This window comes from Providencia sp. CIM-Carb-044 (assembly GCF_033901115.1).
GTDB classification, from domain to species: domain Bacteria; phylum Pseudomonadota; class Gammaproteobacteria; order Enterobacterales; family Enterobacteriaceae; genus Providencia; species Providencia hangzhouensis.
Map to the genome: position 1 here is coordinate 566536 of NZ_JAXADV010000001.1, position 57671 is coordinate 624206.

54 protein-coding genes, 1 riboswitch and 1 other annotated feature (2 of these 56 only partly in view) are annotated in these 57671 nt (G+C 40.7%); of the genes, 35 read left to right on the forward strand and 19 right to left on the reverse strand.

All coding sequences use genetic code 11. From position 1 onward, the window contains the following. Positions 1-668: the 3' portion of a substrate-binding domain-containing protein gene (locus tag SJ312_RS02575; protein ID WP_110591585.1), read on the forward strand. The gene continues 367 nt to the left of window position 1, outside the view; only the last 668 of its 1035 coding nucleotides appear in the window; its start codon lies off the left edge, out of view; the stop codon is at positions 666-668. Positions 669-719: 51 nt separating this feature from the next. On the opposite strand, the gene fetB is transcribed toward SJ312_RS02575, so the two are convergent. Further along, positions 720-1496 carry an iron efflux ABC transporter permease subunit FetB gene (gene fetB, locus SJ312_RS02580; RefSeq protein WP_036958648.1) on the reverse strand — a complete coding sequence of 259 codons (777 nt, stop codon included), beginning with the start codon at positions 1494-1496 and terminating at the stop codon, positions 720-722. A gap of 12 nt (positions 1497-1508) precedes the next feature. Beyond that, entirely contained in the window at positions 1509-2159 is a 651-nt protein-coding gene (fetA, locus tag SJ312_RS02585) for an iron efflux ABC transporter ATP-binding subunit FetA (protein ID WP_004263526.1), read from the reverse strand. 466 nt (positions 2160-2625) lie between these two features. Between fetA and SJ312_RS02590 the strand changes: the two genes are divergently transcribed. Beyond that, a complete protein-coding gene (locus SJ312_RS02590; RefSeq protein ID WP_004263532.1) occupies positions 2626-3387 on the forward strand; it encodes an SDR family oxidoreductase in 762 nt (253 codons plus the stop codon). 162 nt (positions 3388-3549) lie between these two features. Here SJ312_RS02590 and tkt read toward each other — a convergent pair whose 3' ends face one another. After that, positions 3550-5559: a transketolase gene (gene tkt / locus SJ312_RS02595; protein WP_187710259.1), complete on the reverse strand. Its 2010-nt coding sequence runs from the start codon at positions 5557-5559 to the stop codon at positions 3550-3552. Positions 5560-5595: 36 nt separating this feature from the next. Continuing rightward, complete coding sequence (gene rpiB, locus SJ312_RS02600; RefSeq protein WP_004263541.1) at positions 5596-6048, reverse strand: ribose 5-phosphate isomerase B; 453 nt, start codon at positions 6046-6048, stop codon at positions 5596-5598. Between the two features lie 323 nt (positions 6049-6371). On the opposite strand from rpiB, the gene SJ312_RS02605 reads away from it, so the two are divergent. The 6 genes from SJ312_RS02605 (at position 6372) to crcB (ending at position 12634) form a co-directional block, all read left to right on the forward strand. Then, entirely contained in the window at positions 6372-7484 is a 1113-nt protein-coding gene (locus SJ312_RS02605) for an MDR/zinc-dependent alcohol dehydrogenase-like family protein (RefSeq protein ID WP_036958649.1), read from the forward strand. 129 nt (positions 7485-7613) lie between these two features. Continuing rightward, positions 7614-8885 carry an MFS transporter gene (locus SJ312_RS02610; RefSeq protein WP_004263544.1) on the forward strand — a complete coding sequence of 424 codons (1272 nt, stop codon included), beginning with the start codon at positions 7614-7616 and terminating at the stop codon, positions 8883-8885. 11 nt (positions 8886-8896) lie between these two features. Then, positions 8897-9898, forward strand: coding sequence for a dihydroxyacetone kinase subunit DhaK (locus tag SJ312_RS02615; RefSeq protein ID WP_319866877.1), 1002 nt, complete (start codon positions 8897-8899; stop codon positions 9896-9898). 10 nt (positions 9899-9908) lie between these two features. Next, positions 9909-10562, forward strand: a complete 654-nt coding sequence (gene dhaL, locus SJ312_RS02620; RefSeq protein ID WP_110591588.1) for a dihydroxyacetone kinase subunit DhaL — start codon at positions 9909-9911, stop codon at positions 10560-10562. Positions 10563-10720: 158 nt separating this feature from the next. Next, positions 10721-11683, forward strand: coding sequence for a sugar-binding transcriptional regulator (locus tag SJ312_RS02625; RefSeq protein WP_004263559.1), 963 nt, complete (start codon positions 10721-10723; stop codon positions 11681-11683). Between the two features lie 264 nt (positions 11684-11947). Next, positions 11948-12017, forward strand: a riboswitch (Fluoride riboswitch). Between the two features lie 236 nt (positions 12018-12253). After that, the gene (crcB, locus tag SJ312_RS02630; RefSeq protein WP_094961244.1) at positions 12254-12634 is read left to right on the forward strand and encodes a fluoride efflux transporter CrcB; all 381 of its coding nucleotides are present in this window, start codon (positions 12254-12256) and stop codon (positions 12632-12634) included. A gap of 1 nt (position 12635) precedes the next feature. Here the strand turns inward: crcB and SJ312_RS02635 are convergent, their stop codons facing one another. Then, positions 12636-13586 (reverse strand): sugar-binding transcriptional regulator, encoded by a 951-nt coding sequence (locus SJ312_RS02635; protein ID WP_094961245.1) that lies wholly within the window; start codon positions 13584-13586, stop codon positions 12636-12638. A gap of 177 nt (positions 13587-13763) precedes the next feature. Between SJ312_RS02635 and dalD the strand changes: the two genes are divergently transcribed. From dalD to SJ312_RS02665, 6 genes are all read left to right on the forward strand, one after another. Then, positions 13764-15152, forward strand: coding sequence for a D-arabinitol 4-dehydrogenase (gene dalD / locus SJ312_RS02640; RefSeq protein WP_110591589.1), 1389 nt, complete (start codon positions 13764-13766; stop codon positions 15150-15152). An 11-nt stretch (positions 15153-15163) separates the two neighbouring features. Continuing rightward, positions 15164-16633: a xylulokinase gene (xylB, locus tag SJ312_RS02645; protein ID WP_094961247.1), complete on the forward strand. Its 1470-nt coding sequence runs from the start codon at positions 15164-15166 to the stop codon at positions 16631-16633. A gap of 90 nt (positions 16634-16723) precedes the next feature. After that, on the forward strand, positions 16724-18013 hold the full coding sequence (locus SJ312_RS02650; RefSeq protein WP_110591590.1) for an MFS transporter: 1290 nt from the start codon (positions 16724-16726) through the stop codon (positions 18011-18013). Positions 18014-18653: 640 nt separating this feature from the next. Further along, positions 18654-19877, forward strand: coding sequence for a hypothetical protein (locus tag SJ312_RS02655; protein ID WP_004263585.1), 1224 nt, complete (start codon positions 18654-18656; stop codon positions 19875-19877). Between the two features lie 6 nt (positions 19878-19883). Beyond that, on the forward strand, positions 19884-21119 hold the full coding sequence (locus SJ312_RS02660) for a Zn-dependent hydrolase (protein ID WP_319866880.1): 1236 nt from the start codon (positions 19884-19886) through the stop codon (positions 21117-21119). Between the two features lie 56 nt (positions 21120-21175). Beyond that, on the forward strand, positions 21176-22360 hold the full coding sequence (locus SJ312_RS02665; RefSeq protein ID WP_004263593.1) for an amidohydrolase: 1185 nt from the start codon (positions 21176-21178) through the stop codon (positions 22358-22360). 127 nt (positions 22361-22487) lie between these two features. Here the strand turns inward: SJ312_RS02665 and SJ312_RS02670 are convergent, their stop codons facing one another. Together SJ312_RS02670 and SJ312_RS02675 are read right to left on the reverse strand one after the other, a co-directional pair. Continuing rightward, positions 22488-22664, reverse strand: a complete 177-nt coding sequence (locus SJ312_RS02670) for a DUF2526 family protein (protein ID WP_110591592.1) — start codon at positions 22662-22664, stop codon at positions 22488-22490. Between the two features lie 67 nt (positions 22665-22731). Next, a complete protein-coding gene (locus tag SJ312_RS02675; protein WP_153673506.1) occupies positions 22732-23292 on the reverse strand; it encodes a helix-turn-helix domain-containing protein in 561 nt (186 codons plus the stop codon). A gap of 82 nt (positions 23293-23374) precedes the next feature. On the opposite strand from SJ312_RS02675, the gene SJ312_RS02680 reads away from it, so the two are divergent. Beyond that, positions 23375-24040, forward strand: a complete 666-nt coding sequence (locus SJ312_RS02680; protein WP_319866882.1) for an AzlC family ABC transporter permease — start codon at positions 23375-23377, stop codon at positions 24038-24040. Positions 24041-24042: 2 nt separating this feature from the next. Beyond that, entirely contained in the window at positions 24043-24360 is a 318-nt protein-coding gene (locus SJ312_RS02685; protein WP_172767286.1) for an AzlD domain-containing protein, read from the forward strand. 144 nt (positions 24361-24504) lie between these two features. Here SJ312_RS02685 and SJ312_RS02690 read toward each other — a convergent pair whose 3' ends face one another. Continuing rightward, positions 24505-24693, reverse strand: a complete 189-nt coding sequence (locus SJ312_RS02690) for a YegP family protein (RefSeq protein ID WP_004263611.1) — start codon at positions 24691-24693, stop codon at positions 24505-24507. 380 nt (positions 24694-25073) lie between these two features. Beyond that, complete coding sequence (locus SJ312_RS02695) at positions 25074-25469, reverse strand: hypothetical protein (RefSeq protein ID WP_153673505.1); 396 nt, start codon at positions 25467-25469, stop codon at positions 25074-25076. A 179-nt stretch (positions 25470-25648) separates the two neighbouring features. Between SJ312_RS02695 and SJ312_RS02700 the strand changes: the two genes are divergently transcribed. Continuing rightward, positions 25649-26653, forward strand: coding sequence for a luciferase-like monooxygenase (locus tag SJ312_RS02700; RefSeq protein ID WP_153673504.1), 1005 nt, complete (start codon positions 25649-25651; stop codon positions 26651-26653). A gap of 95 nt (positions 26654-26748) precedes the next feature. On the opposite strand, the gene SJ312_RS02705 is transcribed toward SJ312_RS02700, so the two are convergent. The 4 genes from SJ312_RS02705 to hxpB all read right to left on the reverse strand — a co-directional run bounded on the left by SJ312_RS02705 (position 26749) and on the right by hxpB (position 30391). After that, on the reverse strand, positions 26749-27138 hold the full coding sequence (locus SJ312_RS02705; RefSeq protein WP_094961737.1) for a YkgJ family cysteine cluster protein: 390 nt from the start codon (positions 27136-27138) through the stop codon (positions 26749-26751). Between the two features lie 246 nt (positions 27139-27384). Next, the gene (locus SJ312_RS02710; protein WP_094961738.1) at positions 27385-28776 is read right to left on the reverse strand and encodes an L-cystine transporter; all 1392 of its coding nucleotides are present in this window, start codon (positions 28774-28776) and stop codon (positions 27385-27387) included. Between the two features lie 181 nt (positions 28777-28957). Next, positions 28958-29533 carry a metal-dependent hydrolase gene (locus SJ312_RS02715; protein WP_165880397.1) on the reverse strand — a complete coding sequence of 192 codons (576 nt, stop codon included), beginning with the start codon at positions 29531-29533 and terminating at the stop codon, positions 28958-28960. A 192-nt stretch (positions 29534-29725) separates the two neighbouring features. Further along, positions 29726-30391, reverse strand: coding sequence for a hexitol phosphatase HxpB (gene hxpB / locus SJ312_RS02720; protein ID WP_004263628.1), 666 nt, complete (start codon positions 30389-30391; stop codon positions 29726-29728). Positions 30392-30686: 295 nt separating this feature from the next. Here hxpB and SJ312_RS02725 point away from each other — a divergent pair, with 295 nt between their 5' ends. Continuing rightward, a complete protein-coding gene (locus SJ312_RS02725; RefSeq protein WP_110591598.1) occupies positions 30687-31226 on the forward strand; it encodes a YniB family protein in 540 nt (179 codons plus the stop codon). Between the two features lie 425 nt (positions 31227-31651). Here SJ312_RS02725 and SJ312_RS02730 read toward each other — a convergent pair whose 3' ends face one another. Next, positions 31652-32521: a fructosamine kinase family protein gene (locus SJ312_RS02730; protein ID WP_004263637.1), complete on the reverse strand. Its 870-nt coding sequence runs from the start codon at positions 32519-32521 to the stop codon at positions 31652-31654. A 277-nt stretch (positions 32522-32798) separates the two neighbouring features. Here SJ312_RS02730 and SJ312_RS02735 point away from each other — a divergent pair, with 277 nt between their 5' ends. Genes SJ312_RS02735 through SJ312_RS02750 form a run of 4 tightly spaced genes read left to right on the forward strand, consistent with a single transcriptional unit; the run spans position 32799 to position 42939 of the window. Next, positions 32799-34631 carry an AAA family ATPase gene (locus tag SJ312_RS02735; protein WP_036958655.1) on the forward strand — a complete coding sequence of 611 codons (1833 nt, stop codon included), beginning with the start codon at positions 32799-32801 and terminating at the stop codon, positions 34629-34631. A gap of 1 nt (position 34632) precedes the next feature. After that, positions 34633-35265, forward strand: coding sequence for a 4Fe-4S single cluster domain-containing protein (locus SJ312_RS02740; RefSeq protein WP_319866888.1), 633 nt, complete (start codon positions 34633-34635; stop codon positions 35263-35265). A 16-nt stretch (positions 35266-35281) separates the two neighbouring features. Next, complete coding sequence (locus SJ312_RS02745) at positions 35282-41590, forward strand: protein kinase domain-containing protein (protein ID WP_319866890.1); 6309 nt, start codon at positions 35282-35284, stop codon at positions 41588-41590. Then, positions 41587-42939: a hypothetical protein gene (locus tag SJ312_RS02750; RefSeq protein ID WP_319866891.1), complete on the forward strand. Its 1353-nt coding sequence runs from the start codon at positions 41587-41589 to the stop codon at positions 42937-42939. Before SJ312_RS02745 ends, SJ312_RS02750 begins: the two co-directional genes overlap by 4 nt. A gap of 123 nt (positions 42940-43062) precedes the next feature. Here the strand turns inward: SJ312_RS02750 and SJ312_RS02755 are convergent, their stop codons facing one another. The 4 genes from SJ312_RS02755 to SJ312_RS02770 are packed head-to-tail and all read right to left on the reverse strand — an operon-like array spanning position 43063 to position 46612. Next, positions 43063-43929 (reverse strand): metal ABC transporter permease, encoded by an 867-nt coding sequence (locus SJ312_RS02755; protein WP_110591602.1) that lies wholly within the window; start codon positions 43927-43929, stop codon positions 43063-43065. Then, the gene (locus SJ312_RS02760; protein ID WP_004263652.1) at positions 43922-44812 is read right to left on the reverse strand and encodes a metal ABC transporter permease; all 891 of its coding nucleotides are present in this window, start codon (positions 44810-44812) and stop codon (positions 43922-43924) included. The genes SJ312_RS02755 and SJ312_RS02760 overlap by 8 nt, the downstream gene beginning before the upstream one ends. Then, positions 44809-45699: a manganese/iron ABC transporter ATP-binding protein gene (locus tag SJ312_RS02765; protein ID WP_109911242.1), complete on the reverse strand. Its 891-nt coding sequence runs from the start codon at positions 45697-45699 to the stop codon at positions 44809-44811. The genes SJ312_RS02760 and SJ312_RS02765 overlap by 4 nt, the downstream gene beginning before the upstream one ends. A gap of 1 nt (position 45700) precedes the next feature. Beyond that, a complete protein-coding gene (locus SJ312_RS02770) occupies positions 45701-46612 on the reverse strand; it encodes a metal ABC transporter substrate-binding protein (protein ID WP_036958656.1) in 912 nt (303 codons plus the stop codon). Positions 46613-46922: 310 nt separating this feature from the next. On the opposite strand from SJ312_RS02770, the gene SJ312_RS02775 reads away from it, so the two are divergent. After that, positions 46923-47549 (forward strand): transglycosylase SLT domain-containing protein, encoded by a 627-nt coding sequence (locus SJ312_RS02775; RefSeq protein ID WP_207951478.1) that lies wholly within the window; start codon positions 46923-46925, stop codon positions 47547-47549. On the opposite strand, the gene SJ312_RS02780 is transcribed toward SJ312_RS02775, so the two are convergent. Next, positions 47543-48247, reverse strand: coding sequence for a MarC family NAAT transporter (locus SJ312_RS02780; RefSeq protein WP_004263665.1), 705 nt, complete (start codon positions 48245-48247; stop codon positions 47543-47545). The two genes, SJ312_RS02775 and SJ312_RS02780, sit on opposite strands and share 7 nt — an antisense overlap. A 466-nt stretch (positions 48248-48713) precedes the next feature. Here SJ312_RS02780 and fos point away from each other — a divergent pair, with 466 nt between their 5' ends. The 12 genes from fos to pheT form a co-directional block, all read left to right on the forward strand. Then, positions 48714-49127, forward strand: coding sequence for a fosfomycin resistance glutathione transferase (gene fos, locus SJ312_RS02785; RefSeq protein WP_004263671.1), 414 nt, complete (start codon positions 48714-48716; stop codon positions 49125-49127). A 103-nt stretch (positions 49128-49230) separates the two neighbouring features. After that, positions 49231-49629 (forward strand): hypothetical protein, encoded by a 399-nt coding sequence (locus SJ312_RS02790; RefSeq protein WP_110591603.1) that lies wholly within the window; start codon positions 49231-49233, stop codon positions 49627-49629. A gap of 103 nt (positions 49630-49732) precedes the next feature. Next, positions 49733-50182, forward strand: coding sequence for a methyltransferase family protein (locus SJ312_RS02795; RefSeq protein WP_153673500.1), 450 nt, complete (start codon positions 49733-49735; stop codon positions 50180-50182). An 85-nt stretch (positions 50183-50267) separates the two neighbouring features. Then, positions 50268-50855 (forward strand): hypothetical protein, encoded by a 588-nt coding sequence (locus SJ312_RS02800; RefSeq protein WP_153673499.1) that lies wholly within the window; start codon positions 50268-50270, stop codon positions 50853-50855. A 256-nt stretch (positions 50856-51111) separates the two neighbouring features. Further along, positions 51112-53040 carry a threonine--tRNA ligase gene (gene thrS / locus SJ312_RS02805; protein WP_004910357.1) on the forward strand — a complete coding sequence of 643 codons (1929 nt, stop codon included), beginning with the start codon at positions 51112-51114 and terminating at the stop codon, positions 53038-53040. Between the two features lie 3 nt (positions 53041-53043). Further along, on the forward strand, positions 53044-53583 hold the full coding sequence (infC, locus tag SJ312_RS02810) for a translation initiation factor IF-3 (RefSeq protein ID WP_071524538.1): 540 nt from the start codon (positions 53044-53046) through the stop codon (positions 53581-53583). Between the two features lie 346 nt (positions 53584-53929). Then, positions 53930-54469: a translation initiation factor IF-3 gene (gene infC / locus SJ312_RS02815; protein WP_071524539.1), complete on the forward strand. Its 540-nt coding sequence runs from the start codon at positions 53930-53932 to the stop codon at positions 54467-54469. Between the two features lie 95 nt (positions 54470-54564). Further along, the gene (gene rpmI, locus SJ312_RS02820) at positions 54565-54762 is read left to right on the forward strand and encodes a 50S ribosomal protein L35 (protein WP_004263702.1); all 198 of its coding nucleotides are present in this window, start codon (positions 54565-54567) and stop codon (positions 54760-54762) included. Positions 54763-54808: 46 nt separating this feature from the next. Beyond that, positions 54809-55165: a 50S ribosomal protein L20 gene (gene rplT / locus SJ312_RS02825; RefSeq protein WP_004263714.1), complete on the forward strand. Its 357-nt coding sequence runs from the start codon at positions 54809-54811 to the stop codon at positions 55163-55165. Positions 55166-55254: 89 nt separating this feature from the next. Continuing rightward, positions 55255-55384 (forward strand) — a sequence feature (Phe leader region). Then, complete coding sequence (gene pheM, locus SJ312_RS23495; protein ID WP_136134757.1) at positions 55261-55305, forward strand: pheST operon leader peptide PheM; 45 nt, start codon at positions 55261-55263, stop codon at positions 55303-55305. Its footprint overlaps the feature before it by 45 nt. Positions 55385-55507: 123 nt before the next feature. Further along, a complete protein-coding gene (gene pheS, locus SJ312_RS02830) occupies positions 55508-56491 on the forward strand; it encodes a phenylalanine--tRNA ligase subunit alpha (RefSeq protein ID WP_004263717.1) in 984 nt (327 codons plus the stop codon). A 14-nt stretch (positions 56492-56505) separates the two neighbouring features. Beyond that, a protein-coding gene (gene pheT / locus SJ312_RS02835) for a phenylalanine--tRNA ligase subunit beta (RefSeq protein WP_110591605.1) crosses the window boundary here: on the forward strand, positions 56506-57671 show its beginning. Its footprint extends 1222 nt past the window's final position; the window shows 1166 of its 2388 coding nt (coding positions 1-1166); its start codon is at positions 56506-56508; its stop codon lies off the right edge, out of view.

The following is a 57671-nucleotide window of genomic DNA, read 5'->3' on the forward strand; positions in this document are numbered from 1 at the left end:
TTTCTTATCAGGTTGATTGGTTGATTTCAACAGGGGCAACGAACCCAGATAAAATTACTGAAATTTGCCAAGCTTCGGGGGTTTCGACCTTAAATTTAGACTTACCGGGCTCGTTGGCGCCTTCGGTTATTTCAAATAACTATCTTGGCGCAAAAAATTTAACCCAACGTATTTTAAGCAAAAATAAGTCTCAAACATCAATAAATGAAGCCTTAATTTTTATTGGTGGTCGTGAACATGACCACAATACACGTGAACGTATTCGTGGGTTTATTGATGCGCATAATGAAAAAGGTATCACGGTTCCACAAGAAAATATTTTGGCTTGTGGTTATGCCCCCGAAAAAGCTGAAAAAGCACTCTCACAGTTTTTTGAACAGAATAATGATGATCCACAGAAAATAGTGAAATGCGGTTTGTTTATTAATTCAACTATTTCATTAGAAGGGGTTATTGATTGGTTAGGTAAAAAGGGCTATATCGGTTCACAGCAACCCCACTTAGGCTGTTTTGACTGGGATCCTTTTGTTGCTCTTTTAGGTAATGACATCGAAATGGTCAAACAGGATGTGCCAACGATGTTAAATCATATTTTTAAGTTGATAGATAATGAAAATAGCAAAGCACAATTAATTGAAGTGTTACCTGTGGGGGTGGTTAAAGAGTGATATTAAGAAAGTGCCGCTTATCGTTGGTGACCAATAAGCGGCGGAAGGTCATTATTTATTCAGTGTTGTAACCAATAATTGGTGGCGTTGGTTATAGAATTTTGTATAAGTCATATATCCAGCCAGTATGGTTGAAAGGCTTGCTGTACCTAACAACATAAAAGTCACCATAATCTGGTACTTAACAGCTTGTAATGGGTCAACTCCAGCGAAAATCAACCCAGACATCATGCCCGGTAAGCTGACAATTCCCACTGTTTTGGCAGAATCTACCGTTGGGATCAATGATGCTCGGATACTGTCACGAATAATAGCAGCGGAAGCAACTTTGGGCGTTGCCCCTAAACTAAGCATTTCTTGAATTTGTTGTTGCTGGCTTGAAAACCGTTGACCAAGGTTATTAAAGCATAACCCTACCGCAATCATGGCGTTACCCGCAATCATTCCAGTAATAGGAATTACCTGCATAGGCGTAAATGCGATGGCATTGGTTAATATCAGAATTAACAATGTAAGAAATGTGCCAGAGGTAATGGCAATTAATGCAGTAACATAAATTTTATCAATATATTTGCTTCTTTTCTTAGCGTTCCACGCAGCATTGACACAAATAAACATCACCAATGCAATCGTGAGCAATTCGTGATCAACATTAAAAATATATTTTAGAATGTAGCCAGCGATCAATAGTTGAATAATCGCTCGGCAAGTACTCCAGATAATATCTTTTTCAAGGGATAGTTTTTCTTTATGGCTAATAAAAATAGCCACTAAGACTAACAGGATTGAAAAGGTTAAGGATTCATTGGAAATAGTTGGTTGATGCACAGTGATATCCTATTATTCGTTGTGATGAACAGGAAGGGTGATAACTTCATTAGTATGAGCGATTTCATCTTGGTCATGAGTTACCCATAGCACGCCTATTTTTTTGTCACTCGTTAAATGATGGATAAATTCATTCACTATAATTTTGTTTTCTTCATCAAGGGCACTGGTGATTTCATCTAATAGCAAGACTTGCGGAAGAAATTGTAAGTTTCTAATAAGAGAAATACGCTGTTTTTCTCCTCCAGAGAGTTCATTGATCCCTTTATCCAAAATAGATTCATGTAGAGAAAATTGGTGCAAATCACTGATGACTTTGTCTTTATTAAATGGCAACTTTCGAATTTGATAGGGAAAAACGAGGTTGTCATACACAGCTTGCCCAAATAAAGTGGGCGTTTGAGTACAGTAAGAAACCTGCTGACGATAAGTTTCTGGGAGGATGGTATTGATATCTTTCCCTTGAAACTTAATCGTTCCTTGAGTGGGTGAAATTAACGAGGCCACTATTTTTAATAAGGTACTTTTACCGCAGCCGGAAGGACCCGTAATCAGTTTAAAGTCGCCTGCCTGTAAGTTAATCTGCACATTATCAAGAATTGTTTTTTGCTCAATGCTATAGCCAATGTTACTAAGTTGTAATAGCAAGTTGCTTTGTTCCATATTATCAATGACCTATAAATTAAGTGCGCAGCATTTAGTGTAAATGATATTCATTCAATATCTTACTCAATAATACAGCGCTGATATTGTTCAATATCAATTTAGATATAACTAATATTATGCGCCAATTAATTGAAAAATTATAGGGGAAGAAAAAATACACTTCTAATGAAGTAGGACAACGTAGATGAGTTCTAGGAAAGATTTGTACAGTTGAAAATAAAGCACAAATATTCATTCAAATTATTATTTTGAACATATGTGCATTCAGAATTTAGGATGGTATTTAATTTGAGAGATATCTCTTTTTTTTACATAAATAATATAGAGTTTAACTAGTGATAATATTATATTAATAATACCAAGTAATCTAATCTGCACTTAATATTTTGTTGTCTCTCTAAGGCAACACTATATTTATTTCATCTATATATTAAATATCACATCATGACATTAAGGAATTAAAATGAAAAAATTTAGTGGCTATAACACCAACTTTTCACTTGATGGCAAGGTCGCTTTAATTACAGGGGGAGCTGCAGGCATTGGGTTGGCGATTGCTCAACTGTTTGTTGAAAAAGGGGCTAAAATTGCCTTAATTGATAAGTCAGATAAAGTAGTGAAAATTGCGGAGAAATTAAAAAATTCAATTGGTATTCAATGTGATATAACAAATTCTGAGGCGGTTTCTCAGATGGTAAAACAGGTTGTTGAGCATTATGGTACATTAGATATTGTCGTCAATAGTGCTGGAATTGTAGCGCTTGCTCCCGCTGAAAATTTAAGTGAGTCAGACTGGGATTTAACCATGAACGTGAATTTAAAAGGGACTTTTTTGGTTTGCCAATCTGCAGGTAATGTCATGATTAATAATGGAAAAGGGAAAATTATTAATATGGCGTCACAAGCAGGCGTGATTGCCTTAGACCAACATGCCGCCTATTGTGCGAGTAAAGCAGCGATTATTGGTTTAACCCAAGTATTAGCACTTGAATGGAGCCCTAAAGGGATACAAACCAACGCCATTTCACCAACTATTGTGATGACAGAACTGGGCAAAAAAGCGTGGGAAGGTGAAAAAGGTGATGAAATGAAAGAAAAAATTCCTGCAAGGCGTTTTGCGGAACCGTCTGAAATTGCCGCATGTGCATTATTTTTGGCCAGTGATGCATCCGATATGATCACCGGACATAATTTGGTTATTGATGGTGGCTACAGTATCCAATAGTGATATTTAATAATGAATAAAGTGAGTATTAGTAGCGACTCGCTTTATTTATTATTGATGATTTTATTTAAATAAAAAATAAGCCAAATAATATAGGTATTATTTGGCTTGTAATAGAAAATTACAAAGTAGGATAACAGATATTAATTATTGCTATATCAATTAATCATTAGGTTTTAATAATGAAAGCGACATAGTAATAAGCTTTTCTACGGTGAAACCAAAATATTCAAATAATTGGTTTTCAGGAGCTGACTCCCCAAAGCTATTCATTCCCATGACCAATCCATCAATTCCTACATATTTACGCCAGTAATCACTGATACTGGCTTCGATAGCAATACGGTGCCGAACGTGATTGGGTAAAACGCGCTGTTGGTACTCTAAGGGTTGTTGGTCAAAGGTATCTGTTGAAGGCATCGAAATAACATTCACATTAAACCCTTGTTCAGTCAGTTGTTTCCAAGCTTCAACCGCTAATGTGACTTCAGAGCCTGTGGCAATTAATAGTAATTCAGGGTTTTCACTATTACTGCGCAAAATATATCCACCATATGCAATATTGGCGAGTTGTTCAGTTGTTCGCGAATATTGTATTAGGTTTTGCCGCGATAATATCAAGGCGGTTGGCGTATGTTTCGCTAAGATAGCTTGTTGCCAAGCCACCGCTGTTTCTACTTGGCAACAAGGGCGCCAGACTGACAAATTAGGTGTTGCACGTAGTGAAACAAGTTGCTCAACAGGTTGGTGCGTTGGGCCATCTTCACCTAATCCAATGGAATCGTGAGTATAAATGAGTATTTGGGGCAATTTCATTAATGCGGCCATTCTCACGGCATTTTGCGCATATTCAGAGAACATCAAAAAAGTTGCTGTGTAAGGGCGAAAACCGCCGTGTAATGCAATTCCATTAGCAATGGCGGTCATACCAAACTCTCTGACGCCATAGTGAATATAGTTGCCAGAAGGCTGTTCATTAATTGGCAGTGACCCAGACCAATAGGTGAGGTTGCTTGGGGCTAAGTCTGCGGAACCACCGATTAATTCAGATAAAACAGGGCCAATAATATTGAGTGTATTTTGTGACGCTTTACGTGTAGCTATCGTTGCAGGGTTTTCATTTAATTGTTGAATGAAGTTATCAATGATATCTGTAAATTTTTCAGGAAGTTGATTGGATAATCGCTGCGTTAGCTGCTCGGCAAGTTCTGGGTATTGTTTGGCATATTCTCGTAATGCTTGCTCCCAACGTAATTGCTGTTCAGCACCATGTTCTAGGGCATTCCAAGGCTGGTATATTTCATCAGGAATAACAAAAGGAGGGTATTCCCAGCCGAGTTGTTGACGAGTCAGCGCTATTTCGTCTTGCCCTAATGGAGCACCATGAGAATCGGCTGTCCCGGCTTTATTGGGAGACCCATAACCAATAGTGGTTCTGCAAATAATGAGGGTTGGTTTCGAGGTTTGTTGGCGAGCTTGTTCAATGGCCGCTTTGATTGCAGGCCGAGAATGTCCATCGACTTGGCGAATAACATGCCAGCCATAAGCTTCAAAACGCTTTGCGGTATTATCAGTAAACCAACCTTGAGTATTACCATCAATAGAAATACGGTTATCATCATAAAAGGCAATGAGTTTATTGAGTTTTAGCGTTCCTGCTAATGAACACACCTCATGGGAGATCCCCTCCATTAAGCAGCCATCACCTAAAAATGTGTAGGTATAGTGGTCGACAACGGGGAAACCAGAGCGATTAAACGTAGCAGCCAACGTTTTTTCTGCTATTGCCATACCAACCGCGTTGGCAATGCCTTGTCCCAGCGGGCCTGTCGTGGTTTCAACACCGGGGGTATAGCCTAATTCAGGATGACCCGGTGTTTTGGAATGGAGCTGACGGAACTGTTTTAAATCGTCGATAGATAAATCATAGCCCGTTAAATGAAGTAAGCTATAGAGCAGCATTGATGCATGGCCGTTTGACAAGACGAAACGGTCACGATTAGGCCAATTCGGGTCAGCAGGGTTGTGCTGTAAGTAATCTCGCCATAGGACTTCGGCAATATCAGCCATTCCCATTGGTGCGCCGGGGTGGCCTGAGTTGGCTTGTTGTACGGCATCTATTGAAAGAAATCGAATGGCATTGGCTAATTTATTTTGTGGTTGAGTGGACATTACAAAGCTCCCAAAGTAAAAGCGCCTAAAGTAAAACTAACGTTCCCCATTTTCATACTCACTGATTCGAGCCACTTTCGGCGCTGACCGTCCCCCTTCATAATGGGAAGCCAGCCATGTGTCGACAATGGTTTTAGCCAGTTCAGGGCCAATCACACGGGCACCAAAGGTAATAATTTGTGCATCATTACTTTTTTGTGCTCGTTCAGCGGAGTATGTGTCATGGCACAGTGCTGCTCGAATGCCTGTGACTTTATTGGCAACAATGGACATACCAATTCCGGTACCACAAATTAAAATACCGCGCTGGTGTTTACCTTGTACGATTGCAGTTGCAACAGCGTGGGCAACATCAGGATACATTTCATCTGCAACCCCAGTATTTAAGCAGTAATCAGTCACTTCAATGTTTAATTCTGCTAAGTGAGCCTTAATCAAATCTTTCATTTCAAATGCAGCGTCATCTGCACCAATAGCAATAGATAGCATGATAGAGATCCTTATTGTTGAACAAAAGTTCATTAATCAATCAAATGTACTATTTAGAAAATAGGATCTTATGAACAAATAATCAATAGGTGAACATATGTTTTTATTTTTGTGATGATGAATTCTGTGATCTACAGCTTCAAATTTAATTTTTTTTGCCAAAAATGTAAAAAATAGGCGTTTCAAGGCGATTTTATAAGAATTTTTGCACTGAATCACACTTTGACAATCTGACTATGGGCAAGGATGAAGAAAAGAAGGTATGGTTAATTTGTATCTTCATTGAACTTATGTTCATTTTACAAACCGCCGAGGATAGAACTATGTGTGAACACTGTGATTCAAAAGCAACGATGAGCGAAAGCATTCCAGAAAAAATGAAAGCCGTGGTTGCTTATGCACCAAAAGACTACCGTTTAGAAACTGTCGATGTCCCTAAAATTAGTGAAGAAGAAATTTTGGTTCGCGTAGAAGCTTGTGGTATCTGCGCGGGAGATGTGAAGGCTTTTGAAGGTGCGCCAAGCTTTTGGGGGGATGCAGAGCAGCCCGCTTATATCAAGGCACCGATGATCCCAGGGCATGAATTTATTGGCCATGTCGTAGGCTTTGGTTCAAAAGTTGAAGGTTTTGCATTAGGTGACCGTGTTATTTCTGAGCAAATCGTACCTTGCTGGGAATGCCGTTTCTGTAAACGCGGTGAATACTGGATGTGTGAGAAGCATGACTTGTATGGTTTCCAAAACAACGTGAACGGCGGTATGGCGCAATATATGAAGTTCACCAAAGAGGCCATTAACTACCATGTACCTGTTGAGATGCCAATTGAAGACGCTATTTTAATTGAACCTTACGCCTGTTCTTTACATGCGGTGCAGCGTGCCAATGTCAAATTGGGTGATGTTGTCGTGCTTTCGGGGGCGGGAACATTAGGCCTAGGCATGATTGGAGCAATTAAAAAATCCGGAGCAGGTAAGTTAGTCGTTCTAGATTTATTTGATAAACGTCTTGAATTAGCAAAAGAATTTGGTGCTGATATCGTATTAAACCCTAAACGTGATGATGTAGACAAAATTGTCAAAGAGATGACTGAAGGTTATGGCTGTGACATTTACATTGAAGCGACTGGGGCCCCTAAATCGGTAGAGCAAGGCCTTAAGATGATCCGTAAATTAGGTACCTTTGTTGAGTTTTCTGTATTTAAAGACCCTGTGACCGTCGATTGGAGCATTATCAGTGACCGCAAAGAACTGGATTTATTAGGTTCTCACCTTGGCCCATATTGCTACCCGTTAGTGATTGAAGGCATTGGTAATGGTGATTTCCCAACTAAAGGGGTGGTGACGGATATCTTACCTTTAGATAAATTTGCGGAAGGTTTTTCGATGATGGCGAAAGGTGACCCGCACATTAAAGTGGTTCTCGACCCAAACCTGTAGTGCTGTAGTGGGTTGAAAAAAATACGAAATTAAAAATATAACGATAAAAATTGGACCTGAATAAATGTCACCCTACCAAGGCTTGTTATTCAGGTCCTAACCCAGCGAACAAGCACTGAGGTCAACAATATGATAATCAATAAACTGTCTAAAGTAACGGGGTTTTCACCAAAGTTACTACTTGGCTATTTTGGCGTCCTGATCTTTATGATGGGGGAAGGGCTTGAACAAGGCTGGTTGTCGCCTTTTATTATTAGCCGTGGAATGAGTATTGAAGAGTCTTCATTACTGTTTAGTGTGTATGGTTTTTTTGCTGCTGTCGCCGCGTGGTTATCCGGTGTGTTGGCTGAAATTTATACTGCTCGTCGTGTGATGATTTTTGGTTTTGTGATGTTTGTGATTGGCTCGGTTATTTTCTTATCTGTTGGTTTACCGAGTAACAGCCTGTCTATCATGATCCCAACCTATGCGTTGCGTGGTTTTGGTTATCCAATGTTTGCCTACGGCTTCTTAGTTTGGGTGGCCTATGAGGCGCCAATTAAAAAATTGGGCTCTGCTGTCGGGATCTTCTGGTTTGTTTATAGTGGCGGACTCGGTGTTTTAGGGGTGATGTATTCGAGTTATGCGCTGCCAATTTTAGGTGAAATGGCAACGTTATGGAGTGGACTAATTTTTGTCACTATCGGGGCATTTATTGCTATCGCGCTTAACCGCAACAAAGCGGGAGATACACCGGACTCACCGAAAGAAAAAGTTTCACTTAGCTATGTGTTTAAAGGGATCACGATTGCGTTTGAAAACCCAAAAATTGGTTTAGGTGGCATTGTTCGTACTATTAATACCTCTGCAGCGTATGGTTTTGTGATCTTCATGCCAATGTTTCTTGCCGACTTTGGTTTTTCCCGCACAGAATGGTTACATATCTACGCAGCACTTTGGACAGTAAACATCGCTTTTAACCTGATCTTTGGCGTTGTCAGTGACCGTATCGGTTGGCGCAATATTGTGATTTGGTTTGGTTGTGTCGGCTGTATGGTTTGTACCTTAATGTTTTATTACGTGCCTTATTATTTTGGGCACAATTATACCCTGATGATGATAGCTGCTGGCTTATTTGGTGCATGCCTCGCTGGATACGTACCACTTTCAGCCATCATGCCGAGTTTAGCGCCTGAAAATAAAGGTGCAGCAATGTCAGTCCTTAATTTAGGGGCAGGGTTAAGCACTTTTGTCGGTCCTGCATTAGTTGGGCTCTTTATTAGTAGTGTAGGTGCTTTTGGCGTGATTTGGATTTTCTCGGGGCTCTATTTATTTAGTGCGATATTGATGAAATTTATTACTGTGCCGGCGGAATTACTTGAAAAGTCGGCAGAGATGCAGCTAACACCAGAAAATAAGTAAATGAGGGAATTATGAACAGAATCATTAATGAACCTGATCTTGTTGTTGAAGATGCCATTCAAGGCTATTTGAAAGCGCACCCTGAATATTTTGCGCAGACTGATAATGCGCGCGTATTAAAATACCCAAAAGCACCAATACAAGGGAAAGTGGGCATTGTTACTGGTGGTGGCTCCGGCCATGAACCTGCATTTTTAGGCTATGTGGGCGAAAACATGTTAGATGCGGTGGCAATTGGTGAAATTTTCTCCTCGCCAACCGCTGGGGCATTTTTAGATGCGTTCAAAGCCGCAGACAGTGGGGCGGGCGTTGCTTGTTTATATGGTAATTATGCAGGCGATAACATGAACGTCAAAATGGCGATGAAAAAAGCTGAAAAAGCGGGTATGAAAGTTAAAACCGTGGTTGCTACCGATGACGTCGCTTCAGCCCCTGCGAGCGAGAAAGAAAAGCGCCGTGGTGTCGCGGGTGAAATACTCATGTGGAAAGTGGGTTCTGCCGCAGCAAGTAAAGGCTATGATTTAGACGGCGTGATTAATGCGGCACAAAAAGCGATTAATAACTGCCATTCTATTGGTGTTGGGCTAACGTCTTGTACCATTCCAGCGGTGGGTCATCCAAATTTTCATATTGAAGATGGGATGATGGAGCTCGGTATTGGCCACCATGGTGAGCCAGGCATTGAAATCATGCCAATCCAGTCTGCAGCGCAAATGGCACAAACTATGTTAACGCCAATCTTAGATGATATGCAGGCAAAACAAGATGATGAAGTCGTCGTATTGGTTTCAGGATTAGGTGCCACACCCGTAATGGAATTGTATATCTATTATGCAGAGGTTGAAAAACAACTCAGCGAAAAAGGCGTGCGTATTGTTCGTAACTATGTTGGTAACTATTTTACGTCATTAGAAATGATGGGGGTAACGCTGACATTAATGAAAGTGGATGATGAATTGAAAGCATTGATGGATGTCCCTGCATATTCATTGGGTCTAACACAGGTCAAATAAGGAGACAACTATGCAAGTTATTTCAACGGGCAACGGCAAGGAAATTACCCTTGATTTAGTGAACATTATTGTTTCTAACCGTGAATACCTCAGCGAAATTGATGGAGCAATAGGGGATGGAGACCATGGCATCAATATGGCAAAAGGTTTTAATCTATGCGCTAAAGCAATCGCAGACCGTGAATTATCACTCAGTGAAGGCTTTGAAGAGATTTCTGATGCCTTGATGGAAGGTATTGGCGGTTCAATGGGGCCACTTTATGGCAGTTTCTTTATGGGAATGTCAGACAGCATTTCAGGGAAAAATGAGTTATCGCAACAAGATTTTCTTGCTATGTTGAAAAATGGGCTATCCGAACTGCAAGACATCAGTAGTGCAACAGTGGGTGACAAGTGCCTAATGGATACATTGATCCCTGCGGTTAATGCCTTTGAAGAGGCAACAAAAGCAGGAAAAAACTTTAAACAAGCGCTTGATGTGATGCAGGCCGCTGCAGTTGCAGGTCGTGATTCCACGGTAGATTTAGTGGCTAAAATTGGCCGTGCAAGCCGCCTTGGTGAGCGTTCAAGAGGCGTGTTAGATGCAGGCGCGACTTCTTGTTGTTTATTATTATGCCAATTAGCGCAAAGTGTTGAAAAACAGAGCGCATTAACCAATGCATAATTGTTTTATATAACTCTTTTCGTGGATATATAGCCAAAACCATTGCTATATATCCACTCTCTTTTATAACTCACTTATTAATTGCCACTAGAAACGCTATACTAAAACCTTATCATCCTTGTTGCGATTAACACCAATAAAGAGGAAACCACTATCTTATGGATAGATCACAAACATCTTCCGAAATCGAGCTACTGACTGAAATTGCGATAGCTTATTATCGCGATGAAATTACTCAGGAAGAGATCGCCAATAAGTTTGGTATATCGCGAATTAAGGTGGGGCGCTTACTTAAGCGAGCAAAAGAAGAAGGTATTGTTGAGATCAATGTTCGCTATCATCCTATTTTTAGCACTCAGCTAGAGCAACAGCTACTTTCTCGTTTTCCGATTTCCCGTGCGTTGATTGCCCTCGATCATCCCGATGAAGAAGAACAACGCTATCAAGTTGGCACACTTGTCGCTAATTATTTATCGACAACATTACGTGACAATATGATAGTCACCGTCGGTCAGGGGCGAAATGTCGCGGTGGTAGCCGATAGCGGCGGGGCCGTTCCTGAAAAAGATTGCCGTTTTATTTGCGGAATCGGCGGAACACACCGGCCTGGCGACTCTATCAATGCGGACCATATCAGCCGTCGCTTAGCGAAGAAATTTGGCGGAACCAGTGAAACCCTATACGCCCCTGCTTATGTTGAAAATAACGAATTAAAGCAATCTTTTATGAAAAATGGGACCATTAAGGAAACCTTAGATCGCGCCCGTAAAGCGGATATTGCCTTAATTGGTATTGGCGATATGAATGAAGATAGCTATATGGTCAAACTAGGCTGGTTTACACCGCGTGAAATTGTTGATGCGAGTTTGAATCAAGGGGTGATTGGCGATATCGCGGGTTATGATTTTTTTAATGCGCAAGGGCAACATGTTGATACGGTGATGAATGACCGAGTAATTGGCCTAAGCATAGAAGAACTCAAGAAAATTCCTTGCGTAATAGCGATTGCTTCCGAATCCTCCAAGGCCATGGCTATCATGGGGGCGCTGCGTACGGGGGCGATTGATATTATTGCAACGAGTGCGAGTAATGTGCGGACGATTTTGAAGATGTCCCAATAGCTCGTCATACTCCAAGCTGTAGCGTTGTTGACTACGTTCATTCGCATTAGTCACATACTTGTGTATGCTCCTAATGACTCATTCACTTGTCGCCTAGCTACAACTTGAATTATTTAGAGCTATTATTTGTCATACTCCAAGCAGTAGCGTTGTTGACGACACTCACTTATTCGTTTTCTGCTTAGTTATGACCCCTAACTATTTAGGGTATCTATTATAAAATAGGTTTGCATCACCTAATTAGTTGCCTTATTATTTTTATGTAAACCTTTGGGAGATGGCATTCCTCCTTATATAAAACCGCCCGTAGAGGGCTGATGATGCCTACGTTAACCTTTTCATTTGATGGGGTACGTAGGTATTATGTGCCCTAATTTAGGGCATAAATGATCTATACTCGTCATACTTCAAGTTACATGGGTGTTGACTGCATTGCGCTAGCCGAATTACATACTTGTGTATGCTCATCGGACTATCTTCGTTTGTCGCCTTCATGTAACTCGAATTATTTAGAGTATAACTGGGAGACTTTCCTTTCATTTATCCCGCCAGACATTAAAGGAAGTTTCTATGTATGCCTCATTATTTGCAATTGCGATGGGTTCAGTGCTTGGCGGATGGCTAAGATGGTTTGTTAGCCTAAGACTCAATCACCTTTACCCAAATATTCCTCTAGGTACCGTTGCGGTCAATTTGGTTGGCGGCTTTGTCATTGGTTTTGCCATTTCGTACTTTGCCAATGCAAATATTAGCCCTGCCTATAAATTATTCATTGTGACTGGCTTCTGCGGCGCATTTACCACCTTTTCGACCTTTTCACTCGAAGTGTTGGTGCTAATCCAAGAAGGTAAATTGGGTTTCGCTATTAGCACCATTGCTATCCACGTAATTGGTGCCTTAATATTTACCTTGCTTGGAATGTTGTGCCATCACTGGCTAACACAGGGATAATTTATTTATTAGCTAATAAATGATGTGCAGTAGCTTCATCGGTCACTAAACCTGTTACCCAACCGCCATTCATAACGGCTTGAATGGCTTTTGTTTTGTGCACACCACCCGCAAATGCGATCACAGGCTTATTTGGGGAAGGGAACAGTGGGACACTGGTGTGTGTGTCATCCAAAGCCGTAGAAAGTCGTTCACCGTTAGCTTGAATAAAATGCCCCAATAGTTCTGCGGCGACACCTTTTTCTAACAACATTTCCAATTGTTCATCCGTGACGAAACCTTCAGAATTGAGCGGGCATCCTTTACCGACTTCGCCAATACCAATAAAGGTAATATCTGCATTCAGGGCTTTTTCCGTGACTTCCTTATACACGCGATGTTGGCACCACATTGCTTTATCTTCTGGGCTATCAGCATAAAGAGGTGCAGGTAGAATATAGTGTCGGCATTGTAATTTTTCTGCAAAGCGTAATGGAATATCATAGCGTGTTGCTGAGCTATCACGGGCAATAGCGCCTATTAATGAAACACATTGGTGCTGAGAGGTTTCTAGGTAAGGAAGAGCGTCAATAATACTGCGTAATGTTCTGCCTGAACCGATACCAATAACTTGAGGTTTATCGGGTTCGATTAATTGCTCCATGAGCTCAGCACCTGCCACTGAAATCATGTCGAGTGTCGCTTCTGTATCTAGTTGCCCTGACGGGACGACAAAGCAATGTGTTAGGTGATACTTTTGCTGGATTTCATTAGCGAGTCTTAAACACTCCGTAATCGGGTGCGTGATTTGCACCTGAACCATACCTTGTTCTTTTGCTAATGAAATAAGGCGTTGGGCGACTTGTCTTGATAGCCCAAGTTCATGCGCAATTTCCTGTTGTGTTTTGCCTGCCACAAAATATAGCCATGCCGCACGTGCAGCTTGTTCCATTTTTTTTAATTCTTTCTGCATGAACATTCTCCTGCTGGTTTCGCTTATTGTAATTCTGGGCAATTGTTTATTAAAAGGGCAAAAGTCAATACTGTGAGCATTATCGCAGTAATTGTGATCAGATTGAAACTAAAATATAACAAACGGGCATATGCCCAAAAAAATAGCAATTATTTAATTTTAGGGTAAGGAGTCACAATGCTAAAGCAGAAATCAGTGTGGATGCACATCGGTGCTGGGTCATTTCATCGTGCTCACCAAGCGTGGTATTTGCACCGCTTGTGTCAACAAGGGGATGATAGTTGGTCAATTGCCTTAGGGAATATTCGCAATGATGCGAATGCATTGCTTGATAACTTAACCAAGCAAAATGGGGAATATACCCTTGAAACAGTTTCACCTGAAGGTGAGCGTCATTATGAAAAAATTACTTCAGTGCGCAAAGTATTGCATTGGGATGAGAATTTAAGCCAGTTAGTGGAACAAGGTTGTGATAAAGCAACACGTGTTATTGCTTTTACAGTCACAGAAGCGGGCTATTATTTAACCCCACAGCATGAGTTAGATGCAGAACAGCCAGACATTAAAGCGGATTTAACGGGCAAAATGAGCACGATATATGGTGCATTAACACAAATTTTACGTGCACGTTTAGCGGCTCATGGTGAACCTGTGACCTTGTTAAATTGTGATAATTTGCGCCACAATGGCGAACGCTTTAGACACGGCTTTTTATCGTTTTTACAATTAAAAGGTGAAACTGAGCTGTACCAATGGGTGAAAGAAAATACGCGTTCGCCGAATACCATGGTTGATAGGATCACGCCTCGCCCAACCCCAGATGTGGCTGAACGTGTAAAACAGCATACTGGTTGGGATGATAAAGCACCTGTTATGGGAGAGGCATTCATTCAGTGGGTGATTGAAGATGACTTTATTAATGGACGTCCTGCATTAGAAAATGTCGATGTAGAAATGGTTGAGTCCGTTTTACCTTGGGAAGAAGCGAAGATTCGTATTCTGAATGCAAGCCACAGTTGCATTGCTTGGGCAGGCACCTTAATCGGTTTGAGCTTTATTGATGAAAGCACCCGCCAATCTGCTATCAAACAAATGGCATGGAATTATGTGACACAAGATGTGATCCCGTCATTATCGCCGAGTCCTCTCGATTTAGAACAATACCGTGATGTGGTACTCGCACGCTTTAGTAATCCTTATATTCAGGATACTAACCAACGTGTAGCCGCAGATGGCTTATCAAAAATACCTGGTTTTATTACGCCAACACTCCAAGAATGCTATCAGCGTCAGCAGATTCCGGCTGCGACGGCTGTGCTGCCCGCTTTATTTTTCGTATTTTTACAGCGCTGGGCTCGTGGTGAATTACCTTATGAATATCAGGATGGTGTGTTGGATGTGGCACTATATCAAAAAATGATGAATAGCAGTGACGCATTGTCGCAATTTGTCTCAAGTGAAATGTTGTTCGGCTCACTCGCTCATTCTACTGAATTCCACGAATTGATGAGCAACACGGTTGAAAAAGTTGAAAATTGGCTCAAGTCACCTCAACAACCTCTGTAAGGAGAAAGGCGATGTACCTCGGAATTGACCTAGGCACTTCAGAACTTAAGGCCGTATTAATTAATGCTCAGGGCGAAATTGTTGCCTCAAGTCACATGGCATTAACAGTACAAAGGCCACATTCTCAGTGGGCAGAACAATCACCAGATAGTTGGTGGGAAGCCACTAACGCGGTTGCGGCTACCTTGCGCCAAAAAGCCCCAGAAGCATGGGCAGCGGTGAAAGCGATTGGTTTATCGGGCCAAATGCACGGCGCAGTATTATTAAACAGCGAACACCAAGTACTTCGTGACTGTATCTTATGGAATGACACCCGCAGTGCGAAGGAATGTGAATGGTTAATGGCAAATCACCCTGAGTTTCTAACGATTGGTGCTAATTTAGTGATGCCAGGTTTCACGGCGCCCAAGTTATTGTGGGTCGCACGCCATGAACCAGAAATATTCAAACAAGTTGCTAAGGTATTGCTTCCTAAAGATTATTTACGTTGGAAAATGACTGGTCAATTTACCAGTGATATGTCTGATGCGTCGGGCACATTATGGCTAGATGTGGCTAAGCGTGATTGGTCTGATGAACTATTGGCTGCAACTAATCTAACTCGTGAACAAATGCCTTCTTTAGTTGAAGGCGCTGAAAAAAGCGGTGTGTTACGGGCGGATTTAGCTTCCCAATGGGGGCTTAGCGCCGATGTAATTATCGCTGGTGGAGGCGGTGATAATGCGGCTTCTGCTGTTGGTGTTGGTGCGGTTAATGACGGTGATGCTCTAATTTCTTTGGGCACCTCTGGCGTCATTTTTGTGGTTAATAATCAGCTACAAGCAGCACCACACCAAGGCGTCCATGCATTTGCTCATGCATTGCCAAATCGTTGGCACCAAATGAGTGTGATGTTAAGTGCTGCCAACTGTTTGCGTTGGCTTTGCCAGCTTCTTTCCACAACGGAAAACCAGCTAATGGATGAAGTGGGGCTATTGACCGATGACGAGAAGAAGCAAGCGCCAGTATTTTTGCCTTACCTATCAGGGGAAAGAACACCCCATAATGACCCTTACGCAATGGGCTCATTCTTTGCGTTAAAAAATGAAACAACGCGTGCTCAGCTTGGTTATGCGGTGATTGAAGGCGTGACCTTCGCTCTGGCGGATGGCATGCAGGTTTTAACGCAAACGGGAACGCAAATTAGCCGGTGTAGCTTAACAGGGGGAGGAGCACGTAGTCCTGTTTGGGCGCAGCTTATTGCTGATGTTATCGATATACCGATTGTGACTCACCCGGCGAGTTCGTCGGGGGCTTTAGGTGCGGCTCGTTTGGCATGGCTGGCGGACGGCGGTAATACAGAAACCGTGTGCCAAAAACCAGAAGTGCTGAGTACCTATTTACCACAAAAACAGTGCCAAACTTGGTTAAATCAACGGCTTGATGTTTTCCGTTTATTATACCAACAGCAAAAACAAGCAAGGGAATTATTGCCGCAGTAGGCGAGTGTGGCGGTGTTTCCCTACATATCACCGCCACGGTTATCTCTTCGCGATTGATTAAAATAACAAAATTAAAATGAGGAAACTGCAATGGAACAGAAGCAGTATTGGCTTGGTCTACCTAAGCATTTGTTCTGGGGTTTTATTGCCATCGCTATCTTTATGAGTGGTGATGGCTTTGAAATGGCTTTTTTATCAAAACATATTACTGATTTAGGGTTTACACCGGCGCAATCCGCGATGGTATTTACTGTCTATGGTTTAATGGCAGCCGTTGCGGCGTGGGCATCTGGTGTTGTGGCTGAAATTATCACCCCCCTAAAAGCCATGATGATCGGGTTTATTCTCTGGATTGTCATGCATGCCTTATTTATGGCATTTGGTCTCGGTATGAAAAGCTATACCTTGATGCTGTTATTCTATGGTATTCGTGGGCTGGCTTATCCATTGTTTATTTATTCATTTATGATGATGCTGGTGCAAGTCATCCCTCGAGCGCATCTTGCTGCGGCTACGGGTTGGTTCTGGGCGATGTACTCGGTAGGCATTGGTGTTATCGGCAGTTATCTGCCTAGTTTTTCAATCCCAATGATGGGTGAAACAGGAACATTATGGATGGCCATCGGTTGGGTCGCTATTGGTGGCGCAATTGCTTATTTTAGCCTACGTAACATTCCAGTTGATCGCTCCAAAGTTAATTTACCCATGAAAGATAAAATGGCTGAATTGTCGCGGGCTGCCACCATTTTATTTACCAACAAAGACATCTTTATGGCAAGTTTAATCCGCATTATCAACACTATTTCGTTGTTTGGTTTTGCAATCATCATGCCATTACTCTTTGTTGACCGCTTAGGGTTCACCATCTCTGAATGGTTACAGATTTGGGCGGTTTTCTTCTTTGTCACTATTTTTACGAATATTTTTTGGGGAATTGTTGGTGAACATATTGGTTGGATCCGCCAAGTTAGGTGGTTTGGGTGCCTAGGTATGGCAATATCCAGCTTAATGTTTTATTACTTACCGGTTTATTTTGGTCATAATTTTGTCATCGCATTAATACCCGCCATTTTATTAGGTATTTTTGTGGCTGCATTTGTTCCAATGACGGCGGTATTCCCAAGTATTGAGCCACACCATAAAGGTGCTGCGGTCTCAATTTATAACCTTTCAGCGGGGCTGAGTAATTTTGCTGCACCGGCAATAGCTAGTTTAGTATTGCCTTTCTTTGATATTGTGGGTGTTGTTTGGGCATATACAGGTTTGTATATCTTTGCAGGAATACTGACATTCTTTATTAAAGTTCCACAACCCGGCTTTGAAAATAATCGCAAAATAAAACCAGCTAAGGTAGCGGCTGAACAACAAACTAGTCATTAAATTACTTTATCTATTACTCATTAAACCCTGTAGGTAGTGAATTATCTATGGGGTTTTTCTTTGTTTAAATAAACTTTATTGCCAAAACAAACTAAATTGGAGATGAAGGGATATCATCCTTTTCAACAGCAATATAAAGAGAAACGGTTTAAAAATAAAATAAAGTAGAATATTTCCTATAAATAGAAATATTGGTCATATTTATAAGGTGATTTTTCATCTTATTACGATATTTATTGAAAATACAGCCATGGACAATAGAATATAATTTCATAGATTAAAAAATAAACTATAGTTGATTTGTTTATAAATAATAACTTAAATGACATAAAATATTGGCTTATAAACCTGCATTTAGAGAATGTTAATGTGCTTTCCCCCTTTCAATGTTATATCTGACTATTTAGTTCACTGCATACCTTTATTCCAAGCTGTTTAAATCCTGTTTGACTCTCTATACATCTGAATTTTCGGTGTTATGATGAATTTTGTTGCAATTTCGTGTATTTGTAGCGAAATACTCTCTATATTGGTGTTTTGTTGCACCAAATAAAATTTATAATCTAATCTTAATTGAAATTAATAGTTTTCAATACCAAAAAATAATCTAATAAAAAAAGATAAGTGCGGGGAAAAAGTTATGTCACAGATGTTAGCTCTGTTTCTGATAGTGGGGATATTATATATTGGGGATGCTATAGCCGTTAGAACTAAGGCTTGGATCCCCTCCGTATTTGTATGCGCAGTGCTCTTTCTTTTAGGTTATTGGACTATTTTCCCGAAAGATATTGTGAGTATTGCCGGTATTCCTCAAGTCGTTGCGGTTACCTTGATGTATTTGTTAATTACAAATATGGGAACCTTATTATCGTTAAAAGAATTGTTGCGCCAATGGAAAACTATTCTTATCTCCTTAGCTGGGATTTTAGGCATTATTTTCTTGACCTTTATTGTCGGTATTGCCTTATTTGATTTAAATACTGTATTAGTTGCAGTTCCTCCGTTAGTTGGTGGAATCGTTTCTTCGCTAATTATGTCAAAAGGTGCTGCTGAGGCAGGTTTAGTTGACCTTTCGGTTTTCGCTATTTTAATTTACGTTATGCAGGGGTTTGCAGGTTATCCACTCACTGCCGTGATGTTAAAAAAAGAAGGGCGTCGAGTTCTAGAAAAATATCGCAATGGCCAATGGCAAGAAACATTATCTGTTGATGGCGCAAAAGATGTTGAAGTTAAAGCAGTGGTATCTGAAGATGAAATGCCACGTATGTTCAAGAAAATCCCTAACCACTATAACACCAGCTATTTTAAATTCTTACGCTTAGCTGCGGTAGGGTATTTGGCTTATTTAGCCTCATCTTTTGCAGCCCCTTATGTGAGTATTAGCCCATTTGTGTTGTGTTTATTATTTGGTGTTATTGCCTCTTCGTTAGGTTTCTTAGAAAGACAACCATTACAAAAAGCCAATGGTTTTGGGTTCGCCATTATGGCCTTAATGTTATTTATCTTCGATACATTAAACCATGCGACTCCTGATATGTTATTGCGTCTAGTTTATCCGATGGTGGTGTTAATTAGTGCAGCGGTTATTGGAATGTACCTTGCATCATGGGTGGTTGGTAAAATATTAGGCGTTACCAAAGAAATGGCATTTGCTGTTGCTCTAACGGCTTTATATGGTTTCCCTGCTGACTACATCATTACTAACGAAGCGATCAACGCATTAACGAAAGATGAAAAAGAACGCCAAGTATTAACTAGCCATATGTTAGGGCCGATGCTAGTTGGTGGCTTTATTTCTGTGACCATGGTTTCTGTTGTATTAGCAGGTATTATGGTGGCTTATATTGTTCCAATTGCAGGGTAAAAAATAATGGAAACAAGTACTTCAAGAATTCAGCGTCATTTAGAACAGTTAGCAGAATACACTGCAACACCGGGGCAGGGCACTACTCGGATGAGCTATAGCGAACAAGATAAACAAGCGCGTGATTACCTAAAACAAGAAATGCGCGCTTTAGGATTACAAGTTCGAGAAGATGCTATTGGTAATATTTATGGGCGCTTAGAAGGCCAGCAACCTGATTTGCCTGTGGTGATTGTGGGTTCTCATTTTGACTCTGTTCCTCATGGCGGGGCATTTGATGGCCCGGCAGGGATTGTTACAGGTTTGGATGTCGTAGCGCGCATTCGCGAACAAAACTTAACTCCGAAATATCCCTTAGAAGTCATTGCCTTGGTTGAAGAGGAAGGGACCAGTTTTGGCCGGGGCTTGATGGCTTCAAGTGTGATAACGGGTTTGATTGGTACAAAAGAATTATACCAACTCAAAGATAGGCAGGGTGTAAGTGCGGCGCAGCGTATGGCAGAGGCAGGGTTCAATGCTGATCATGCATCACAAGCTGTGCTCGACCCTAAAAAGGTCAAAGCATTTTTAGAATTACACATCGAACAAGGCCCGGTGTTAGAACAGGCAAATGAAGATATAGGGATCGTAGAAACTATCGTAGGTATCAGTCAGTTAGAGATTAAACTGACAGGTAAAGCAGGCCATGCAGGTACTACGCCGATGAATATGCGAGCCGATGCATTAGTGTGTGCAAGCCAAATTATTAGTCATATTCCTGAACTAGCAAAGGCGGCAGGGGATAATACGGTTGCGACCGTAGGCCGATTATCAGTATTACCTAATGGGGCGAATGTCATCCCAAGCGAAGTCACTTTTAGCGTCGATATTCGCTCTAAAAATGACGTTGCGTTACGTAAAGTGATTGAACAAATAATCGAATTAACAGAACAGGTTAGCAATTCGTTAGCGATTTCAAGCGATATTGTTCAGCCGTTATATGTTCAGCCAACGGAGCTCAATAGTGATATTTATCAACTAATGCAACAACATGCCAGCGACCAAAACTTACGTTTTCGTTCAATGGTCAGTGGCGCGGGGCATGACTCTATGATTTTTGCAGGTATGACTCAAACGGGACTGATATTTGTGCCAAGTCGTAATGGGTTAAGCCATCACCCAGATGAATGGACGGATTATGCACAAATCGCGCGAGGAGCAGATGTGATGTTTGCTACCGTTAAGTCATTAATAGAATGTTAATTAATAAGTGAGCCAGATTCAGTATCTGGTTGAGCAATAGGGTAAAAGGTAGAAAAATGATTAATAAAACAATTACAGCCGCAATCAAAAAATATACACCTGAAATGATTGCTTTTCGTCGTGATCTACACGCTCACCCTGAACTACCGTTTGAAGAAGTACGCACCACGCAACGTATTGCTGAAGAATTAGACAAAATCGGAATCGAGTATCGGCTAACCGAGCCTACCGGTGTTATTGCGGAAATTAACGGCGGTAAGCCAGGTAAAACAGTTGCTCTGCGTGCAGATATAGACGCATTACCCGTTTTGGAATTGAATGATTCATTAGAATATAAATCGACCATTGAAGGTAAAATGCACGCTTGTGGTCATGATGCGCATACGGCAATGCTATTAACGGCAGCCAAAGCATTGTATGAGGTGCGAGAAGAATTAGCCGGCAATGTGCGTTTAATTTTCCAACCTGCAGAAGAGATTGCTCAAGGCGCATTAGCCATGATCAAACAAGGCGCAATCGAAAATGTGGATAACGTTTTTGGTATGCATATTTGGACAACCACACCATCAGGAAAAGTATCTTGTAATGTGGGTGGGTCTTTTGCTTCTGCTGATTTACTGAAAGTCACTTTTAAAGGCCGTGGTGGTCATGGTTCTATGCCAGAAGCAACTATTGATGCAGCAGTTGTTGCTTCAGCATTTGTCATGAATTTACAAGCGATTGTGTCCCGAGAAACCTCATCTTTAGACTCAGCCGTGGTCACGATAGGTAAAATGGATGTCGGGACACGCTTCAATGTTATTGCAGAAAATGCAGTATTGGATGGTACGGTACGTTGTTTTGATATCGAAACTCGTAACCGCATCGAAGCTGCGATCCGCCGTTATGCCGAGCACACTGCGGCTATTTATGGGGCGACTGCACAGGTTGATTATATCTATGGGACATTACCGGTTATCAATGAGGAGCGCAGTGCGCTACTGGCTCAATCAGTCATTTCACAAGCTTTTGGTGAGCAAGCTCTGATTAACGAAAGACCAACACCGGGTGGTGAAGATTTCAGCTTCTACATTGAAAACATCCCGGGGTGCTTTGCTCTGTTAGGCACAGGAAATGCCGAAAAGGACACTCAATGGGCACATCATCATGGTTGTTTTAATATTGATGAAGACACGATGGCGACAGGTGCTGAACTTCATGCCCAGTATGCGTGGAGTTATTTACAGCAACAGGAGTTTTAATTGAGTATGTTAATGCTATTAGGGCTAGTTATTTTACCAATACCGGGGTTACCACTAACCCTACTGCCTATTTATTTTGGTTATTAAGATAAGTTAAGAGTGCGAGTAGCGGCCACATATTTGGCTGCTATTCGTTGTGATGAATAAAAATAGCTTCTCTTAAGCGCTGTTGTTGTTCAAAACGTTGTTCTTGGTTGATTTGTGGGTCATGGGATAGCTGCATCAGCATTTCATTCATCTTATGAACTGAATTTTCATCAATCAATTGGTTTACTTTTTCAACAATTTCATCATAGTAGGGCATAATACAGGCTCCAATTAATATTCATTAAAACTATAATAACGCAAAATCTATTGGGCTAGATAGGTGATTAATTTTGTTTATCGATCACCATAACTGCCATTGTATTCGGTTCTAAGGCTCGCATTATATGTGGCTCATCTCCGGGGTAGTGAATATAGTCCCCAACTTGTAGCTCAACAGGGTTATCCAATGGGCCGACTAACGCTCTGCCAGACATAATAATGATGTGCTCGCTGACGCCATGCATATGAGGTTCTGAAATACGATCACGACCGGGCTGGGCAACCACAGTATAAATATCACGTCGCGAATCTGCGGGGGCTGATGAGAGTAAAAAGGCCAAATAATTCGCGTGTTCGGCACTGACCGGTATCGCCTCTCCATGACGGATCACAGTGACAGCTTCTTGCTTTTCTTCAATTAATCGTGCGAAAGGAATATCTAACGCTACACAAAGTGCCCATAAGGTTTCAATACTTGGGTTACCACTACCCGATTCCAATAGAGAAAGTGTAGATTTAGCGATACCCGCTTTTCGAGATAACTCTGATAGGGATAGCCCGCTTTTTTGTCTTTCACGAAAAAGGGCTTTTGAAATCAACTCAATGGGAGGTGAAGGTAGATTCAATTTTAATTTTCCTATTTAGATTGCACTTTATACTATCTATCGACATAATGAACAAACGTATTATATATCGAACGGTCTAGGGATGCTAACTTCAATAAGCTCAAAGCTAAATCATAGCACAGTGAAAAATATAGCTCTTGTCTGTTTTGCTGACTTAATTGTTGGCATTTCTTATGGTGCATTGGCGCTTTCACAGGGATTTGACTGGTGGATACCAGTGACTTTATCTATTTTAGTGATCGCAGGGGCGTCCGAGTTTTTGTTTATCGGCGTGATTTTTGCTGGTGGAAGTCCGCTTTCTGCTGCACTCGCGGGGCTATTAGTCAATTCACGACATATCCCCTTTAGTTTTGCAACGAGTGATTTAACGGGGAAGGGAGCAAAGTCGCTATTGGGCTATCATATTATGAATGATGAGAGTGTTGTATTTGGCTTAGCTCAAGAAACTGAATCAGAAAAACGTGCGGCTTTTTGGTTGTGTGGGATAGGTATTCTATTGTGTTGGCCAATTGGTGTTGTGATAGGTGAGGTATTGGGCAGCTTTATTAATGATACTCATATATATGGCATGGATGCGATGTTTCCTGCGATTATTTTAGCGCTTTCATTGCCCGCGTTATCGGATAAACGCCTGCGGTTAACCGCCGTTATCGGTGCAGTTATCGCTGTTGCAACGACACCGATACTACCAGCGGGGATCCCTGTATTACTGGCATTATTGAGCTTGGTTGTTTATATAAGGAAATAATAGTGACAAATAACCCGTGGTTAATTATTAGCGGAATACTGTTGTTGGCGGTTGGTACTTATTTAATGCGAGCATCAGGGGCTTTGCTACGCGGTCGAGTAGTCCTTTCGGAGAATAGCAAAGTATTATTTTCAGCAGCAGCCATTGTTATTTTATTTTCAGTTGCGGCAACGTCTACGTTATTTTCAGGTGATGAAGTTTCGGATTGGCCTAAAATTGTAGGGGTATTAGTGGCAGGTGTACTGACTTGGTTTAAAAAACCATTTATTATCATTGTGTTGTCAGCAGCGGTTGTTACTGCGTTACTTAGGTTCATTTGATTAGTGGCTAATTTACTTAGTGCTTAAATTGAATAGCAATTAATTTAAATTGTGTTACTTGCAATAGCGTGTATTTATGTAAGTTATATAAGCCAACAGATAAAAAAGTGGCCCCGATTCGCAGAAGGCTGGGGCCACAGAAACTTACTCAGTTAGATCTTTTATTGTTTCAGAAGAGCCATTTTTTTGGACAGAGGCAATCCCTTTAAGCGCAGATTGCTTAGATGCATACATTTCACTTTTTGCAATCACTTCGTGATTTGCTGCTTTTAAAACGAAATAGTAAGGCTGAGCAACGTCTTTAGTGGATTTTTTTAATTCAAAATACCCCATGATAAGCTCCTGATTTTCTATTTAAGGGATGTCAAACAAAGTGTTAATAAATTACAGTTATTAACAATCTGCTTGAATTAAGAGTAGTCGCTATTAGGTATTATTACTAGAGAGGAAGGTCCAATTCAGAGAAACTTTTTTAAAAAAAAGCCTCTGGTATACAGAGGCAATCGTAGGATATATATACTCGTCATACTTCAAGTTACAGCGTTGTTGACTGAATTCATTCGTCGCCTAACTGCACCATGAATTATTTAGAGTGTAGAACTCTTTATTGTCTGGATAAGATATCGGCTTTTATTGATAGGTGCTATCTGGTTGTACTTATCAATATAAAAGGTTTTGCCGATAACTTAATTAATTTTCATTGATACCAATTATTACTGTGTAGCTGGGACACGAATTGGCTCTGGTGTTGGCATAGCATTCATTGGTTTATATTCAGGGACTTCCATCACTGTAACTTTGACTACATAGCGTTTGCCATCTTCAATTTTGGGCGCATTATTGGCCAGCTTTTTTGCAGTTTCATTTGGTGTCATCGTTTGTTCCGCAACGCTATATACCATATTGTGATGATTACCCATGTGCTGACGAGGCATTTTGTGGTTAACGCCATTTGCTGCTGCGGTAAAGCCGACGGTTAATAATGCTAAAGCTAATAAACCGGTATTTAATTTTTTCATTTCAGTATCCTCTGTATTGGTGATGGGTAAATCATTCATCAATTCATATTGTCTCGCAATCGCTTTTACCTCCCCTGACGGAAGCTCCATAATTACTGCACTTTTTATTCAAGCTTGAACCATAATTTATATAAAACAGTGGCTTATTAGACGGTAATTTACATTTTTAGACTACTTGTGCTAATACAAATTTCAGTGCTGGAGACATCAGAGGGGATAGTCTAGGATGGTAAGTTAGGTTCAACAAAATTCTAACAAAGTGAGTGTGTATGTCAGATAAAAAAATTCCCCTTTCTTTACTCGACCTTGCGCCAATCATTCAGGGTTCGACGGCGAAAGAGGCCTTTGCTCATTCCCTTGATATTGCTCAATTAGCAGAAAAACTCGGTTACCACCGCTATTGGCTTGCGGAACACCATAATATGACTGGGATTGCTAGCGCGGCGACTTCGGTGTTAATAGGCTATCTTGCCGCAAATACTCACAATTTACGTTTAGGTTCTGGTGGCGTCATGTTGCCGAATCATTCCCCTTTGGTGATAGCAGAGCAATTTGGCACACTAAACACACTTTACCCTGAACGCATTGATTTAGGCATAGGGCGTGCTCCTGGAAGTGATCAGCGAACGATGCAAGCTTTACGCCGCCATATGAATACGGATATCGATAATTTCCCGCAAGATGTTGCGCAAATCATTAATTGGTTTGATGCTATAAACCCAGATCCAGCAGTGCGTCCAGTGCCAGGCTTTGGTGAAAAAATTCCGGTTTGGTTGTTAGGATCGAGTTTATACAGTGCAAGGTTAGCCGCGCAAATGGGGCTTCCTTTTGCTTTTGCTTCTCATTTTGCCCCTGATTTATTATTACAGGCATTGGAAGTTTATCGTGCTAATTTCCAGCCATCTCAGAGACTCTCTAAGCCGTATGCGATGGTTTGTATCAATATCATTGCCGCGGATACTCAACGTGAAGCAGAGTTTTTATTTACGTCGATGCAGCAAGCCTTTGTTATGTTACGTCGTGGTCAACCTTCTCAATTGCCTGCACCTGTTGAGAGTATGGAAAGTATTTGGTCACCCGCTGAAAAATTTGGTGTTCAACAAGCATTAGGCATGTCATTGGTAGGGGATAAAACCAAGGTACGTCATGGGTTGGATACGATATTACGGCAAACTCAAGCGGATGAAATTATGGTAAATGGCCAAATTTTTGATCATCAAGCTCGTTTATACTCTTTTGAGTTGGCGATGCAGGTAATGAACGAAATTATGTAATTTAAATAGCTGGATGATTAACACGTGTGCAAGGACGCATTTTTCAGATTTGGCTCAAAAAAGAGATAACCCAGAAAAATCTGGGTCATTGACGGCTAGCACGCTATTTGTGGCTGATGAGGCTCTAAAGGGGGTAAACCATGAGCAGCACGTGCTCTATCGCACGCCTCATTATAAATACCATCTTGCCAAGATTGTTCAAACTCGCGGCAAGGTGTTGGCCTTTGTGTGTATATCGAACAAGACACACACTCTCCAATGGTGCCCTCTAAAGCGCTACAACGCGTATTATGTTTTTGGTTTGTTCCCTGCATACAACTCATAAATGGGGTTATTTGCTCAGTTAAATGTTGTGGTACAACACCACCCCCACTTTCAGCCTCAGCCCAATAAAAAGAGACACGAAAATAGGCACAACATGCACCGCAGCTTACACAAGGGTTATCTGAAGGATCAGTTTTTAGGATATGGACATTATTAGTCATATTAAAAAACCATAAATGATGTTGATAAAATACCCATAGAAAATGGATTGACGCAACACAAGCAGGAAGCTCAAGAAAACGTTGCTCAGGCTTTATTATCTTACGTTATTCCAGTTTATTGCAATATTATTCAGCACAAAAAACTGATTTTTTTGATATTCTCCAAGGTAAATAAATTTCACATACTTATCATAATCATAAAAAAACCTGCCAGAAGGCAGGTTTCGTTTGAATCATAATGATAAGTTAAACGTGTTTTAAATCTGCGTCATCATTTTGATTGAATATCGCTTTATCTGTTTCACCCATCAACTGGCTAGTCACTGTGCCTGCTGTCATTGAACCACTGACATTCAATGCAGTACGACCCATATCAATTAATGGCTCAACTGAAATTAACAGAGCAACTAATGTAACTGGTAAGCCCATCGCTGGTAGTACAATTAATGCGGCGAAAGTTGCACCGCCACCAACACCCGCGACACCTGCGGAACTGATAGTCACGATACCGACTAATGTCGCAATCCACAGCGGGTCGAATGGATTAATACCCATTGTCGGTGCGACCATCACGGCTAACATTGCAGGGTAAATACCCGCACAACCATTTTGCCCAATTGTTGCTCCGAACGATGCAGAGAAGCTAGCAATCGATTCAGGAATACCGAAACGACGTGTTTGTGTTTCAATATTTAGTGGAATACTTGCAGCACTTGAACGGCTAGTGAATGCAAATGTCAGAACCGGGCCCGCTTTCTTAAAGAATTTAATAGGGTTTAAGCCAGTCGTCGCCACTAAAATACCATGTACAACAAACATAATGCCTAACGCAACATAGGACGCAATAACAAAAGTGCCTAGGTTGATGATGTCATGCAAGTTTGAACTTGCTACGACTTTAATCATCAGCGCCATCACACCATATGGCGTTAAACGCATGACCAAGCGAACTAATTTCATTGCCCAAGCTTGCATAACATCAATCGCTGCTAAGGCTTTTTCACCACGCTCTTTATCATCTTTAAACAGTTGCAGTGCGGCAACACCTAAGAAAGCAGCAAAAATAACGACACTAATAATTGACGTTGGGTTTGCACCAGTTAAATCTGCAAATGGATTTTTTGGAATAAACGATAAGATTAGCTGAGGCACGGTTAAGTCAGAAACTTTCCCAATATAGTTGCTTTCTATTGCTGATAAACGTGCTGTTTCGGATTGACCTTGAACTAAACCTTCGGCAGTCAGGCCGAATAAATTGGCAATTAAAATACCCACTAACGCCGCAATAGCTGTGGTAAATAACAAAGTGCCAATTGTTAAAAAGCTAATTTTACCTAGCGAAGAAGCTTTATGTAGCCTTGCCACTGCACTTAGTATTGAAGCAAATACTAATGGCATAATCACCATTTGTAATAGCTGCACATAACCATTTCCGACAATATTAAACCACAGAATGGAGTCTTTTACCGTTTGGTGGCCACTACCATACACGAGGTGCAGTATTACCCCGTAGGCAACACCGAAAACCAGACCGACTAACACTTTTTTAGATAGGCTCCAGCCTTTAGCCCCTAGTTTTGCCAACAGTATTAGTAGTGCTACAAAGCCGAGCACATTAATAATTAGAGGAATATTCATTCCGAACTCCAAATCATATTTTTATAAGGTATGTTACTTGCCCTTTAGTCCTTATTGGTTATAAGGATTTAGTTGCTTCAAACAACTGGTTATATGTTATCAGTTGATAAAACACATTTCTTATATCAAAAAGTAATAATATAGTATTATTCATACTTACATTATATTACAAAACTATAATTTATGTGGGAATGTGTGTATCTATTTGATTATGAATATATTTTATAATCATATCAATGTGGTTATAAAAATCGAATTGGTAATCTGCAGGTAAAAAACAGGCACAAACAGTCAAAATAATGGCAATAAAGCGTTCCCCTCGTTGGCTATTTTTACCGCGGATCATGGGAAAACAAAAGCGTTGAGGGAGTGGCCATAGGAATGGTACTCCTGAAGGGGTGAGCATGTCTGCGACTAGATGACTGATATAACCTAATAAAAAAGCTTGGATAATATCATTTGGAATTGCCCATTCGGTTGGTATCCATTGATAACAAGAAATCATCAAAAGTAACCATGCAACTAAGCTATGAGTAAACCCCCGGTGCCCACACAATTTGGAAATGGGTAATGAAAAAATCCGTAGTAGTCGACCAGGAATTGAAGAGGGGTGGTCAATATCGGGCAATAATGCGCCTAATAAGGCCCCTGGAACCATGTGCAGCCAATCACCATGAGCAATCTCTGGGGTGATTTGAAGTTTATGAGCCATTATTAAAGAGGCGACGGAAAAAAGCAGATGCCCTTCAGCTGTCATGGTGGATAAAATACCATCTGTTTATCTATACAGTTGATTGGCAGTATAAAGTGTTTGAAAAGAATATGATAGTGGTAGAAAGATAAAAAAACTCTTATTTATTAGCAAATAAGGGAAGTATTTTATAATTTAACACAATACCCCTACCTAAATTAGATAGGGGAGAACACTTATTAGATACTCAAGGTATTCTTAACGTAAATGTTCAGCCTTTAAGTCATTCAGTGAGGCTAATTTGATATCCGCCAAACCAAAGCGCGGGTCATTAAAATGCTTGCTATCAGGTACCACAATTGAACGCATTCTGGCGGCTTTTGCAGAAATCATACCGTTAAATGAATCTTCTAATGAAACGCAATTGACGGGTTTAGTCGATAACTCAGCTGCTGCTTTAAGATAAACTTCAGGATGAGGTTTACTCAAAGGTAAATCAGATGCGGAAATAACCGCGGAGAAATAATCACGAATATCCAGAAGGTTTAATACTTTTTCTAACATGTACAAAGGAGAGGCGGAAGCCAGCGCAATTTTTAAATCCATTGAACGGCAAAGTTCCATAGCATGTTGCACACCCGGTAGAATAGGGCGAGTTTCTTCAACTAAGCCAACAACACGGTCAATGATGCGTTGTGTGGCTTCTTCTTGGCTGCATCCTTGCCAAGGGGAAGCGTGGTACCAAAGCTCCACCACATGGTCAATACGTAAACCTAAGGTATCAGGCAGGGTATCCGCAATTGAAACGTCAACACCCAATTGTGAAAAAATCTCAAGTTCAGCCTGTGCCCAAAAAGGTTCCGAGTCGATCAGTAAACCATCCATATCAAAAATGACCGATTGGATGGGAAGATTATGGTACATGTCAAAACTCCATTCATGTCGTATTTATTAACGAAGAAGTCATGATATCAGTAAACTGACTTTAAGCGTATTACTTGAAATCAGTATTAGTCTAATATTGAGGAATATTCGGACAGTATGAAGTAAAAGTATAATGGTAATGAATAGCCTCACTATTTTGATTAGTCTGAAAGTCTATATATTATTATTAATCGTGAATTGAAATTTGGAGGCAATGAATATTTTCAGCTATGATTAGCGTTGAATAATCATTGTAAAAATTTATCAAAAATCATAACGCTGAGGAAAAGCAGTAATGAATTACCATAATGCCAATTATGTCGCAATCGGCAAACGTATTCTGGGTTGGGTTGTTTTTCTGTTAGCATTAATTTCGACATTGGCGTCTTTAATTAAACTGGCAGGCATGAAGGGGCTCGCAGGAGAAGGGATTAATGCAGTCGCTAATGATTTTATTAAATTAATGGCGGAAATGACCCGTCAAAGTACACCATTCCTAAATTTCTTTTGGAATAACTCACCAGTACCTCAAGTCGCTAATGGGTTTTCCGGCAGTAATATCAGCTTTATCATCATCTTTATTTTTATTTTTGTTGGGCTCGCGTTAAGTGCATCAGGTTTGCGCATGTACCGGCAAATTAAGTTTATTCGTGAAAGTCTAGAAGATCACGTAATCATAGAAAAAGCAAAAGGGATAGACATCTCAAAAGAAGAGCTTGAAGCTAAGGTGACTATTCCACGTCATACGATATTCACTCAATTTTTTCTTCTTTATTTTTGGCCAATTGTATTGGGGCTAGCGTTGTATTTTCTTCTATGTTTCCTTAATTGGTAATTTTCGAATTTTCGTCATACTTCGCGTTATGAGGGTGTTGGCTGCGTTTAGCTACTCGGGTCACATACTTGTGTATGCTCCCCGAGATATCTGCACTTGCCGCCTACTCATAATGCGAATTATATAGAAAATTAATTATTCGTCGTACTCCATGCTATGAGAGTGTTGGCTTCTTTCGGCTATTTGGGTCACATACTTGTGTATTCTCCCCAAACTATCCTCAATTGCCGCCTTGCTACAGCTCGAATTATTTAGAAAATTAATTATTCGTCGTACTCCATACTATGAGGGTGTTGGCTGCGTTTAGCTACTCGGGTCACATACTTGTGTATGCTCCCCAAACTATCCTCAATCGCCGCCTTGCCACAGTTCGAATTATTTAGAAAATTAATTATTTGTCGTGCTAAATGCTAAAAAACAGGAGCTTATTTTTCGTTGAGTAGATTATCAATAATCGTGCGTGCTTGCTGGTAGCTTTGTTCGTTACCAAAGATATGGGCTTGATTAAGTAAATAGTAAAGTTGGTATATTGGTTGTCTATCTAAAAAGCCATTGGGGAGCGGCCAAACACTTTGGTAGCCATCAATAATTTGGATCGGAAGATCTTGATATAATGGCAACATTGCTATATCACACTCCCTATCTCCCCAATAACATGCGGGGTCATATAATACACCTTCAAGATTTTGAGTGATAGCACAGTTAGCTGGCCATAAGTCACCATGTAATAAAGAGGGTTGTGGCTGATGCCCAGCAAGTTTCTCCTTAACAATATCGACAATTTGCTGAATATCAGCAAATACCATTCCTTTTTCGGAAGCGAGTTGTAATTGCAAGCCAATACGCTTTTCTGCAAAAAATGAATTCCAACGCTTTTCCCAGCCATTAGGTTGCACAATTGTGCTTAGCATAGTATCAAAATCAAACCCGTAGCTAGGCTGCTCTTCCCATTGATGTAAACGCGCTAATTGTTGGCCAAAATGCCATGCATTGGTGTTGTCGAAAGGCTTAAGAGGGAAGTATTCGAGCAGAAGGAAACTGTGGTGCTTATTACTACCAACACCGTAAACCTTAGGAACGGTTATCGTTTGGCTTTTAGCGAGCATTTCAAGTTGCTCAGCCTCCTGTTTAAATAAAGGCAAAAACTCACGCCGATTTTGTTTAATGAACACGGTGTGTTCGCCATAGTCAATTCTTAACGTATGGTGAATATCACCACCAGACAGAATGACTTTGTTACGTAGCTCCGCCTCACCTAAGTGTTCACTTAATAAACGACACATTGCTTGCCACATGACTCACCTCGCTCTGCTTTGGTCTTCATTAATACAATACTATAGCGACAGTTTAGGAATTAACAGTGATAATTGTTTAAAAAGAAGAAGCTATCACGAAATTATTGAACAATTATCAGGCAATAAACACAAACCTGTTCTGCTTTAAATTTAGCCTATTTCTATCTAAATGAGAATGTTCAGATAATACGGTATGAGTTCAAGATCTTGACGCCATTTGCTAGTGATTTCAGGTAAACTGCAAAGAATACTTTCATACTCAAGGGGTGCTATGAACATGGATTTTCAAAAACCGCGCTGGTTAAGAGACTTACTGCGATTTATTCCACTGAAAAGTCAGTTTGTTCTATTTGGCAATGTTCGAGACCTACAAGCCAGCGAAATTGCGCCTAGGGTAGTGACACCACTGCCGTTTAACCAAGCACTCTTTAATAACTTGTTTCAGGCAGGGTATGCCTATGTTATTACCTATACACCACTGATTGGTTTTCAATGCGTGGCGAGCCCCACAGAAAACTCGCAAGCGAGTGCCACATTGATGCAAAACTTAGGTTTGCATATGGCTGATGATAAAGCCGCTGGTGGTATTGATATGTTGAATCATTTGCTGGAAAAATTTATTAACTATAAGCAGCAGCCAATTGCATTATGTATTGATTTCGCCTCTTGCTTGATTTCCCATCGCGATAACCTGACTCCCGCTGAGCACAGCTTATTTACTCGGGCTCTGGTGGTTTCTCACCAAGCAAAAACGCGACCAGCAGGGGAAAATAACCAGCCGTTCTACAATTCTATTTTTTGGATTGTGGAGAAAGAAACCGATTTACCTGATTGGTTTTTAGTTAATAACCCACGAGTGAGAGCCATTCCTGTTGCGAAGCCTGACAGCCAAGTTCGTCGGGTTCTTACGCCAATGTTGTTAGCTTCATTATCTGATGTTAATAGCATAGAACAAGCGGATAAAGACAGCTTATTTAATGACTTTATTGATGAAACAGAAGGACTCTTGTTACTGGACTTAACGGCGATAGTGCAGCTCGCACGGATTGAAAATGTCCCTGTGACACGTATTAGTGATGCGGTACGACGTTATAAAGTAGGCATAACGGAAGACCCTTGGAAAAAAATTGATAAGCAGAAAATACATAACGCCCCAGAGATTATTTCTCGCCGAGTTAAAGGACAACAACATGCCGTCACTCATTTATTGGACATTATTAAACGTGCAATGACCGGAGTGGGGGGGCATAAAGGTGGGCGACCTCGAGGCGTTTTGTTTCTAGCGGGGCCAACGGGTGTCGGGAAAACGGAACTGGCGAAAACGGTCACTCAATTGCTATTTGGTGATGAAAGTGCGTATATCCGCTTTGATATGTCTGAATTTAGTGCAGAACATGCAGACCAACGTTTAATTGGCGCTCCTCCTGGCTATGTCGGTTATGATTCTGGTGGTGAATTGACGAATGCCATTCGTGAAAAGCCGTTTAGTGTGGTGTTGTTTGATGAGATAGAAAAAGCACACCCTCATTTAATGGATAAATTTCTACAAATTATTGATGATGGTGTATTGACCTCAGGACGTGGTGATCGCGTTTATTTTTCAGAGTCGTTGATTATTTTTACGTCAAATCTTGGCATTTATCGTTTGGATGCAAATGGTGAGCGGGTAGCGAATGTCCAGCCGAGTGAGCCTTTCGAAACGGTGACGCGTAATGTGAAAAGTGAAATCGAACGTCACTTTAAATTAGTGTTAAATAGACCAGAGCTGCTCAACCGAATTGGGGAAAACATTATTGTTTTTGATTTTATTCGCCCTGATGTGGCACAACAAATATTCGAACAAATGGTGGGAAATATTCTTTCTGGTTTGGAAAAGCAATCACTGACTATTTCAATTTCACCACAAGCCAAAGAAACGTTAAAACAACATTGCTTAGCTGATTTATCTAATGGCGGTCGAGGTATACGTAACCAATTAGAAAGCTATTTAATTAACCCATTATCTCGCGCTGTTTTCGACCAAGATTTACAGCCTAATTCGGCTTATCAAATTGTCGAAATTGCCACAGGTGAAACAACGCAAATCACGTTAGCAGCGATGAGTAATTGACGTGGTGAATATTAATATTTCACGAATTCATTTTCCAATTACGGCTCTAGGCCCTGGAAAACGTATTGGTATCTGGTTTCAGGGATGCTCATTACGTTGTAAAGGCTGTCTTTCTCCTGATACATGGCAAGTGAAAGACAATAGCATCACGGTGAAACAATTACTGGACCAGATAACGGAGTGGTTACCATTCGCAGATGGCATCACGATTTCAGGGGGAGAACCGTTTGAACAGCCTGAAGCCTTATCCGAATTAGTGAAAGGGATTAAACAGCTAACCGATGCGGATATTTTGGTCTATAGCGGTTATCAATGGGAACACATTGAAGAGCGTGTTTTACAAATGGCTCCCAATATTGATGCCTTAATTAGTGAGCCATTTATTGTGGATCTTCCGCAAACCCAGATGCTCAAAGGCAGTGATAATCAGCAATTGCATATGTTAACGCCATTAGGAGAAGTGCGATTTATGGCATATCAGCGCTCGATAACACCAGAAGATAAAGTACTGGATTTAGCGTTTGATGAAACAGGGCGGCTATTTTTGGCGGGGGTTCCTGAACGTAACGATATGTTGCGTTTGCGGACCTTGATTGAACAGCAAGATCAATCCTTGCGACAACTAAAAAAATAATTAATTGGATGAATGGATGACCATGATACGTTTTTGCCCACATTGCCAAACAGAGCGGCCGTTAACTGAAATTTTTTGTGCTGGGCAAATTAAAACACCACAAGGAGATAATCAGTTTTGTGGTTGGGATTTAACCCTTGAAGCTATTCATGAAACGGGTTGGCGCCCCATTGATGAGCACAATACCTCGATTGAGAGCCCAAAACTCAGTATTGATGAGAATAATCAAAATAACCAAATTATTGAACAAAGAGTTTGTGTGAATGGGCATTCCATGGATGAGGGGGATTTTATCTGCCTTGAGTGTGGGGCGGATGCAGCTCTTGAAACAAGCAATATTGAGGAGCAATCTCAACGACTGATTGGCAATTGGCGGCTTGAACGACGTATTAACCAAAACGATAGCCCACGTGAACGTTACTTAGTCACACATATTGAAAACGACAAAAATGGTGTGCTTACCTTATATCAAAAAGGTGAAGAACCTGACCCTACGATTTATCAAGTACTTCAATTGATCCCAACAGACCATGTGCCTGAGTTTTATGAAACGGGACGCTGGGAAAACCGTGCTTGGCATGTGACTGAATTACTAGAAGGTGGCTCACTGAGCCAATTTATTCAGCAAGGGGAATTTTGGCAGTTACATGAAATTCCCAAATTGGTTGAAGAAATGGGGCAAGCGATAGCGGCATTTACTGAGCATGGCTTACGTCATCGTAATCTATGTCCCGCTAATTTATTGATCCGCAGCCGTGAGCCTTTAGATATTGTGGTAATTGAATATGGCTCTGCGAGTTTGTCTGAATTTGACCTTGATATTGTAACACCCTTAGATATTTCCCGTTATAGCGCACCAGAAACCTTAGCAGGCGGTGTGAGCGCCGCATCAGACTGGTGGAGTCTTGGGGTTATTTTATTAGAACAACTGACCCAAGGGCAGTGTTTTGCTCAAGTTCATGATAATGCGTTCTTAATCCAAGTCATGACTAATGGTGTTGATTTTCCTGATGATTTAGACCCCAACTTACAACTATTATTGCGCGGGTTATTGTGCCGGGATCGTTTTTTACGTTGGCAATGGCCGCAGGTGTCAGCATGGCTAGAGGGGAAAGCGGTCCAAGCACCGAAAAGTGCGATAGCAGGCTCGCCAACTCAATACCATCAAGTCCAGTTTGCCGGTCAGCAATTTTCTCAGCCTGATACTTTTGCCATGGTTGCTGGTGAACAAGCTCATTGGGATGGTGCAGTCCAATTTTTGCTACGCGGGGAATTAACGTCGTGGTTAGCAAAGCTTGATAATAGTCAGGAACAACTCAAACAACTTCAGGCTTTTTTAGATAGCCCAAAAACGCTAGATGGAGCCTTACAAAGTGAAATTAATCAAGATATTAAACTCACTTTAGCTTTAAAAATCCTAAACCCGAATATGCCATTTATTTACCGTGGTGAAATCATCACACCAGCTTGGTTATTAGAACAGCCTATTCTTGCTTACGCACTAATTAGTGCGCCATTAACTCAACATATTCAGAATATCGACCCACAACATTGGTTAGTGCAGCTCTACCACCGCCAATGTTTAGTACGCCAACGCGCTGAACAGTTGAATATATTACTCAATGAAGAAAGCTTGAAACTGTATTTGTTAATCACGTCAATAAGCCAGCTCGCTGCGCGTTGGGAATTACTGCATAGCCAATTTCCTGACTCACATAATGAAAGCCTACAAGCCTTATTAGATAGACAAAATCTGCAAGAAATTGATTATATTTTATTGCTAAGTGCCGATATTGGGCAATTTGTTTCACTGACTGCATTAGTCGAGCAATCTTTTGAATTAGCAAAACACAATGATATCCACAATTTTGATAGCGAAATAGCCAAAAACCAACTTTTGTTACCAAGAGGGGAACTATACCAGCTCATTAACCACCGAGTCAGTGATTTCAAACGTATAGGGATCCCTGAATTAGATGGTTGGGTTGATGACTTTTTATTAATGCGTCGCTTGCCGTTAGTCAAAATTCTCGTATTGCTGGCTATTCCATTCGAACACTGGCAAGTACCCGAATCACAAAAATATGTTCTTGAAGTTCTAAGGTTTTTTACACAAAAGCTCACGTCAGTAACACAGCGTGGAAACTTAGTGCGTATGCGTTTAACGCAAAATACTGGGCGAGTCGATTTAATGGAATGCGATAGCCCCGTTCGCCCTGCAAGTGCATTACTTGAACATTTATTGAACCGCAAAAAAAGCACGGTTACCATTGATAGTGATTTGCTATTACAGCATAAAGGCGTCAATGGCCGATTACGGATCCTACAATCAGATACGCAGTTATATCAACGGGATACAGGTATTGATGGCATGTACCTTGGTTTCCCATTCTTATTATTGCACACACAGCCGAATCAAATTAAACCGCGAATAGCACCTTTATTTTTATGGCCCGTTTCATTACGGACTTCTTTAGCTCAAAACAGCCCTATACAGCTTAGTTTTGATCATGAGAGGGCGGCAATACGCTTAAATCCAGCACTGGCAAGCTTTGCGGGTATACCTCCGGTGAGTGAGTGGCAAACAATATTAGATAATTTATTATCTAAAGCAGGTTTAACCATTGAAGATATGATGGAGACACTTACGTCTTTATTACCGATACAAGGTACAGAACTCGCGCCACTTCCGTCGATCACTACTCCAATTGCAGAGAATAGTGCACAAATCTGTTGTTCAGCGGTACTCTTCCATACCTCGTTTATTGGACAGGCGATGAGTAGCGATTTACAGCAAATTGCTGGGCTACCTATTTCCCAAACAGCCTTAGCGACAATGCTAAAAGTCTCACCGCTCAATAGCACGAGTGAAACACAGCCAGATAATTTACTTAATCAGTACGCATTGTCATTGGCAGACCCATCACAAGAACAAGTTGTTCAAGCTGCACAAGCTAACACGGGGCTGCTGATTGAGGGGCCGCCAGGGACAGGGAAAAGCCAAACCATCGTGAGTTTGATTGCAGATGCGATAGGGCGTCAGCAAACCGTTTTAGTGGTGTGTCAAAAACCTGCTGCACTAGAAGTAGTCTATAAGCGTTTGATTGCTAATGGATTAGGGGATAGAGCACTATATATCAGCCAAAGCCAAAAAGGCCGTGAGATTATTTTGGCGGTGAGAGAACAAATTGAGCAACTTTGGGGACAAGAAAAAAGCCAGCCCGTTGAGCTTGATTGGCAGGGAGAGAGAATTCATCTTGTAAATCGCGTTCAGCTATTTGAACAAAAAATAGATAGGTATTTTCACTCACTCAATAATATCGACGAAAAGTTTCAAGTTTCTTATAAACAAGTATTAAGCCAATTGATTGAACTTGAAAAGCTTCCTCATTTTGATATTGATGAACAGCACATTAAGCCTTTATTAGCGCAATTTGATAGCCATACGATTGAGCAACTAACGGATGATTTGAAGTCACATGCGTATACTTGGTGGCAATTGGATTATGAAAATAATGCACTAAAAGCCTTATCGCAGTTTACGGTGAATGACCCTCAATATTTATTGTTTAATCAATCTATTATGGGATTGATCGATACTGAAAAGCAACGTGATGAAGCTTATAAAACGCCATATCAGCAAATTACGTTGACTCAATTATCGACTCATGAGCAATGGTTATCACAGCATGAAGCACAATTTAGCCAATTAACGGCTGAACAATGGCAGGATTTCTCCCGTTGGTTAACGCTATTTAGCAGTGAAACGGGAAATTTAGTTATTAACCAACTTGAGCTGTTGTATCAGCGTTTATTATCGATTAATGAAGAAAATATCGACCCGTTATTATTCCCTGTGTTTAGGGGGATTGATAATGACCATCTTTCCCAATTATCGCGAGCATTGATGGAAACAATGCAAGGGTCATGGTTACGTTTCTTGAACCCGTATTACTACCGTCGGCAAAACCAATTGCAGTCATTTATGGCGGCTAGTGGCTTAGCGCCTACGACTGAAAAACAGACGTCAGTGCTTAATACCATCGCCGTTGAACAACAATGGCGTTTACTTGAAAGGGAATTACAACCATTATATCAACAGCTTGGTCTTGAGCTTCAGCCAAACCACCTGTGGCGTAGCACATTGCAACCGTTGGTCATGCAATTAAAACGAGTGGCAGATATGGCTGAGCTTCTCGCTCAGTACCCTGAACCTTTGCATTTTATAGACGCGATTACTCAGCAACAAAAAGCCGGGTTTATCCATCAATGTCATGAAGTCAGGGCGGCAATAGCTAAGTTACGTGCAAAAACGGAAAGCTTAAACCAATTAAGTCGGCTAGATAGCGTATTTTCATCAGAAACCGTTGAACGGTTTAAGATGGCCATCGTAAACGGTGAGTCAAATACGACTGAACTGGTGCTGATAGCGCAACAGAAAGAAAATTTACAGCGTTACCAATCGTTTCGGGAAGAAACACAACATTTTACCGAGCAGCATTGGGGGATCTTAACGCTATTAAAACCGGCTATTGGACAACTTATCGCAACTGAAGGGGGCACAACGCAATGGAGAGATCAATTAATTCAAACAATTAACTATTATTTCTGTCTGTTTACTAAAGCTCAATTGCTGGCAACATTGCCTGCATTAAGTACTAATCACGGCCAGCTGATGTCAGGCCTAGCTGAACTAGAAAATGCTCAAAAACAATTACAACAATTCAATAAATTGGCATTGACGGCCAATATAGATATCAAAACGTTAGGGAACCGCCGAGAATGGGAAGAAATTACTCGTTTAGCAGGGCCAAGAGCGCGACGTTTAAGGGAATTTATACAAGAAGGTCGAGATATTGGGTTAATGCAACTACGGCCGGTTTGGTTGATGACACCCGATGTAGCGAGCCAGGTGCTCCCTCTTGAAGGTGCCATGTTTGACAGTGTGATTTATGATGAAGCTTCACAGATGCCGATTGAATTTGCCTTATCGACTTTATTTAGAGCCAAACAGGCCATTGTTAGTGGCGATGAAAAGCAAATGCCACCTTCAAAATTTTTCACAGGCAAGCAAATTGAAGACGATATTGATGAAGAAGACGATGACCAACAAGAATTGGCAGGAGAGCAATGGGATTACCGGCAAATTAGTGATTGCCCTGATTTATTACATTTAGCACGTACAGTATTGCCTATTCATACATTGGATATTCATTACCGTTCTGCTTATCGAGAGCTGATTAATTTCTCCAATTTTGCTTTCTATGAAAATAGGCTTAATATTCCAGCGCAGTTTTCTTCTAAAATGGTCAGTAAAATTAAGCCATTACAGCTTATTCAAGTTAATGGCATGTATGTTAACCAAAGCAATGAAGCTGAAGCAGTCGCTATCGTGGATCATTTAGCTTCAATGTGGCAACGGCCTTTCGAACAACGACCCTCTGTGGGGGTAGTCACGTTTAACCAAAAACAAGCAACATTAATTAATCAAATAATTCAATTACGTGCAGCACAGGATGAAGATTTTCTTCAGGCGTATACGCAGGAAAACCAACGCACTCACGATGACGAAGATATGTCATTTTTTGTGAAAAATGTGGAAAATGTGCAAGGCGATGAACGCGATGTGATTTTATTTTCTACCACATTTGGTCGCAATGCGCAGGGGACATTCAGGCGTAACTTCGGGGTATTAGGGCAAACTGGTGGTGAACGGCGTTTAAATGTCGCCATCACTCGTGCTCGTCAGCAAGTCGTAATAATGTCATCAATGCCAATAGATGAAATTTCTGATTTACTAGCCACTTACCGCAAACCGGAAATTCCAAGAGATTATTTACAAGGTTATCTGGCTTATGCGTTAAATGCGTGTAACCCATTAATGCAAAAAGAAAATAAAAAATTACTTAGTCGCATGTGTCATACACAGTCAGCGGTTGATAACGAAACGCTCCCGCAAAATGCGTTTGTCGATTCGGTAATGAGTTTTATTCGACAAAGTGGCTGGCAGGTGACCACCGCAAGCCAAAATGGGGTATTCCATTTTGATGGCATTGTTGAGGACCGAACCAGTGGCCGTTTGCTCATCGGTATTGAATGCGACATACCATCACACCCACTATTAAAAACAGCGCGTTCTAGGGAGCTATGGCGCAGTGCTGTTCTGGCACGAGTGATACCAGCGCGTTACCGGGTTTCTATTATCGAATGGTATCAAAATCGCGATTTGGCACAGCAACAACTACATGATGCCATTTCTCAGGCTTTATTAACCTCATCCCTCTCTCAAATAGAGAGTCAAAATCCGCAAGAAGGTGCGTTATGAGTTCATCGGTTCATCGTATAACTGTTAGGGAAATGAATGAAATTCAGTGTCGGCGTCAGCTTGCGGTAGTTAAACGTCGATTTAAACAGTGGAATGCATTGGCAAACCGCAGCCAATATCATCAGCCGCGTATTGCACAAATCAAACAAGCATACCAGCAGTTAATGGAAAATGAGGCACAGGTTGCCACATTGTCAGCACGCAATTTAAGTTTATTAAATAACCAATTGGTTGAGTTTACTGGGACACTGAATAACGAAGTACAGGAAGTTCGTGAGCAACAACTTGAAAAACAAGCGTTATTAGCCCGAACAAAAAAGTACAGAGAACATAATTTGGCTGAATTAATCGCACTGGTACATGAAAAACTGCCAAATGAGACCGAACTTCTTACGCAATTAATTTCGGCTAGTGAACTGGATGAAAACCAATCTAATAAATTAATTTTTAAAGTATTAGCTTTATTGAGTTCACAATCAACTTCACTAACACCATCGGCAGCGGCATTATTGAGCCAGCTAAAAGCACAATCTGAAGGCGTGAAGCAATTTTGGCAATCAGGCTTACCTCAAACGCCGTTTGCCAAGCAATGTGAGCAGATTCTATTGATGATTGAAAAGCTAAAACTGATGACTTCGCTTGATGAAGCTCAGCGTGCGGAACAACAACTGCTTGAGCTTGAAGAGTTTAAAGAAGGCACACAGCGCCATTTACGTGCCGATTCATTGATCATGACATTGGCAGAACAATTGAAGTTAAGTCAGCAACGAATTGAACTTATCGATAAAATTGAACAACTTTGTGATGAATTGGCTATTTTTGCGAGTAATGAAAATGAAGCCATGATTTCGAATGCGCTAGCGAGTATACAATCAAACTCGATAGAAGTGTTAACTGCATGGATAGATAAGCTGAATAATGCCGTAAGTACTGCAGAACAACAGGTTGTTGCCACTGCACAAAGGAAAACGGTATTAGAAGGGTTAGGAAAACTCGGTTATCAAGTTCAAGATACTGATGTTAAAGCATGGCTGGATGATGGCAAAGTAGTCGTCACACACCCTGCAACGCCGGGGTATGGACTAGAATTAGGTGGAAAACAAGCTCGTTTTCAAGCGCGTACAGTGGCTTTTTCTGCAAGGCGGGATAATTCACGAGACCAGGATGTTGATGCAATTTGGTGTAATCAACATCAACAATTACAAGATATTATTGCTCAGACAGATGCGGAGCTTGTTGTTGAGCAGGCGTTACCAGCGGGAAGAGGGGAAATGAAGGTGTATGAAACTCAATCTGAAGAGCAACGTCGTAATATTGCGGTGAACCAGTTAAAAACACGCAGCAGATAGCTAATTAATGCAGATGCTTAAGTTACTAAAAAAGATCTTGTTGCATAGCTAGGGTGTTATTGAAAATAAAAAAGCTGAATTCGTTATGCGTGAATTCAGCTTTTTTGTTATATCTGCCATTTATTATGCGGTATGCATACTTTGTGGGTTAGTCTGATTTCTTTTACGTGCCAGTACTAGCTTGCTATAGAGCAGGGCTATTACAAAGTAAACCGCTTGCGTAACAACAATGGTTGGCCCAGTCGTCGCATTAATGTGAAAACTCAAGATGGTTCCAATAACACTTGATGTTACAGAAGCGATGATAGCGACGACGAGCATTTTGCCGAAGCTCCGGCATAGGACAAATGCAATAATTCCCGGGGAGATCAGCATGGCAATAACTAAAATGATCCCAACCGCTTGCAGTGAAGCGACAATGGTTAATGCAAGTAAAGACAGTAAACCATAATGTATCAGCTTGACGGGGAGGCCAATCACACGGGCTTGGTTTGGGTCAAAACAATAGAGCATAAAATCTTTACGTTTCAGTAAAATAATTGCGATAGTGATGCCAGCAAACAGTAAAATCTGTTTAAATTCGCTATCGGTTATCCCTAATATATCACCGAAAAGAATATGTGTTAGGTGTTGCTCTGTATCGATTTTAGCGAACATCACTAAACCGATAGCAAACATCCCAGAAAATACAATTCCCATGACGGTATCTTCTTTTATCCGACTATTTTCTTTTAAATACCCTGTTGCGACAGCGCAGAATAAGCCAGATGCGAAAGCCCCTATCGCTAATGGGATACCGAGTAAAGAAGCAATAATGATCCCCGGCAGAACGGCATGGGAAATTGCATCACCCATCAATGACCAACCTTTCAATACTAAAAAGCAAGAAAGGATAGCGCATACGGTCCCACTAACAATGGCGGTAATCAATGCTTTTTGCATAAAAGGAAAAGCAAACGGAGCCATCAGTAAGTCAATGAAATCACTCATGAGATGCTCCTTGTCGGTGTGACTGATGCAGCCGAGCTACTTCCTTTTTTGCATTACGTTTTGAGGCAAAAATACCGTGCTTAGGTGCAAAGAAAAATGCCAACAGGAAAATAATAGTTTGTAGTGTAACAATTAACCCACCTGTAGCACCGTTGAGGAAATAACTGATATAAGCACCAACAGCACTGGTTACGGTACCAATTGTGACTGAAATAATGAGTAAACGTTTAAACTGGTCTGTCAATAAATAGGCGGTTGCCCCCGGAGTGACGACCATTGCGATAACAAGGATTGCACCAACTGTTTGTAGGGCTGCAACAGTACAAGCACTTAATAATGTAAAGAAAATAATTTTTAGGCGTAATGGGTTCAAGCCAATTGAACGAGCGTGGCTTTCATCGAAAAAAACGGCTAATAAATCTTTCCATAAGCACAGCAGTACAATGAATGAAATGCCAATAATAATTTCTACTTGTAATACGTCAGAATCCGCAATACCTAAAATATTACCAAAAATAATACTTTGTACATTCACAGATGTTGGGTTCAATGAAACAATCAACAAACCTGCTGCGAAAAAAGTAGAGAAAATAAAGCCAATGACAGCATCTTCACGTAAACGAGTTAGATGCTTTATTAATGTCATGGCCAGTGCCGCGAGGATCCCAGTAAAAAAGGCTCCAGCCGCATAGGGCAAACCTAAAGCATAAGCACCAGCCACCCCAGGAACAACAGAGTGGGAGAGCGCATCTCCCATTAATGACCAGCCTTTCAACATCAAATACGCCGATAAAAACGCACAGACAGCACCAACAATGGCGCTGACCCAAATAGCTTTTATCATAAAATCATATTCAAAGGGCTGTAATAACATCTCAATCATTCGGAACCCTTAGCTTGGTTTTTTCGAACGGGCGCATCATGGTCATGACCATAGAATACAGCCGCTCTTTCATCATCGGTAATGACGGTGACAGAGCGAGGGTCATCATCGTCATGAAGCTCTTGACCTGACAGGTTAATATGACGCAATACGCCGCCGAAAGCTTGCTGCAGGTTTCGTTGCGTAAATGTTGTTTCTGTAGGTCCACTCGCTAAAACAGTGCGATTGATTAAGATAACGTGGTCGCAAAACTCAGGCACACTACCCAAGTTATGAGTTGAAACGAGGATTAGATGGCCTTCGTCACGCAAACTACGCAGCAGGTCAATAATGGCATTTTCAGTTTTAACATCAACCCCAGTAAAGGGTTCATCAAGGAGTAAAACTTTACCTTCTTGTGCGAGCGCTCGCGCTAAAAAAACCCGTTTTTTCTGACCACCTGAAAGCTCGCCTATTTGGCGATGTTCAAGCCCTGCAAGGTCAACCCGTTCTAATGCCATTTTGACCGCATCTTTATCGGCTTGTTTAGGGATGCGGAAAAAACCCATTTTGCCGTAACGGCCCATCATCACGACATCAGAAACGAGAACGGGGAAATTCCAGTCAACTTCTTCTGTTTGTGGGACGTATGCAATCACATTTTCTTTAAGCGCGGTTTTTATCGGCTGATCATTTAATGTCACACTGCCAGAAGATGGGGTGACAAGCCCCATAATGGTTTTAAATAACGTTGACTTGCCACTACCATTTACGCCAACTAAGGCACAAATAGAGCCACCTGAGATAGTAAAGCTTGCGTCATAGATAGCGGTGTGACCGTTATTATATGTCACAGTCGCATCATCGACGATAAGATTCGGGTGTTCGAATTGACTTGAGTGATTCATATTACTGTGAAAATCCTTTCGCTATCGTGTCTACAGTCGTATTTAAAAGGTCTATATATGTTGGTACTGGGCCATCGGCAGTTGATAATGAGTCAACATATAACACGCCACCGTATTTTGCCCCGGTTTCTTTACTGACTTGGCGAGCAGGTTTATCAGAAATGGTACTTTCACTGAATACCACAGGGATGTTGTATTTACGGACAGTATCAATCACTTTTTTCACTTGCTGAGGAGAGCCTTGCTCTTCTGCATTGATTGGCCACAAATACACCTCTTTAAAGCCGTAATCTTTCGTTAAATAGCTAAATGCGCCTTCACTTGAGACTAACCAACGTTCATTTTCTGGAATGCGATTTAAACGTTCACGTAAAGGGGCATCAAGTTCAGCAATTTGTTGCGCATATTTTTTAGCATTGGCATTATATGTTTCTGCATTTTCAGGATCATATTTGACCAGAGCTTGACGAATATTTTCAATATAAATTTTAGCATTGGCAGGAGACATCCATGCATGTGGATTTGGGTTATCTTTATATTCACCTTCACGGATTGGCATTGGCTCAATGCCCTCAGTGACTACGACAGCAGGAACATTTTTAAAATTTTCAAAGAAACGTTGGAACCAAACTTCCAAATTCATCCCATTCCATAAGATTAAATCTGCATCATAGGCTTTCATAATATCTTTAGGAGTCGGTTGATAACCGTGAATTTCCGCACCAGGCTTCGTTATAGACTCGACAATTGCTGCATCTCCAGCTACATTTTGAGCGATATCTTGAATAATGGTAAAAGTGGTTACGACTTTAAACTTTTTAGCAAAAGCAGGTTGGCTAAAAAAGATGACTGCTACCAAAGCAAACATACTGGTTAGTAAAGGTGCAGATAATCGAGATACGTTCTTCTTCATAAAAGTTGACCCTGACATTATTGGTTTAGCGTTTTTTAACATACAGTTGTTAAGGTTTATAACAATTATATTTTATATCCTAATTGATAATGATTATCAATATCAATTGTGAAAAATAAATACAAAAAGTGTGGAATAGCATTATTCGTCATTATAGGCTTCTAAGTCCCATGGCTATTTGTATGACTAAAACACGTCCTGAAGTAAAAGTTAAGTAAAAATTATTTTATTTTTCTTAGGATTAGTTATTCTGCCATCGGCTTCCATCGTAGAGGATTCGACAGTGAGAAAAATAATTGGCGGTACTTTTATGCTACTGCTACTAGCAGGTTGTTCAAGCGAGCCAGATAGGCCTGTAACAAAACAGCGAATGTTAGAGCCTACAGGGCCAATAGCCACACAAAATACGACATTTCCAAGAACGCCTTTTGATGAATTTATTCGTGATTCTGCGGTTCGTTATAGTGTTGATGAAGCTTTAATTAGGGCTATTATTGAGGTCGAATCCAATTTTAGGCCTGAAGTTGTCAGTAAATCCAACGCAATAGGTTTGATGCAGATTAAAGCTTCGACAGCGGGGCGTGACGCATACCGTTACCAAGGGAAGCCAGGGGAGCCGAGTACTCGTGACCTAAAAGATCCACAAAAAAATATTGATATTGGCACAGCCTATATTCGTATTTTAAGGGAACAGCACCTTGCTGGAATAAGCCACCCTCAGACGTTATATTATGCAACTGTTGTTGCTTATGTGAACGGGGCTGGAGCGTTATTAAGAACATTTGATAATGATAAGGGTAGGGCGATTGCAATGATTAACCGCTTATCGCCGGAAGAATTTTATCAACATGTACAAACAAAACATCCTGCACCGCAAGCCCCACGCTATTTGTGGAAAGTTAAAAATGCTTACAATGCATTAGCTATGTCTTATTGATATTCACGCATTAAGTGTGGGAGTTGCGCGACAATTTCAACAATTCCGTTGATTACAAATTGCACTCCCATACAGATTAATAAAAATCCCATCACTCGTGCGATTGCATCAATACCGCTATTTCCTAGCCACCTCATAATAGAAGTTGCGCCTCTTAAACCAATCCAAACGATGAGACTTGCAATAAAAAAGGTAATTACGGGGGCGACTTTTAAAACCCATGGGGCAAAACTAACATTACCTTGTAATGATGCAGTGGAGCTGATGATCATAGCAATAGTACCAGGGCCTGCGGTACTTGGCATAGCAAGAGGAACAAAGGCAATGCTAGGTGATTCTTGGCGTTTTTTAGGGACATTTGGATCATCAAGGGCATTGGCGGTTGGGTCTTCCCCAACATCACTGCTAGGAAACAGCATGCCAAATCCAATAAATGCCACAATTAGCCCGCCTGCAATTCGCAGTCCTGGTATTGATATTCCAAATGTGTTCATGACTAATTGGCCTGCATAAAAAGCGATTGTCATGATTGCGAATACATAAATAGAGGCCAATAACGATTGATGGTCACGCTGCTCTTTTGTCATATTAGCAGAGATGCTTAACATGACTGCAATTGCAGTTAAAGGGTTGGCGAGAGGAAGTAACAGTACCAGACCAATACCAACGGCTTGAAATAGCTCAAGAAAATTTGTCATGGAAGTTAGATTCAAGCTCCTGATTAATGTGAATAAAACACCTTATCTCAAATGATAGCAAAATTTCTTATAGATCTGTAGGTTAGCATTTATATCTAGTGAGATATTTTATGGTAGGAGGTGGTTAGCATACTGATGAGTAAGAGTTAATATTAACTATCATTTATTAGTTTGTAGATAATAAGAGTTGTTCACATTAATTGTGGATAACAATGGCTTTCATCTGTGAATAACTTATTTTATTTGTTAAATAACAGCAAGATGAGTGATTGTGGTAAAAGTATTCAATTTTTAAAGGCAAAAAAAAACCTTTTTATGGGGGATAAAAAGGTTAAGGGCATTTCGTAACAGGTTGTCTTTAAGTTGATATGGGATACAGTATATCTGCTGCAATGTTATTTACTGATAATTTATGTAAATTCATTAAAAGAATTCACTGTGACAGACAAGTAAAGGGTAAAAAAATATGTTAAACGGAATCAACCATTTAACTTTAGCTGTAACTGATTTAGAAAAAAGTATTGGTTTTTATCAATCACTACTTGGTATGAAGTTACATGCGAGTTGGAAAAAGGGCGCCTATATTTCCTGTGGCGATTTATGGTTATGTTTATCATTAGATATAACTCGCCAATTTTCGTCCCCAGAAAAAACGGATTACACACACTATGCCTTTAACGTTGATGCGAAAGACTTTCTTATCGTTGTTGATAGGCTAATGCAAGCAAATGTCATTGTCTGGAAAGAAAATAAAAGTGAAGGAGATTCTTTTTACTTTCTTGATCCAGATGGCCACAAATTAGAATTACATGTAGGCGGCTTATTACAGCGCTTAAAGAGCTGCCAAGAAAAACCGTATGAAGAAATGAAATTTTATTAAAAAGAGTTATGGATTTCTTTACAAAGGATTTTTAGTTTTAAAAATAGCTTTACGCAGAGTTGGTTATCCTATTTTCAGTTAATTTTGAGTAATAGGAAAAAGAATGAAAAAACTTATAGCGACATTAGCCGGGACGTCGATGCTATTAGTTTTGGCTGCCGCCATGTTACTAATCGTTTTTCCTCAGCAGTGGAAGCAAAGCATTTATCCGAATATATCCCAAGTCTTACCAACATCGCTCAGTGCTATTTTACCGCAGAGTTTAGCCAGTAATGATATTTGTAATAGTCTAGAGGATAACCTGCAAAGTTTTACTGATTATCTTAAAGTGAATCAGGACATTGTTGATGTAAAGGGAATGAATAGTTTAGATGAACAACTTGCCAATATTCAAACCAGAATTGATTCTATGCCCAGTGATGTACGAAATTTAGTTTGCCAGCAAGAGTATAGTAAATTAGAAGGTTTAAAGAGTGTGTTTTCCTTAACTCCCAATAACTAATTATTTTTGTAGTTAATATCACTCCTCTATATGTTCTTCCACTCAAATTTATATATTCATTTATGGTATGCTAATAGCATCATTTTGGCTTACAGGTAACGCAATGAATATATTTAAATTGCCATTATTGAATTGGTTAGTCGCTAATGGGGTCGCTGTATATTTTCTTTCCAAGCAAGGTCTTTTAGACTGGACGTTTTCTGGTTGGATGGGAATTTTAGGTATATTAATTGCACTGGAGAGTGTGAGTTGGATCGCGACAAGCCTTTACTACTTTTATAAACATAAAACATCACCAAATCCTACGGTTAAGGCAACGCATTTAGTGACTAACGGGCCTTACCGATTTTCACGTAATCCAATGTATTTAGCTTTTACATCAATGAGCTTGGCTTTAGCTTTCTTTTCACATTCTCCTTATTTTTTGGTCGCAGGGTTAGTATTTTGGCTGATTACTGATTTATATACGATCCCACAGGAAGAACGTTTTTTATCTGCATCATTTAAGAATGAGTGGGAAAAATATAGCAAGCAAACGAGACGTTGGTTATAGATTTATGGAAATGAGACGCTTTATCATTTAATCTGTTTTGTACACTTCAAATTTAGAATTTACGCAAAACATATTAAGGATAATCATGAACTATCAGGTGGCGCCATTTTGGATATACTCCAGTAAACTCACATGTTTTATAATGTTCAGCGTATTTTTTGCTTTTTTTTCGGTAAGTGGTTTTATACTTTATTTATTTACCATCGGGGTTGTTTGGGCTGTCGTAGTCTCATTTAAAATTCATGGAATGAAGGAAAAAGGAATAGTCTTAAAAAATAGCGATACATCTGATTGGATGGTATATGTGAATGGTATTCCAGTCCAAGAAAGAAGACAAACTCTCTCCAATCCCTGTTTTGCAACGATACAGCATGCGAAGTCATTCTTTAGTATTGCCTTTATTATTCGGGCGTTAATTCAAATTATCTTTTGTATTTATTTATTTTGGCAAATAGAGAAATTAGATAATATTTATGTACTATTACTCTCGTTAATAGCCACTTTCTACATCATTTACTCTTTATGGAAATCAATTCAATCGGTTATTACTCTTCAACAAAATAAGATAATCAGCGAAGAGATAATTGCACCTAGTGGATCCCATTGGTATCGCGTGTTTTTTGAGCAAAAAGAGAAACTATTTCCTGCATTAGATAACTTATTTGCCATTTAATCGGGAAGGTATTGATTTTTCATATGAAGAAGAACAATTAGCGGCATTACGCTATCACCATAAAATAGGTCTGTGTTATCATTAGTAGTTGAGTTACTCACGATGTAACGAAATAGGGTACTTAAATTGCCCATATTTGTGTACATGTCTTGCATTGTGAAGTGAGAAATCGTTAGTAACGTATTGATTTATAACTTTGGAATAATCAAGCAAGTGATCTTTCGTGTGGGTCACCACTGCTGATAAGGATTTTTTAATGCCTGTTATTACTCTTCCTGATGGAAGTCAGCGTCAGTTTGACCACCCCGTTTCTGTGATGGATGTTGCTCGTGACATCGGAGCAGGTTTAGCTAAAGCCTGTATTGCAGGACGAATTAATGGCGAACGTGTCGATGCATGTGAAATAATTGAACATGATGCAAATGTATCCATTATTACGAGTAAAGATGAAGACGGACTCGAAATTATTCGTCACTCTTGTGCTCACCTGTTAGGTCATGCAATTAAACAACTATGGCCAAACACGAAAATGGCGATTGGCCCTACTATCGATAATGGTTTTTACTATGATGTCGATTTAGACCATATGCTGACGCAGGAAGACTTGGAAAAGCTTGAAAAGCGTATGCTTGAGCTTGCCAAAACAGATTATGATGTGGTGAAAAAACGCGTTTCTTGGAGCGAAGCTCGTGAAACTTTCGTTGCCCGTGGCGAAGACTATAAAGTTGAAATTTTAGATCAAAATATTAGCCAAGATGACCGCCCTGGTTTATATCATCACGAAGAATATGTTGATATGTGTCGTGGTCCACACGTACCGAATATGCGTTTTTGCCACCATTTTAAATTACAGAAAGTGGCTGGCGCATACTGGCGTGGTAACAGCGATAACAAAATGCTGCAACGTATTTACGGCACCGCATGGGCCGATAAAAAACAATTAGCGGCCTATTTATTACGTTTAGAAGAAGCAGCTAAGCGTGACCACCGTAAAATTGGTAAACAATTAGATTTATACCATATGCAAGAAGAAGCGCCGGGTATGGCATTCTGGCATAATGACGGTTGGACAATTTTCCGTGAGCTGGAAACTTTTGTACGCACTAAACTGAAAGCTTATAACTATCAAGAAGTTAAAGGCCCGTTCATGATGGATCGCGTGCTGTGGGAAAAAACAGGTCACTGGGATAACTATAAAGACGCGATGTTTACGACTTCTTCTGAAAACCGTGAATATTGTGTGAAACCAATGAACTGCCCAGGTCACGTACAGATTTTCAACCAAGGTTTGAAATCATACCGTGACTTACCATTGCGTATGGCAGAGTTTGGTAGCTGTCACCGTAATGAGCCGTCAGGTGCACTGCACGGCTTAATGCGTGTGCGTGGCTTTACTCAAGATGATGCACATATCTTCTGTACTGAAGAGCAAATCTTAAGCGAAGTAACTAGCTGTATTGAAATGATTTATGATGTTTACGCAACTTTCGGTTTCGAAAAGATTGTCGTAAAACTATCAACCCGTCCTGAAAAACGTATCGGTACTGACGAGATGTGGGATAGGGCGGAAGAAGACTTAGCGAATGCACTGAAATCAAAAGGTATTGAGTTTGAATACCAACCAGGTGAAGGCGCATTTTATGGTCCGAAAATCGAGTTTACACTGTACGACTGCCTTGACCGTGCATGGCAATGTGGTACTGTCCAGTTAGACTTCTTCTTACCGGGCCGTTTAACAGCTTCCTATGTAGGTGAAAATAACGAACGTATCGTTCCTGTTATGATCCACCGTGCAGTGTTAGGTTCACTAGAACGCTTCATTGGTATCTTAACAGAAGAGTATGCAGGCTTTTTCCCAACATGGTTAGCACCACAGCAAGTGGTTGTAATGAACATTACTGATAGCCAAGCAGATTATGTTCAAGAATTAGTAAGCAAGCTGCAAAGTGTTGGCATTCGTGCGAAAGCGGACTTACGTAACGAGAAAATCGGCTTTAAGATCCGTGAACACACGCTGCGTCGCGTCCCTTACATGTTAGTATGTGGTGATAAAGAAGTTGAATCAGGTAAAGTTGCTGTACGTACCCGTCGTGGTAAAGATTTAGGCAGCCTTGATGTCAACGAATTCATGACAAAACTGCTTGAAGAGATCCGCAGTCGTCAACTCAATCAGATGGAGGAATAAGGTATTAAAGGCGGAAAAAAACTCCCAACGGCGCGCCCAAATCGTATTAACGATGAAATTCGCGCAACAGAAATCCGTGTCACTGGTCTAGACGGTGAGCAACTTGGTGTAATGAGTGTGCGTGAAGCCCTCTTTAAAGCAGAAGAAGCAGGTGTCGACTTAGTCGAAATCAGCCCAAATGCTGAGCCACCAGTTTGTCGTATCATGGACTACGGTAAATATCTTTATGAGAAAAGCAAATCTCAAAAAGAACAAAAGAAAAAACAAAAAGTTGTTCAAGTGAAGGAAATTAAATTCCGCCCGGGAACAGACGAAGGCGACTACCAAGTTAAGCTACGTAGTTTAATTCGCTTTTTGGAAGATGGTGACAAAGCTAAAGTGACACTGCGTTTTCGTGGTCGCGAAATGGCTCACCAACAGATTGGCTTAGAAGTGCTTAACCGCATCAAAACCGATCTGGATGAACTGGCATCAGTAGAATCATTCCCATCAAGGATTGAAGGACGCCAGATGATCATGGTATTGGCACCAAAGAAAAAATAATTAAGCCAGTATGGTTATAGCGAAGTAATTGCTAGAGTCTAGCAGCGCTCATTTGGGCGCTGCTTCTCTATTTTGTTTGTCTTATCTAATGAATAAAAATAATTGCTTCAATGCTACAAATTTCCCTCAAAATCCAAGTTTTCAAACAGTTCAGTGTGATTTATTGCAAGATTTACTTGAGTAATCCGGCAAGAAGCATTAAAATCCGCGGTCGAATCACTTTGTCAGCGCATAGCGCATAAAGACAAACAAAGAATATCGTACACGCGTCAAGTAGTAACTATTGAGTGACGAGTGTATTTGCTTGAGAGAAGCAAATCTCTTTATCCAATTGGAGGAATGAAGTATTAAAGGCGGAAAAAGAATCCCAACAACACGTCCAAATCGTATCAATGATGAAATTCGTGTTCCAGAGGTCCGTTTAACGGGTTTAGACGGTGAACAGTTAGGCATCATGAGCGCACGCGAAGCGCTTGAAAAAGCTGAAGAAGCAGGTGTAGACCTAGTAGAAATCAGCCCAAATGCTGAACCGCCAGTTTGTCGTATCATGGATTACGGCAAATTCCTTTATGAGAAGAGCAAATCTCAAAAAGAGCAAAAAAAGAAACAAAAAGTTGTTCAGGTGAAGGAAATTAAATTCCGCCCTGGTACAGATGAAGGTGATTATCAGGTCAAACTACGCAACCTGACTCGCTTTCTGGAAGATGGTGATAAAGCTAAAGTTACACTGCGTTTTCGCGGTCGTGAAATGGCTCACCAGCAGATCGGTCTGGAAATGCTTAACCGCATCAAAGCTGATCTGGAAGAACTGGCATCCGTGGAGTCTTTCCCTTCAAGAATTGAAGGACGTCAGATGATCATGGTGCTGGCACCGAAGAAGAAATAATTAGGCCTGCAAGTAATACTCGTTTATAGCAATATAGATGTTATTCGCCTAATTAATTCGTAGTTAATCACAATGCGAAGTTGGAAATAAAAGAAATGCCAAAGATTAAAACTGTACGTGGCGCAGCAAAGCGCTTTAAAAAAACTGCAGGCGGTGGCTTTAAGCGTAAGCATGCAAACCTTCGTCACATCCTGACTAAAAAGTCAACTAAGCGTAAACGCCATTTACGTCCGAAAGGAATGGTATCTAAGGGCGATCTGGGTCTGGTAGTTGCTTGCCTGCCTTACGCATAAGTAAACAATTTAGTTAATATAAGATAAAGACGATAGGAGATAGCTTATGGCTCGCGCAAAACGTGGTGTAATCGCCCGTGCACGTCACAAAAAAATTCTGAAGCAAGCGAAAGGTTACTATGGTGCACGTTCACGTGTTTACCGCGTAGCATTTCAAGCGGTAATCAAAGCTGGTCAATACGCTTACCGTGACCGCCGTCAACGTAAACGTCAGTTCCGTCAACTGTGGATCGCACGTATCAACGCTGCGGCTCGTCAGAACGGTCTGTCTTACAGCCGCTTCATCAATGGCTTGAAAAAAGCTTCAATTGAAATCGACCGTAAGATCTTAGCAGACATCGCAGTTTTCGATAAAGCAGCATTCACTGCTTTAGTTGAAAAAGCGAAAGGCGCTTTAGCTTAATTGTTTGCTTGGAAAGAGGAGGGAAACTTCCTCTTTTCATTTATAGCTATTTGTGTTAATACTTAAGATACAGTTAGTTATTGAGAGTTTACTACATGCATTCTGTGATTTTTCGTTTCTTTTTTTACTTTAGCACCTGAATTTCGGGGGCTTTTTCGCGTAAATAGAAAAAAGAAATGAAAAGTTACGCTAAAGCCTCCTTAGGGAGGCTTTTTCATTTCTAGTTTTAGATTAAGTACAGTAAAATCAGTTAAGTATTCATTCATTACCAAATAGAATGTGAAGCTTAATATATATAGTGAATAACTAGCAAAAAGACCAAGTGGTCATAAAGGGGAAACAATGCCACATCTCGCTGAGTTGGTTGCACAGGCAAAAGCAGCCATTGAACAGGCCCAAGATGTTGCTACGTTGGAATCAGTGCGTGTTGAATATTTAGGCAAGAGCGGCCATTTCACACTACAGATGAAAACGTTGCGTGATCTGCCTGCTGAGGAACGTCCAGCAGCAGGGGCTGTGATAAATGAAGCTAAAGTACAGGTTCAAGATGCACTGAACGCCCGTAAGGACGCAATGCAAGCTGAAATTCTTAATGCACGTCTAGTATCAGAAAAAATTGATGTGTCATTACCTGGGCGTCGTATGGAAAATGGTGGGTTACACCCAGTGACCCGTACAATTCAGCGAATTGAAGAGTTTTTTGGCGAATTAGGTTTCTCTGTTGAAACTGGTCCAGAAATCGAAGATGACTATCATAACTTTGATGCGTTAAATATACCTGCTCACCATCCCGCGCGTGCTGACCATGATACTTTTTGGTTTGATGCAAAACGCTTACTGCGTACGCAAACATCGGGTGTACAAATCCGTACAATGAATGGCCAACAACCACCGATTCGTATCATTGCTCCTGGTCGTGTATATCGTAATGATTACGACCAAACGCATACACCAATGTTCCATCAAACAGAAGGCCTGATTGTTGATAAAGATATCAGCTTTACCAATCTAAAAGGCACATTGCATGATTTCTTGAATAACTTCTTTGAAGAGGAAGTTCAAGTACGTTTCAGACCATCATATTTCCCATTCACCGAACCTTCAGCGGAAGTTGATGTTATGGGTAAAAATGGTAAATGGTTAGAAGTATTAGGCTGCGGAATGGTGCATCCAAATGTATTGCGCAATGTAGGTATTGACCCTGAAGTCTACTCTGGATTTGCCTTTGGTATGGGGATGGAGCGCTTAACAATGCTACGCTACGGTGTTTCTGACCTACGTGCATTCTTCGAAAATGATCTTCGTTTCCTCAAACAGTTTAAATAAGGCGGGGTTATCTCATGAAATTCAGTGAACTATGGTTACGCGAATGGGTAAACCCGGCGATCAGTAGTGAAGCATTATCTGACCAAATCACGATGGCGGGTTTGGAAGTTGATGGTGTAGATGCAGTTGCTGGCCAATTTCACGGCGTTGTTGTTGGTGAAGTGGTTGAGTGTGGTCAACACCCAAATGCAGACAAACTGCGCGTTACAAAAGTTAACGTAGGCGGTGAGCGTTTATTAGATATCGTCTGTGGTGCACCAAACTGCCGTCAAGGCCTAAAAGTTGCTGTTGCAACGGTTGGCGCGGTATTACCGGGTGATTTTAAAATTAAAGCGGCAAAACTGCGTGGCGAGCCTTCTGAAGGTATGCTGTGTTCTTATTCTGAACTGGGTATTTCTGATGACCACAGTGGCATTATTGAATTGCCACTAGATGCCACTATCGGTACCGATATTCGTGAATATCTAAAACTTGATGATAATGCGATTGAAATCAGCATTACACCTAACCGTGCAGATTGCTTAAGTATTCTTGGGGTTGCACGTGATGTCGCTGTTATTAATAAATTAGCGCTAAATGAGCCTGCTATTAATACAGTATCTGTGACCACAAAAGATACTTTCCCAATTCGAGTAGAAGCACCTAATGCCTGCCCACGTTTCTTAGGTCGTGTGATCAAAAATATTGATGTGTCAGCGCCAACGCCAATGTGGATGAAAGAAAAGTTGCGTCGTGGTGGCGTCCGTTCTATTGACGCGGTTGTGGATATTACCAACTACGTCTTATTAGAATTGGGTCAGCCTCAACACGCTTATGATCTAGACCGTTTAGATGGGGCTATTGTTGCTCGTATGGCAAAAGAAGGGGAGAAACTAGTTCTCCTTGATGGCAGTGAAGCAACGTTAAAATCAGACACATTAGTGATTGCTGATGAATCAAGAGCACTGGGGATTGCAGGTATTTTTGGCGGTGAATACTCAGGTGTTAATACGGAAACCAAAAATATTTTATTAGAGTGTGCATTCTTCGACCCATTATCGATCACAGGTCGTGCACGTAATTACGGTTTGCACACTGATGCATCTCACCGTTTTGAGCGTGGTGTTGACCCTCAATTACAGTTTAAAGCGATTGAACGTGCTACTACGCTAATTGTTGAGATTTGTGGTGGTGAAGTCGG

Coding starts and splice junctions, on each gene's coding strand:
- fetA (WP_004263526.1), bottom strand. CDS start 2,159: ATGGAACAAAGCAACTTGCTATTACAACTTAGTAACATTGGCTATAGC.
- SJ312_RS02590 (WP_004263532.1), top strand. CDS start 2,626: ATGAAAAAATTTAGTGGCTATAACACCAACTTTTCACTTGATGGCAAG.
- tkt (WP_187710259.1), bottom strand. CDS start 5,559: ATGTCCACTCAACCACAAAATAAATTAGCCAATGCCATTCGATTTCTT.
- rpiB (WP_004263541.1), bottom strand. CDS start 6,048: ATGCTATCTATTGCTATTGGTGCAGATGACGCTGCATTTGAAATGAAA.
- SJ312_RS02605 (WP_036958649.1), top strand. CDS start 6,372: ATGTGTGAACACTGTGATTCAAAAGCAACGATGAGCGAAAGCATTCCA.
- SJ312_RS02610 (WP_004263544.1), top strand. CDS start 7,614: ATGATAATCAATAAACTGTCTAAAGTAACGGGGTTTTCACCAAAGTTA.
- SJ312_RS02615 (WP_319866877.1), top strand. CDS start 8,897: ATGAACAGAATCATTAATGAACCTGATCTTGTTGTTGAAGATGCCATT.
- dhaL (WP_110591588.1), top strand. CDS start 9,909: ATGCAAGTTATTTCAACGGGCAACGGCAAGGAAATTACCCTTGATTTA.
- SJ312_RS02625 (WP_004263559.1), top strand. CDS start 10,721: ATGGATAGATCACAAACATCTTCCGAAATCGAGCTACTGACTGAAATT.
- crcB (WP_094961244.1), top strand. CDS start 12,254: ATGTATGCCTCATTATTTGCAATTGCGATGGGTTCAGTGCTTGGCGGA.
- SJ312_RS02635 (WP_094961245.1), bottom strand. CDS start 13,586: ATGCAGAAAGAATTAAAAAAAATGGAACAAGCTGCACGTGCGGCATGG.
- dalD (WP_110591589.1), top strand. CDS start 13,764: ATGCTAAAGCAGAAATCAGTGTGGATGCACATCGGTGCTGGGTCATTT.
- xylB (WP_094961247.1), top strand. CDS start 15,164: ATGTACCTCGGAATTGACCTAGGCACTTCAGAACTTAAGGCCGTATTA.
- SJ312_RS02650 (WP_110591590.1), top strand. CDS start 16,724: ATGGAACAGAAGCAGTATTGGCTTGGTCTACCTAAGCATTTGTTCTGG.
- SJ312_RS02655 (WP_004263585.1), top strand. CDS start 18,654: ATGTCACAGATGTTAGCTCTGTTTCTGATAGTGGGGATATTATATATT.
- SJ312_RS02660 (WP_319866880.1), top strand. CDS start 19,884: ATGGAAACAAGTACTTCAAGAATTCAGCGTCATTTAGAACAGTTAGCA.
- SJ312_RS02665 (WP_004263593.1), top strand. CDS start 21,176: ATGATTAATAAAACAATTACAGCCGCAATCAAAAAATATACACCTGAA.
- SJ312_RS02670 (WP_110591592.1), bottom strand. CDS start 22,664: ATGCCCTACTATGATGAAATTGTTGAAAAAGTAAACCAATTGATTGAT.
- SJ312_RS02680 (WP_319866882.1), top strand. CDS start 23,375: ATGCTAACTTCAATAAGCTCAAAGCTAAATCATAGCACAGTGAAAAAT.
- SJ312_RS02690 (WP_004263611.1), bottom strand. CDS start 24,693: ATGGGGTATTTTGAATTAAAAAAATCCACTAAAGACGTTGCTCAGCCT.
- SJ312_RS02695 (WP_153673505.1), bottom strand. CDS start 25,469: ATGGAGCTTCCGTCAGGGGAGGTAAAAGCGATTGCGAGACAATATGAA.
- SJ312_RS02700 (WP_153673504.1), top strand. CDS start 25,649: ATGTCAGATAAAAAAATTCCCCTTTCTTTACTCGACCTTGCGCCAATC.
- SJ312_RS02705 (WP_094961737.1), bottom strand. CDS start 27,138: ATGACTAATAATGTCCATATCCTAAAAACTGATCCTTCAGATAACCCT.
- SJ312_RS02710 (WP_094961738.1), bottom strand. CDS start 28,776: ATGAATATTCCTCTAATTATTAATGTGCTCGGCTTTGTAGCACTACTA.
- SJ312_RS02715 (WP_165880397.1), bottom strand. CDS start 29,533: ATGACAGCTGAAGGGCATCTGCTTTTTTCCGTCGCCTCTTTAATAATG.
- hxpB (WP_004263628.1), bottom strand. CDS start 30,391: ATGTACCATAATCTTCCCATCCAATCGGTCATTTTTGATATGGATGGT.
- SJ312_RS02725 (WP_110591598.1), top strand. CDS start 30,687: ATGAATTACCATAATGCCAATTATGTCGCAATCGGCAAACGTATTCTG.
- SJ312_RS02730 (WP_004263637.1), bottom strand. CDS start 32,521: ATGTGGCAAGCAATGTGTCGTTTATTAAGTGAACACTTAGGTGAGGCG.
- SJ312_RS02735 (WP_036958655.1), top strand. CDS start 32,799: ATGGATTTTCAAAAACCGCGCTGGTTAAGAGACTTACTGCGATTTATT.
- SJ312_RS02745 (WP_319866890.1), top strand. CDS start 35,282: ATGACCATGATACGTTTTTGCCCACATTGCCAAACAGAGCGGCCGTTA.
- SJ312_RS02750 (WP_319866891.1), top strand. CDS start 41,587: ATGAGTTCATCGGTTCATCGTATAACTGTTAGGGAAATGAATGAAATT.
- SJ312_RS02755 (WP_110591602.1), bottom strand. CDS start 43,929: ATGAGTGATTTCATTGACTTACTGATGGCTCCGTTTGCTTTTCCTTTT.
- SJ312_RS02760 (WP_004263652.1), bottom strand. CDS start 44,812: ATGATTGAGATGTTATTACAGCCCTTTGAATATGATTTTATGATAAAA.
- SJ312_RS02765 (WP_109911242.1), bottom strand. CDS start 45,699: ATGAATCACTCAAGTCAATTCGAACACCCGAATCTTATCGTCGATGAT.
- SJ312_RS02770 (WP_036958656.1), bottom strand. CDS start 46,612: ATGAAGAAGAACGTATCTCGATTATCTGCACCTTTACTAACCAGTATG.
- SJ312_RS02775 (WP_207951478.1), top strand. CDS start 46,923: ATGCTACTGCTACTAGCAGGTTGTTCAAGCGAGCCAGATAGGCCTGTA.
- SJ312_RS02780 (WP_004263665.1), bottom strand. CDS start 48,247: ATGACAAATTTTCTTGAGCTATTTCAAGCCGTTGGTATTGGTCTGGTA.
- fos (WP_004263671.1), top strand. CDS start 48,714: ATGTTAAACGGAATCAACCATTTAACTTTAGCTGTAACTGATTTAGAA.
- SJ312_RS02790 (WP_110591603.1), top strand. CDS start 49,231: ATGAAAAAACTTATAGCGACATTAGCCGGGACGTCGATGCTATTAGTT.
- SJ312_RS02795 (WP_153673500.1), top strand. CDS start 49,733: ATGAATATATTTAAATTGCCATTATTGAATTGGTTAGTCGCTAATGGG.
- SJ312_RS02800 (WP_153673499.1), top strand. CDS start 50,268: ATGAACTATCAGGTGGCGCCATTTTGGATATACTCCAGTAAACTCACA.
- thrS (WP_004910357.1), top strand. CDS start 51,112: ATGCCTGTTATTACTCTTCCTGATGGAAGTCAGCGTCAGTTTGACCAC.
- rpmI (WP_004263702.1), top strand. CDS start 54,565: ATGCCAAAGATTAAAACTGTACGTGGCGCAGCAAAGCGCTTTAAAAAA.
- rplT (WP_004263714.1), top strand. CDS start 54,809: ATGGCTCGCGCAAAACGTGGTGTAATCGCCCGTGCACGTCACAAAAAA.
- pheS (WP_004263717.1), top strand. CDS start 55,508: ATGCCACATCTCGCTGAGTTGGTTGCACAGGCAAAAGCAGCCATTGAA.